This window comes from Variovorax sp. P1_G12, from assembly GCF_056405555.1.
On sequence record NZ_JBFUBW010000015.1, the window covers coordinates 55,188 to 110,078 of the forward strand.

52 protein-coding genes (1 of these 52 cut by a window edge) are annotated in these 54,891 nt (G+C 68.4%); 17 read left to right on the plus strand and 35 right to left on the minus strand.

From position 1 onward, the window contains the following. Positions 1-187 precede the first annotated feature (187 nt). The 4 genes from AC1D2O_RS18465 to AC1D2O_RS18480 are packed head-to-tail and all read right to left on the minus strand — an operon-like array spanning position 188 to position 3,165. On the minus strand, positions 188-970 hold the full coding sequence (locus AC1D2O_RS18465; RefSeq protein WP_478093743.1) for an SDR family oxidoreductase: 783 nt from the start codon (positions 968-970) through the stop codon (positions 188-190). Between the two features lie 4 nt (positions 971-974). Further along, a complete protein-coding gene (gene lptC / locus AC1D2O_RS18470; RefSeq protein WP_478093741.1) occupies positions 975-1,619 on the minus strand; it encodes an LPS export ABC transporter periplasmic protein LptC in 645 nt (214 codons plus the stop codon). After that, positions 1,616-2,164, minus strand: a complete 549-nt coding sequence (locus tag AC1D2O_RS18475) for a KdsC family phosphatase (protein WP_478093739.1) — start codon at positions 2,162-2,164, stop codon at positions 1,616-1,618. Before AC1D2O_RS18475 ends, lptC begins: the two co-directional genes overlap by 4 nt. Further along, the gene (locus AC1D2O_RS18480; RefSeq protein WP_478093737.1) at positions 2,164-3,165 is read right to left on the minus strand and encodes a KpsF/GutQ family sugar-phosphate isomerase; all 1,002 of its coding nucleotides are present in this window, start codon (positions 3,163-3,165) and stop codon (positions 2,164-2,166) included. The genes AC1D2O_RS18475 and AC1D2O_RS18480 overlap by 1 nt, the downstream gene beginning before the upstream one ends. An 89-nt stretch (positions 3,166-3,254) precedes the next feature. Between AC1D2O_RS18480 and AC1D2O_RS18485 the strand changes: the two genes are divergently transcribed. Beyond that, positions 3,255-5,240 carry a cation:proton antiporter gene (locus tag AC1D2O_RS18485; RefSeq protein ID WP_478157679.1) on the plus strand — a complete coding sequence of 662 codons (1,986 nt, stop codon included), beginning with the start codon at positions 3,255-3,257 and terminating at the stop codon, positions 5,238-5,240. A gap of 23 nt (positions 5,241-5,263) precedes the next feature. Here AC1D2O_RS18485 and AC1D2O_RS18490 read toward each other — a convergent pair whose 3' ends face one another. The 7 genes from AC1D2O_RS18490 to rpmH form a co-directional block, all read right to left on the minus strand. Then, positions 5,264-6,157: a zinc ribbon domain-containing protein gene (locus AC1D2O_RS18490; RefSeq protein ID WP_478157680.1), complete on the minus strand. Its 894-nt coding sequence runs from the start codon at positions 6,155-6,157 to the stop codon at positions 5,264-5,266. 9 nt (positions 6,158-6,166) lie between these two features. Continuing rightward, positions 6,167-6,634, minus strand: coding sequence for a Crp/Fnr family transcriptional regulator (locus tag AC1D2O_RS18495; RefSeq protein WP_478092835.1), 468 nt, complete (start codon positions 6,632-6,634; stop codon positions 6,167-6,169). Positions 6,635-6,718: 84 nt separating this feature from the next. Further along, on the minus strand, positions 6,719-8,122 hold the full coding sequence (gene mnmE, locus AC1D2O_RS18500) for a tRNA uridine-5-carboxymethylaminomethyl(34) synthesis GTPase MnmE (RefSeq protein ID WP_478092834.1): 1,404 nt from the start codon (positions 8,120-8,122) through the stop codon (positions 6,719-6,721). A gap of 62 nt (positions 8,123-8,184) precedes the next feature. After that, positions 8,185-9,972 (minus strand): membrane protein insertase YidC, encoded by a 1,788-nt coding sequence (gene yidC / locus AC1D2O_RS18505; protein ID WP_478092833.1) that lies wholly within the window; start codon positions 9,970-9,972, stop codon positions 8,185-8,187. Beyond that, positions 9,969-10,259 carry a membrane protein insertion efficiency factor YidD gene (gene yidD, locus AC1D2O_RS18510; protein ID WP_478092831.1) on the minus strand — a complete coding sequence of 97 codons (291 nt, stop codon included), beginning with the start codon at positions 10,257-10,259 and terminating at the stop codon, positions 9,969-9,971. Before yidD ends, yidC begins: the two co-directional genes overlap by 4 nt. Then, the gene (locus AC1D2O_RS18515; RefSeq protein ID WP_478157681.1) at positions 10,256-10,642 is read right to left on the minus strand and encodes a ribonuclease P protein component; all 387 of its coding nucleotides are present in this window, start codon (positions 10,640-10,642) and stop codon (positions 10,256-10,258) included. The genes yidD and AC1D2O_RS18515 overlap by 4 nt, the downstream gene beginning before the upstream one ends. A 72-nt stretch (positions 10,643-10,714) precedes the next feature. Then, complete coding sequence (gene rpmH / locus AC1D2O_RS18520; protein ID WP_007834827.1) at positions 10,715-10,849, minus strand: 50S ribosomal protein L34; 135 nt, start codon at positions 10,847-10,849, stop codon at positions 10,715-10,717. 363 nt (positions 10,850-11,212) lie between these two features. On the opposite strand from rpmH, the gene dnaA reads away from it, so the two are divergent. From dnaA to gyrB, 3 genes are all read left to right on the plus strand, one after another. After that, on the plus strand, positions 11,213-12,592 hold the full coding sequence (gene dnaA / locus AC1D2O_RS18525) for a chromosomal replication initiator protein DnaA (RefSeq protein WP_478087383.1): 1,380 nt from the start codon (positions 11,213-11,215) through the stop codon (positions 12,590-12,592). A 269-nt stretch (positions 12,593-12,861) separates the two neighbouring features. Continuing rightward, a complete protein-coding gene (dnaN, locus tag AC1D2O_RS18530) occupies positions 12,862-13,968 on the plus strand; it encodes a DNA polymerase III subunit beta (protein WP_478157682.1) in 1,107 nt (368 codons plus the stop codon). 136 nt (positions 13,969-14,104) lie between these two features. Next, on the plus strand, positions 14,105-16,723 hold the full coding sequence (gyrB, locus tag AC1D2O_RS18535; RefSeq protein WP_478157683.1) for a DNA topoisomerase (ATP-hydrolyzing) subunit B: 2,619 nt from the start codon (positions 14,105-14,107) through the stop codon (positions 16,721-16,723). 4 nt (positions 16,724-16,727) lie between these two features. Here gyrB and AC1D2O_RS18540 read toward each other — a convergent pair whose 3' ends face one another. Continuing rightward, positions 16,728-17,963 (minus strand): MFS transporter, encoded by a 1,236-nt coding sequence (locus tag AC1D2O_RS18540; protein WP_478087378.1) that lies wholly within the window; start codon positions 17,961-17,963, stop codon positions 16,728-16,730. 267 nt (positions 17,964-18,230) lie between these two features. On the opposite strand from AC1D2O_RS18540, the gene AC1D2O_RS18545 reads away from it, so the two are divergent. Continuing rightward, positions 18,231-18,716, plus strand: coding sequence for a hypothetical protein (locus AC1D2O_RS18545; RefSeq protein WP_478087376.1), 486 nt, complete (start codon positions 18,231-18,233; stop codon positions 18,714-18,716). Between the two features lie 98 nt (positions 18,717-18,814). After that, on the plus strand, positions 18,815-19,993 hold the full coding sequence (locus tag AC1D2O_RS18550; protein WP_478157684.1) for a metallophosphoesterase: 1,179 nt from the start codon (positions 18,815-18,817) through the stop codon (positions 19,991-19,993). A 116-nt stretch (positions 19,994-20,109) separates the two neighbouring features. Here the strand turns inward: AC1D2O_RS18550 and AC1D2O_RS18555 are convergent, their stop codons facing one another. The 3 genes from AC1D2O_RS18555 to AC1D2O_RS18565 all read right to left on the minus strand — a co-directional run bounded on the left by AC1D2O_RS18555 (position 20,110) and on the right by AC1D2O_RS18565 (position 21,579). After that, positions 20,110-20,541 (minus strand): PaaI family thioesterase, encoded by a 432-nt coding sequence (locus AC1D2O_RS18555; protein WP_478087374.1) that lies wholly within the window; start codon positions 20,539-20,541, stop codon positions 20,110-20,112. Next, on the minus strand, positions 20,538-20,954 hold the full coding sequence (locus AC1D2O_RS18560) for a MerR family transcriptional regulator (protein WP_478087372.1): 417 nt from the start codon (positions 20,952-20,954) through the stop codon (positions 20,538-20,540). The genes AC1D2O_RS18555 and AC1D2O_RS18560 overlap by 4 nt, the downstream gene beginning before the upstream one ends. Before the next feature lie 127 nt (positions 20,955-21,081). Continuing rightward, positions 21,082-21,579, minus strand: a complete 498-nt coding sequence (locus AC1D2O_RS18565; RefSeq protein ID WP_478087370.1) for a polyhydroxyalkanoate granule-associated phasin — start codon at positions 21,577-21,579, stop codon at positions 21,082-21,084. A gap of 184 nt (positions 21,580-21,763) precedes the next feature. On the opposite strand from AC1D2O_RS18565, the gene AC1D2O_RS18570 reads away from it, so the two are divergent. Then, complete coding sequence (locus AC1D2O_RS18570) at positions 21,764-22,336, plus strand: acyloxyacyl hydrolase (protein WP_478087368.1); 573 nt, start codon at positions 21,764-21,766, stop codon at positions 22,334-22,336. Here AC1D2O_RS18570 and AC1D2O_RS18575 read toward each other — a convergent pair. The 14 genes from AC1D2O_RS18575 to AC1D2O_RS18640 all read right to left on the minus strand — a co-directional run bounded on the left by AC1D2O_RS18575 (position 22,324) and on the right by AC1D2O_RS18640 (position 37,695). Continuing rightward, positions 22,324-23,331 (minus strand): lysylphosphatidylglycerol synthase domain-containing protein, encoded by a 1,008-nt coding sequence (locus tag AC1D2O_RS18575; RefSeq protein WP_478087386.1) that lies wholly within the window; start codon positions 23,329-23,331, stop codon positions 22,324-22,326. The two genes, AC1D2O_RS18570 and AC1D2O_RS18575, sit on opposite strands and share 13 nt — an antisense overlap. Then, complete coding sequence (gene clsB, locus AC1D2O_RS18580; RefSeq protein WP_478087366.1) at positions 23,331-24,590, minus strand: cardiolipin synthase ClsB; 1,260 nt, start codon at positions 24,588-24,590, stop codon at positions 23,331-23,333. The genes AC1D2O_RS18575 and clsB overlap by 1 nt, the downstream gene beginning before the upstream one ends. Then, positions 24,587-25,315 (minus strand): endonuclease/exonuclease/phosphatase family protein, encoded by a 729-nt coding sequence (locus tag AC1D2O_RS18585; RefSeq protein ID WP_478087384.1) that lies wholly within the window; start codon positions 25,313-25,315, stop codon positions 24,587-24,589. The genes clsB and AC1D2O_RS18585 overlap by 4 nt, the downstream gene beginning before the upstream one ends. Before the next feature lie 231 nt (positions 25,316-25,546). Next, a complete protein-coding gene (locus tag AC1D2O_RS18590) occupies positions 25,547-26,110 on the minus strand; it encodes a Spy/CpxP family protein refolding chaperone (RefSeq protein WP_478087364.1) in 564 nt (187 codons plus the stop codon). 176 nt (positions 26,111-26,286) lie between these two features. Then, positions 26,287-27,192 (minus strand): pirin family protein, encoded by a 906-nt coding sequence (locus AC1D2O_RS18595; RefSeq protein ID WP_478087362.1) that lies wholly within the window; start codon positions 27,190-27,192, stop codon positions 26,287-26,289. A 68-nt stretch (positions 27,193-27,260) separates the two neighbouring features. Continuing rightward, positions 27,261-27,992 carry an aspartate/glutamate racemase family protein gene (locus tag AC1D2O_RS18600; protein ID WP_478087360.1) on the minus strand — a complete coding sequence of 244 codons (732 nt, stop codon included), beginning with the start codon at positions 27,990-27,992 and terminating at the stop codon, positions 27,261-27,263. Positions 27,993-28,005: 13 nt separating this feature from the next. After that, a complete protein-coding gene (locus tag AC1D2O_RS18605) occupies positions 28,006-28,887 on the minus strand; it encodes an ABC transporter permease (RefSeq protein ID WP_478087358.1) in 882 nt (293 codons plus the stop codon). A 121-nt stretch (positions 28,888-29,008) separates the two neighbouring features. Continuing rightward, positions 29,009-29,926, minus strand: coding sequence for an ABC transporter permease (locus AC1D2O_RS18610; RefSeq protein WP_478157685.1), 918 nt, complete (start codon positions 29,924-29,926; stop codon positions 29,009-29,011). Positions 29,927-30,074: 148 nt separating this feature from the next. Next, positions 30,075-31,346 (minus strand): ABC transporter substrate-binding protein, encoded by a 1,272-nt coding sequence (locus AC1D2O_RS18615; RefSeq protein ID WP_478087355.1) that lies wholly within the window; start codon positions 31,344-31,346, stop codon positions 30,075-30,077. Between the two features lie 73 nt (positions 31,347-31,419). Further along, positions 31,420-32,532, minus strand: a complete 1,113-nt coding sequence (locus AC1D2O_RS18620; protein ID WP_478087354.1) for an ABC transporter ATP-binding protein — start codon at positions 32,530-32,532, stop codon at positions 31,420-31,422. 87 nt (positions 32,533-32,619) lie between these two features. Next, the gene (locus AC1D2O_RS18625; protein ID WP_478087352.1) at positions 32,620-33,906 is read right to left on the minus strand and encodes a biosynthetic peptidoglycan transglycosylase; all 1,287 of its coding nucleotides are present in this window, start codon (positions 33,904-33,906) and stop codon (positions 32,620-32,622) included. A gap of 241 nt (positions 33,907-34,147) precedes the next feature. Next, on the minus strand, positions 34,148-34,720 hold the full coding sequence (locus tag AC1D2O_RS18630) for a hypothetical protein (protein WP_478087351.1): 573 nt from the start codon (positions 34,718-34,720) through the stop codon (positions 34,148-34,150). Then, positions 34,701-35,585 (minus strand): exosortase Q, encoded by an 885-nt coding sequence (gene xrtQ / locus AC1D2O_RS18635; protein ID WP_478157686.1) that lies wholly within the window; start codon positions 35,583-35,585, stop codon positions 34,701-34,703. Before xrtQ ends, AC1D2O_RS18630 begins: the two co-directional genes overlap by 20 nt. Positions 35,586-35,622: 37 nt before the next feature. Further along, a complete protein-coding gene (locus AC1D2O_RS18640) occupies positions 35,623-37,695 on the minus strand; it encodes a VIT and vWA domain-containing protein (RefSeq protein ID WP_478157687.1) in 2,073 nt (690 codons plus the stop codon). 207 nt (positions 37,696-37,902) lie between these two features. On the opposite strand from AC1D2O_RS18640, the gene AC1D2O_RS18645 reads away from it, so the two are divergent. Further along, complete coding sequence (locus tag AC1D2O_RS18645) at positions 37,903-40,272, plus strand: penicillin-binding protein 1A (protein ID WP_478089493.1); 2,370 nt, start codon at positions 37,903-37,905, stop codon at positions 40,270-40,272. Positions 40,273-40,555: 283 nt separating this feature from the next. Continuing rightward, entirely contained in the window at positions 40,556-41,161 is a 606-nt protein-coding gene (locus AC1D2O_RS18650) for a hypothetical protein (RefSeq protein WP_478089492.1), read from the plus strand. Here AC1D2O_RS18650 and creC read toward each other — a convergent pair. The 4 genes from creC to AC1D2O_RS18670 form a co-directional block, all read right to left on the minus strand. Beyond that, on the minus strand, positions 41,155-42,594 hold the full coding sequence (gene creC / locus AC1D2O_RS18655) for a two-component system sensor histidine kinase CreC (protein ID WP_478089491.1): 1,440 nt from the start codon (positions 42,592-42,594) through the stop codon (positions 41,155-41,157). The two genes, AC1D2O_RS18650 and creC, sit on opposite strands and share 7 nt — an antisense overlap. Positions 42,595-42,861: 267 nt before the next feature. Next, on the minus strand, positions 42,862-43,614 hold the full coding sequence (gene creB / locus AC1D2O_RS18660) for a two-component system response regulator CreB (protein ID WP_478089490.1): 753 nt from the start codon (positions 43,612-43,614) through the stop codon (positions 42,862-42,864). A gap of 59 nt (positions 43,615-43,673) precedes the next feature. Continuing rightward, positions 43,674-44,447 (minus strand): TIGR04325 family methyltransferase, encoded by a 774-nt coding sequence (locus AC1D2O_RS18665; protein WP_478157688.1) that lies wholly within the window; start codon positions 44,445-44,447, stop codon positions 43,674-43,676. A 116-nt stretch (positions 44,448-44,563) separates the two neighbouring features. After that, positions 44,564-44,758, minus strand: coding sequence for a heavy-metal-associated domain-containing protein (locus AC1D2O_RS18670; protein ID WP_442285188.1), 195 nt, complete (start codon positions 44,756-44,758; stop codon positions 44,564-44,566). A gap of 115 nt (positions 44,759-44,873) precedes the next feature. Between AC1D2O_RS18670 and AC1D2O_RS18675 the strand changes: the two genes are divergently transcribed. Together AC1D2O_RS18675 and AC1D2O_RS18680 are read left to right on the plus strand one after the other, a co-directional pair. Next, positions 44,874-45,563: a response regulator transcription factor gene (locus AC1D2O_RS18675; protein WP_478089488.1), complete on the plus strand. Its 690-nt coding sequence runs from the start codon at positions 44,874-44,876 to the stop codon at positions 45,561-45,563. Next, the gene (locus tag AC1D2O_RS18680; RefSeq protein ID WP_478089487.1) at positions 45,560-46,936 is read left to right on the plus strand and encodes a sensor histidine kinase; all 1,377 of its coding nucleotides are present in this window, start codon (positions 45,560-45,562) and stop codon (positions 46,934-46,936) included. Before AC1D2O_RS18675 ends, AC1D2O_RS18680 begins: the two co-directional genes overlap by 4 nt. On the opposite strand, the gene AC1D2O_RS18685 is transcribed toward AC1D2O_RS18680, so the two are convergent. Further along, positions 46,918-48,021, minus strand: coding sequence for an alkene reductase (locus AC1D2O_RS18685; RefSeq protein WP_478089486.1), 1,104 nt, complete (start codon positions 48,019-48,021; stop codon positions 46,918-46,920). The two genes, AC1D2O_RS18680 and AC1D2O_RS18685, sit on opposite strands and share 19 nt — an antisense overlap. A 125-nt stretch (positions 48,022-48,146) precedes the next feature. Here AC1D2O_RS18685 and AC1D2O_RS18690 point away from each other — a divergent pair, with 125 nt between their 5' ends. Continuing rightward, the gene (locus AC1D2O_RS18690; RefSeq protein ID WP_478157689.1) at positions 48,147-49,358 is read left to right on the plus strand and encodes a YbfB/YjiJ family MFS transporter; all 1,212 of its coding nucleotides are present in this window, start codon (positions 48,147-48,149) and stop codon (positions 49,356-49,358) included. A 153-nt stretch (positions 49,359-49,511) separates the two neighbouring features. Here AC1D2O_RS18690 and gstA read toward each other — a convergent pair whose 3' ends face one another. Continuing rightward, positions 49,512-50,117, minus strand: a complete 606-nt coding sequence (gstA, locus tag AC1D2O_RS18695; protein WP_478089484.1) for a glutathione transferase GstA — start codon at positions 50,115-50,117, stop codon at positions 49,512-49,514. A 268-nt stretch (positions 50,118-50,385) separates the two neighbouring features. Between gstA and mnmG the strand changes: the two genes are divergently transcribed. From mnmG to AC1D2O_RS18720, 5 genes are all read left to right on the plus strand, one after another. Next, complete coding sequence (gene mnmG / locus AC1D2O_RS18700) at positions 50,386-52,335, plus strand: tRNA uridine-5-carboxymethylaminomethyl(34) synthesis enzyme MnmG (RefSeq protein WP_478157709.1); 1,950 nt, start codon at positions 50,386-50,388, stop codon at positions 52,333-52,335. Beyond that, positions 52,332-52,970: a 16S rRNA (guanine(527)-N(7))-methyltransferase RsmG gene (rsmG, locus tag AC1D2O_RS18705; RefSeq protein ID WP_478089589.1), complete on the plus strand. Its 639-nt coding sequence runs from the start codon at positions 52,332-52,334 to the stop codon at positions 52,968-52,970. The genes mnmG and rsmG overlap by 4 nt, the downstream gene beginning before the upstream one ends. Before the next feature lie 61 nt (positions 52,971-53,031). Beyond that, positions 53,032-53,646: a LysE family transporter gene (locus AC1D2O_RS18710; protein WP_478157690.1), complete on the plus strand. Its 615-nt coding sequence runs from the start codon at positions 53,032-53,034 to the stop codon at positions 53,644-53,646. Between the two features lie 2 nt (positions 53,647-53,648). Further along, complete coding sequence (locus AC1D2O_RS18715; protein ID WP_478089587.1) at positions 53,649-54,506, plus strand: ParA family protein; 858 nt, start codon at positions 53,649-53,651, stop codon at positions 54,504-54,506. A gap of 14 nt (positions 54,507-54,520) precedes the next feature. After that, positions 54,521-54,891: the 5' portion of an RBBP9/YdeN family alpha/beta hydrolase gene (locus AC1D2O_RS18720; RefSeq protein ID WP_478089591.1), read on the plus strand. Its footprint extends 172 nt past the window's final position; 371 of the gene's 543 nt are visible here — the first part of the coding sequence; it begins with the start codon at positions 54,521-54,523; its stop codon lies beyond the right edge, outside the window.

Below are 54,891 nucleotides of genomic sequence, written 5' to 3' on the forward strand. Positions count from 1 at the left end.
GCGAACGCGACACCCAGCAAGAAGGCTCCCGAGGGAGCCTTTTTTCATGGATGCAACGGATCTGTGGGCCCGGCCGGCGCAGCCAGGCCCGCTGGTGAAACACCGCGGAACCGGCTTCGCCGGGCCGCCGGTGTTGCCCCCGGCAGGGGGTGGGCGGCTACACGCAGTGAGCCAACCTGGGGGCGAGCTATCCCTCCCGGCGCTTGCGGCCGCGGCCCTGGACCACGCGATCGAACAAGGGATTTGGCAGCATCCGCATGAGCTTGGCGACCACGCCCATCTGCCAGGGGATCACGCGGTAGCTGGTGCCGGCCTCGATCGCACGGAAGGCACGGTCGGCGAACGCCTCCGGCGGCAGCAGGAAGGGCATGCCGTAGCGGTTTCCCTGCGTCAGCGGCGTGTCGACATAGCCGGGACACAGCGTGACCACCTTGACGCCGCTGGCGCGCATCTCGCCGCGCAGGCTTTCGCAATAGGCCACCACGCCCGCCTTGCTGGCACAGTAGGCGCCGTGCCCGGGCAACCCGCGGATGGCCGCCACGCTGGCAATGCCCACGAGGCGACCGCTGCCTCGCGCCGCCATGGCGGCGACGAAGGGGTGGAAGGTTCCGGCCAGGCCAAGGTTGTTGGTCGCGAAAGTCCGGGCCATCACATCGAGATCGCCGCGTTCGGCGGTGTCCATGCCGATGCTGATGCCGGCGTTGGCGATCACCACGTCGGGCACACCCTGCTGCGCGATGCAGGCGGTGCCGGCCGCCACGATGCTGTCGACATTCGCCACGTCCGCGCCATAGATCCTGAAACGGGCAGCGTCCAATCCACGTGCTGTCGCCCAGGCCTCGAGTTCCGAGGTGCGCCGCGCCACCAGGGCCAGGCGGTATCCGTCCCGATAGAAGCGCGCCGCCAGCGCCTGGCCGATGCCGCTGGAGGCTCCGGTGACGAACAGCAGGGGATGGGCTGACGCGTCCATGGCGTCAGCGCTTCGGCCCTGGCTGTGCGGCCTGTGCCGGAATCAGGAGACCGCGCACGCGACCGTGCAGATTGGCGACGCCGGTGAGGCTGTCGTAATCCATCGAATCGGCCGTGAAATGGTCCGTTCCGCGCATCAAGGTGACGGGCTGGTTCGACTTGACCCGCTCGGTGTCCAGGAAGGCGTGCAGGAACTCACCGCGAAACTCGAGCCGGGGCAGCAGCGTTCCGTCTTGCGACTTGGCCGCGTCGCGGATGATGATCGCATTGCCGAAGAGCTGGATCTCGCTCCCGTCGCCGTTCGACACGCCGCGATCGGCCGAGCCGTGCGTGACCAGCCCCTCGAGCGAAATGGAGCGCCAGCGCACCTGATCCACCTCGAGGGTGTCGGTGTCCGGGTAGTGCCGCCCCTCTTTGCCGAACACCTCGCTGCGCAGGTCGCCGTTGGGGAGGAAGTTCTTCACCGAGAAGCCGCGCATGAAATAGTCGGGTTCGTGCGTCGGCGCCTCCTTGGGCACGGGCGCGAGGAATTCCGGCGCATTGCGCACCAGCCAGTAGGTACCCAGCGCGAGCACCGCGGCCAGGATGATCGGCAGGTAGATCGTCAGGCGGTCGAAGGCATCGCGCAGAACGCTCCAGGTCGACTTCATTCGGTGAAGCCCCGCGCCTGGTCCAGCAGCCGCCGGTAGTGACCGCCAGCAGTCAGGAGCAGGTCGCAGAATTCGCGCGCCGCGCCTTCGCCGCCGCGCGCCGCGGTCACGTGGCGCGCAATGGCGCGCACCTCGGCATGGGCGTTGGCCGGCGCGGCCGGGAAAGCGACGCGCGAGAGCACCGGCAGGTCGGGCCAGTCGTCGCCGATCGCGGCGGCCTGGGACCAGTCGAAGCCGAGTTGCGCCAGCATGGCCTCGGCGGCCGGCAGCTTGTCCTCGGTGCCGTAGCGCACGTGATCGATGCCCAGCGCCTGCAGGCGCACGCGCAGCGGCTTCGAGTCCCGGCCCGTGATCACGGCCGGTGTGATGCCGGCCGTGCGCAGCAACTTGAGGCCGTAGCCGTCCAGGATGCTGAAGCGCTTGAGCGTTTCGCCATGCTCTGTGAAGTAGACGCCGCCATCGGTCAGCACGCCGTCGATGTCGAAGAAGGCGATGCGGATGTCCTGGGCGGCGAGCAGGGTCTCGGGCTTGAAGTCGATGCCCATCAGATGACTTTCGCGCGCATCAGATCGTTGATGCTGAGCGCGCCGATGAGGACACCTGCGGCGTCGACCACCAGCACGCTCGTGATGCGATGCTGCTCCATCAGATCGGCCGCTTCGGCGGCCAGCGCATCGGCGCGCAGCGTACGAGGACCGGCGTGCATCACGTCGGCCGCCGTGAGGGCGCGCAGGTCGGCGCCGGTCTCGACCTTGCGGCGCAGGTCGCCGTCCGTGAAGATGCCGATCGCGCGGCCGTCGGGTCCGACCACCGCGGTCGCACCAAGCCCCTTGGAACTCATTTCACGCATGATTTCGCTCAGGCTGGCTTCAGGACCGACGCGCGGCACCTCCTCGTCCGAACGCATGACATCGCTGACGTGGGTCAGGAGCTTGCGGCCCAGGGCACCGCCGGGGTGCGAGCGGGCGAAGTCCTCGGTGCCGAAGCCGCGCGCATCGAGCAGCGCCACCGCCAGCGCATCGCCCAGCGCCATCTGCGCGGTGGTGCTCGCGGTCGGCGCCAGGTTGAGCGGGCAGGCTTCCTTCTCGACGCCGCTGTCCAGCACGATGTCGGCATGGCGCGCCAGCGTCGAGTCGCGCCGGCCGGTCATCGCGATCAGGGGTACGCCCTGGCGCTTGACCACCGGCAGGATGGTGGTGAGTTCCTCCACTTCGCCGCTGTTGGAGATGGCCAGCACCAGGTCGACCGCCTTGATCATGCCGAGGTCGCCATGGCTGGCCTCGGCCGGGTGCACGAACATCGCCGGCGTGCCGGTCGAAGCGAGCGTGGCCGCGATCTTGCGGCCGACATGGCCGCTCTTGCCCATGCCCATGACGACCACGCGGCCGCGCACCTCGAGGATCTTCTGCACCGCCGCAGGAAAGGACGGCCCGAGTCGGTCCTTGAGGCCGAGCACCGCCGCCGCTTCGATGTCGAAGGTCGTCCGGGCGCGCGCCAGCAGCGCTTCGGGGTCGGTCACGGGGATCACGGGAGGGCGGGAGCTCATCGGCGGATTTTATCGGCCGGGCATGCCATGGCGGCCGCGAGGACGAATTCGCCCCGGATGCAGGCAAGCGTGTTGCTAGCATGCAGGCCATGTCCTCGCTCGATCTCACGCTGATGTATTTGCTCGCTGCGGTGATCGGCGTGGTGATCTGCCGCTCGCTCAGGCTGCCGCCGATGCTCGGCTATCTGTCGGCCGGCGTCCTGATCGGTCCGCACGCGCTGGCGCTGGCCCAGAACTCGGAAGGCATCCGGCACCTGGGCGAGTTCGGCGTCGTCTTCCTGATGTTCGTGATCGGCCTGGAGTTCAGCCTGCCCAAGCTGCGCGCGATGCGTCTGCATGTCTTCGGCCTCGGGTTGCTGCAGGTGATGCTGACCATCGCGGTCGCCACCGGCGGTGCGTTGCTGATTTCCTCCTGGCTGCCGGCCGCATGGCGGCTGGACTGGCAGGCCGCGCTGGTGTTCTCGGGCGCGCTCACGATGAGCAGCACGGCGATCGTGGTCAAGCTGATGGCCGAGCGCCTCGAAATCGACAGCGAGCACGGCAAGCGCGTGATGGGCGTGCTGCTGTTCCAGGATCTCGCGGTGGTGCCGCTGCTGGTGCTGATCCCCGCGTTGGGCGCACCGCCGGAAGCGCTGCTGAAGGCGCTTGGCCTGGCACTGCTGAAGGCCGGCTTCCTGATCGCCGTGCTGATGTATGGCGGCCCGCGCGTGATGCGCTGGTGGCTCACGCTGGTGGCGCGCCGGCGCAGCGAGGAGCTCTTCATGCTCAACCTGCTGCTGATCACACTGGGCCTGGCCTGGCTGACCGAGCTCGCCGGCCTGAGCCTGGCGCTGGGCGCCTTCGTGGCCGGCATGCTGGTGTCGGAAACCGAATTCAAGCACCAGGTCGAAACCGACATCCGGCCCTTTCACGACGTGCTGCTGGGCCTTTTCTTCATCACCATCGGGATGTCGCTCGACTGGCACGTGGTGGTCGAGCGCTGGGCGCTGGTCGCAGCGTTGCTGCTGCTGCCGCTGGCCTTCAAGCTGGCGCTGGTGACGGCGCTGGCGCGCGGGCTCGGCGCCACCGCCGGCGTGTCGCTGCGCACCGGCCTCTACCTGGCGCAGGCCGGTGAGTTCGGCTTCGTGCTGCTGGCGCTGGCCCAGGGCCAGGACCTGCTGCCGGCCTGGCTGGCGAACCCGGTGCTGGCCTCGATGGTGCTGTCGATGCTGTCGACGCCCTTCATCATCATGTACAGCAACAGCATCGTGCGCAAACTGGTTGCCAGCGACTGGCTGCAGCAGTCGCTGCAGATGACCACGATCGCTCGCAAGACCATCAACACGGCGCGCCATGTGATCATCTGCGGCTACGGGCGCTGCGGCCAGAACCTGGCGCGAGTGCTGGAGCGCGAAGGCATTCCGTATCTGGCGCTGGACCTGGACCCGGACCGCGTGCGCCAGGCGGCGGCGGCCGGCGATTCGGTGGTGTTCGGCGATGCCTCGCGCATGCAGGCGCTGATGGCGGCCGGCCTGGCGCGGGCCAGCGCGCTGGTCGTGACCTACCAGGACGTGCCGGGTGCGCTCAAGGTGCTGGCCAATGCCCGCGCCCATGCACCGCAGGTGCCGGTGATCGTGCGCACGCAGGATGATCGCGATCTCGAGAAGCTGCAGGCGGCGGGCGCCACCGAGGTGGTGCCGGAGGCGATCGAGGGCTCGCTGATGCTCGCGAGCCATGCGCTGGCGCTGGTCGGGGTGCCGATGCGGCGCGTGATCCGCGTGGTTCAGGATCAGCGCGACGCCCGCTACAACCTGCTGCGCGGCTACTTCCACGGCGCCGACGACGACACCGCGGACGAGGTCGACCACGAGCGGCTCAACAGCTTCACGTTGACGACCGGCGCCCGCGCCATCGGCCAGCCGCTCGCGCGGCTGGCGCTGGCGGGGTTGGGGGTGCGGGTCGCGAGCCTGCGGCGGCGCGACGGCAAGGCCGCCGATGCCGACGACGATACGGTGCTGGCCGACGGCGACACCCTGGTGCTGTCAGGCAAGCCTGGCGCGCTGGCGGTAGCGATCGACAAGCTGCAAAAGGGCTGAAGTCGACCGGCTCGGCCGGGCTCTCAGTTCAGCAGCGTCGGATTGCGTCTTTCTTCCTCGATCCGCTGCTGCCGCCGCACCGCTTCGCACTGGGCGTCCGACTTGAGTTCCGGCTTGGCGCACTGTGCGGCCAGGCATTGGGCGCGCGCAAAGAAATTCAGGCCCGCGCATTGCGACTGCGGGCTGGGTGGCGTCGCCAGCGGCGGCGGCGCCGGTTCTTCGGGCGCCGCCGCCGGCAGCGCGGCGACGGGCGCGGGTGCCGGTGCCGGCTTGCGAGTCTTCGGCGCCAGAGGCGGCACCGGCTTCTTCGGGGCGGCCGGCGGCGTCATGGCTGGTTCGGGCTGGGCGCTGGTCGTGGGCACGGATGCGGGCATGGGCGCCGCGGGGGCGGGGGCGGGTGCCGGGGTTGACGTCGGGGTCGGGGTCGGGACCGATGGTTCGTCCTGCGGCGGCGTCGCGAGGGGCACCGGGGGCTCCGCAAGTACAGGCGCCGACGGCGTCGGAGGGGGAGCCGCCAGGGCCGGCACAGGCGGTATCGCAGGGCCTGGCGGCTCGGAGAAGAACCAGGCGGCGATCGCGACCGGCCCGGCAACGATCAGCAGGCCGATCACCGCTGAGCGCCACGGGTTCGGGCGCTCGGCGTCGGTGCTTCGGATCGAGCTTTTTGGCTTGGCCGGCTCGACGCGACGCAGGGATGCCGCTGCAGGTGCCGGAACCGATCGGCGCGGGTCTGGCGCTGGTGGCGGCGGCAGGTTCGAGTGCATCGGCATGCGCTGTGGGGCGTGCCGCTCCTCGCCGCTGCCGGTCACGGCCGCAGGCCGCACCGGCGTCGGCGAATCCAGCCTCTTGCCGCAACCCTTGCAGAACTTGGCGCCGTCACGGTTGTCCGTGTGGCAATTCCCGCATGCCTGGGTCATCGGCGGGCTTCAGGTCACGGCCACCCGCTTGGGCTTGTTCACCATCCGCCTGGCGATGACCGCGCCGAGCCCCAGCGTGATTTCGAGGGCGAGATCGGGTTGGCGGTTCGACAGTTCGGCGAAGCGGATCGCCGTGAGCCGCCAGACGCGCGCCGCGCCCGTGGCGACCACATTGGCCGATCGGGGCGCGCGCGAAAAGAAGGACCCTTCGCCCACCACGGAGCCCGGATTCAGGATCGCGAGCTGCATCTGGCCCTTGTCGCCGATCAGGTGCACGCTGAGCGCGCCGCTTTCGATGAAGAAGACCGTGCGGTCGATCGTGCCCTGATCGATCAGCACCTGGCCGGCCGCGAGGTCGAAGGCTTGCAGATAGCCCCCCAAGGTTTCCCATTGGTGAGCATTCAGCGCCGGAGCGAAGGCGTCGTAGCTGGTGTTCTGCGCGATGGCGCGGCAAAGATCCTGAATGCTGGATGACATCGATGTATACCCTGCTGTGCGTCGGAAGTATCCGCGAAACCTCAAATGCGTGGTGACAGATGTCACACAAACTCACACTTCCAGTTACTTGCCGATGCAAAAACGGGAAAAGATCACGCCCAGCAGATCGTCGGCGCCGAATTCGCCGGTGATCTCGTTCAGCGCGTTCTGCGCCAGCCGGAGTTCTTCGGCCAGCAGATCCAGGAACTGCGCCTGCGCCGCCAGATGGCCGGACGCCAGGGCGATGTGCTCCTCGACGCGCGAAAGCGCCTGCACGTGGCGGGCCCGCGCGAGGTAGACGCCCTCGGGCACCGCTTGCCAACCCGCCACTTCGAGCAGGCGGCGCCGCAGGGTTTCGATGCCGGCGCCGGTTCGTGCGGACAGGCTGACACCGGTGGCCGACAGTGCGCTCGGCGCCGACGCGACGGCGTCCAGCTTGCTCCAGACATCGATCACCGGCACGCTGCCGGGCAGCCGGCTCGCGATCTGCGCATCGGCCAGCGCGTACGCGGGAGACGTGCTTCGCGTCAGGTCGTGCAGGAACAGCACGGCATCGGCGCCTTCGATCTGGCCCCAGGCGCGCGCGATGCCGATCTGCTCGACCTCGTCGGTGCTGTCGCGCAGGCCGGCGGTATCGATCACATGCAGCGGCACGCCCTGGATCTGGATGGTCTGCGACACCACGTCGCGGGTGGTGCCTGCGACCGCGCTGACGATCGCCAGTTCGGCCCCGGCGAGCGCATTGAGCAGTGAGCTCTTGCCGGCATTGGGCTGGCCCGCGATCACGACCTTGATGCCCTCGCGCAGCAGGGCGCCCTGGCGGGCACGCTGCTGGACCGCCGCCAGCTGAACCTGCAGCGCAGCCAACTGGCCCTGGGCGTCGGCCTCCTGGAGAAAATCGATCTCTTCGTCGGGAAAATCGAGCGTGGCCTCGACCAGCATGCGCAGCCGCACCAGCGCCTCGAGCAGCGTGTGGATTTCCTCCGAGAAGGCGCCCGACAGCGACCGGCTGGCGCTGCGTGCGGCAGCCTCGGTGCTGGCGTCGATCAGGTCGGCGATCGCCTCGGCCTGCGCCAGGTCGATCTTGCCGTTGAGGAAGGCGCGCTGACTGAACTCGCCCGGCTCGGCCACGCGCAGTCCGGCCAGGCGCGGCCGGCCGGACGCCGGATCGGTTTCAGCCGCGGCCGCGAGGCAACGGGCGACCAGCAGCTGCAGCACCACCATGCCGCCGTGGGCCTGGAGTTCGAACACGTCTTCCCCGGTGAAGGAGTGTGGCGCCGGAAAGTGCAGGGCCAGGCCGCGGTCGATCGCGGAACCGTCGACGTCGCGAAAGGGCAGGTAGGTCGCTTCGCGCGGTTTCAGGTCCCGGCCGCAGAGCGCGGCGACCAGGGGCGCCAGTTCCCGCCCGGAAACGCGAACGATCCCGACCGAGCCGCGGCCTGGGGCGGTGGCGATGGCGACGATGGGATCGGCGGTGCGCGAGAGCATGGGAACGATTCTTCCAGCAAAAAGGGCCGCTTTCGCGGCCCTCGGGTCGGGGATGCCGAAGCCTACTTGCCCGGCTTCGCCAGCTTCGGCGCCTTGGACGCCTTCGACGGATTGCCCAGCACGCCGAGGCGCTTGTTGATGAACCACTGCTGCGCGATCGAAAGCACGTTGTTGGTGATCCAGTAGAGCACCAGGCCGGCCGGGAAGAAGATGAACATCACGCTGAAGGCCAGCGGCATGATCCACATCAGCTTGGCCTGCATCGGGTCCGGCGGCGTCGGGTTGAGCCAGGTCTGGAACAGCGAGGTGGCGGTCATCACCACCGGCAGGATGAACCAGGGGTCCGGTGCCGACAGGTCATGGATCCAGAGAATCCACGGCGCATGGCGCATCTCGACCGACGACAGCAGCACCCAGTAGAGCGCGATGAACACCGGGATCTGGATCACGATCGGGAAGCAGCCGCCCATCGGGTTGACCTTTTCCTCGCGGTAGATGCGCATCATCTCCTGCTGCATCTCCTGCGGCTTGTCCTTCAGCCGCTCGCGCATCTCCATGATCTTCGGATTGATGGCCTTCATCTTGGCCATGCTCGCGTAGGCCTTGGCGTTGAGCCAGTAGAAGGCCGCCTTCAGCAGCACCACCAGCGCGACGATCGACCAGCCCCAGTTGCCGAGGATGCCGTGCAGCTGGTTCAGCAGCCAGTAGAGCGGCTTGGAAATGATCGCGAAGATGCCGTAGTCCTTGACCAGGTCGAGGCCGGGCGCGATCGCCTCGAGCTTCTTTTCTTCTTCGGGGCCGGCGAACAGGTTGCTGTCGATGGTCTGCGCCGCGCCTGGCGCGAGCTGGGGCACCTGCAGCACCATGGCGACCGAAAACAGGTTGTTGCCGAGGTCGGCGACGCGGAATTCGCGCTTGATGGCGTCGCTGCCCGGCACGTTCAGCAGCCAGGCCGAGACGAAATAGTGCTGCACCATCGCCACCCAGCCGTCGTTGGCGGGGGCCGGTAACTCGACCTTGCCCTTGGTGATGGCGCTGAAGTCGATCTTCTGGAACTTCTTCTGCTCGGTGTAGATGGCCGGGCCGGTGAAGGTGTTGGTGCCGAACATGGTGCCGGCCGCCACCGTGCCATGGCGCGTGAACTGCAGGTAGAGCTGCGCATCGCGCGGCTTGTCGCTGACGTTGACGATCTGGTGCTTGACGCGGATCGAGTAGTCGCCACGCTGGAACACGTAGGTCTTGACGTACTTGAGGCCGCCCACGGGCTGCGACTCGAAGGCCACTTCGAGCGTGTTCTGGCCTGCGGCCAGCTCGCGCGGACCGGGGCGCGCCGTCATCAGGCTCAGGTGATTCGGGAAGCGGTCGCCGGTGTCCACCGTGTTCAAGAGGCCGGTCTGGGCCACGTAGCGGGTGGCGGGCGAACCGTTCTCCATCAGCATCACGGGCCGGACCTCGTTCTGCGGCACCGGCAGGCCGACCAGGCGGCGGAACCACTCGACCAGGCCGCCGTGGTTGGTCTGGTCGAGGAACTGCAGCAGCTGCAGTTCGGACAGCGTGCCGCCCTCACCGTCAATGGTCGCCTTGAAGACATCGGTGGAGACCGTGACCTTCTCGCCGATGGCGGGCGCTGAGCCCTGGACCGGCACCGCGCCGGCCGCCGGTGCGGCCGCGGCCGGGACGCCGTTGGCATTCGCGGCGGCCGGCGTCGCCGACGGATCGGCAGGGGCGGCGGTCTTGGTCGAGGGCAGGAACGTCGGCTTGTGTCCGTTGTAGACCTGCCATTGGTCCCACAGCAGCACCAGCGAGAAACCAAAAATCACCCACAGGATGGTGCGGCGGATATCGTTCATGAAGAAGACTTCTTGTCGTCGGAAGAGAGAAAGGCGAACAGCGACCCACGCCTGGGCGTCGGTCGCTGTGCCTTCGGGGGAACCGGATCGTGGCCACCTTGGCACCAGGGCTGGCAGCGGGCGATGCGGTGCAGCGTGAGGTAGCTGCCCTTGACCGCACCGTGCTGCTCGAGGGCGCCGATGGCATAGATGGAGCAGGTCGGCTCGAAGCGGCAGGACTGGCCGAGCCACGGGCTCAGCAGCAGCCGATAGCCCTTGACGAGACCGATCAGGAGGCGCCGCATCATGCGCGCGCCGTCGCGGCCCGCTCCAGCAGTTGCTGGAGTTCGGCCCGGACGGCGGCCTTGAGCTTGTCGGATGCCGCGCTGACGAATTTCTGGCGATCGAAGGCTGCGCGCAGGCGCACCACGTGCGCCGCGCGCGGCAGCGATTCAGCGACGGCAGCGCTCACGGTGTAGATCTGGCGTTTGATCGCGTTGCGGGTGACCGCGCGGCGGGCCCAGCGCTTGGGAACCATCGCGCCGAGCCATACGTCCTCGATGGCGAACAGCGGCTCGACCCCGTCCGGCGCGGCGAGCGCGCAGCGGTGCAGTGCGAAGTGGGCTGTGCGCGCCACGGTGGCACCTGCGAGGACGGCCTGGAACTGCGCGCGGGTCTTGAGCCGCTGCATGGAAGCCAACCGCGGGACGCCGTCGGACGGTGAGGGCGGCAGCGGGTCGACTGGCAACGGTGCCGGCGCGCCTTAGACGGCCAGGCGCTTGCGGCCCTTGGCGCGGCGTGCGTTGATCACGGCGCGGCCACCGCGGGTCTTCATGCGGACCAGGAAACCGTGGGTACGGGCGCGGCGGACTTTGGAAGCTTGATAAGTGCGTTTCATGATGATTTTCCTGATTCACCGGCAAGGCCGGCGTGTGAGCCTCCGGGTCCCGAAGGCCGTCGGCGCGATTCCTAAGTTTCTTAATTAGTCCTTGGCCGGAGAGGCCCCTGAGGCCCCCCCTGAGGCCCCCAGATACACGGACATACCCCGAAACACACAAAGAGGTTTTGAGGGAAACCCGCGATTATCGCAAAGTTTCGTCCGCGCCACAATCACCGGCGCCGATCCGGGCCTCTTCGACGACCGCCGAAACGGTGTGGATAAGGTTTTGACAAGTTAGAATCGACGGCGCATCGCGGGTGCGACTATCCACAATATCAAGACGAGAGATGGCTGAGGGACAAACCACTTTTCAGAGCACCCATGCCGAGTGACGGCATCGGCGACAGCCTCTGGCAGGCCTGTGTCGACCAGCTCGCACAGGAGCTGTCCGAACAGCAATTCAACACCTGGATCAAGCCACTGACCGCACGGGTCGCGGACGATCTTTCGCGGGTCACGATCTTCGTGGCCAACCGCTTCAAACTCGACTGGATCCGGGCCCAGTACGCCGGCAAGATCGCCGCCATGGCGGAGAAGCTCTACGGTCAGCCTGTGATTATCGAGTTAGCGCTCGCTCCTCGGGAAATCGTTGTCAGGCCTGTATCGATGGCCGTGATTTCCGAAACCGACGTGCCGCGCGACCTGCCCGCGCCGGGCGAGGATCCGGCGGCTGCGGCTTTCAAGAACCGGCTGAACTCCGGCCTTACTTTCGACACCCTGGTGGAAGGCACGGCGAACCGCATGGCGCGCGCCGCCGCCATGCACGTGGCCGGCATGCCGGGCCACCTCTACAACCCGCTTTTCATCTATGGCGGCGTCGGCCTGGGCAAGACCCACCTGATGCACGCGGTGGGTAACCGCTTGCTCGCCGACCGGCCGGACTCCAAAGTTCTCTACATCCATGCGGAGCAATTCGTTTCGGATGTGGTCAAAGCCTATCAGCGCAAGACTTTCGACGAGTTCAAGGAGCGCTACCACTCGCTCGATCTGCTGCTGATCGACGACGTCCAGTTCTTCGCCAACAAGGATCGGACGCAGGAAGAGTTCTTCAACGCCTTCGAAGCCTTGCTGGCCAAGAAGTCGCACATCGTGATGACCAGCGACACCTATCCCAAGGGTCTGGCGGATATTCACGAGCGGCTGGTTTCGCGCTTCGATTCGGGTCTGACAGTCGCGATCGAGCCGCCCGAGCTCGAGATGCGCGTCGCGATCCTGATCAACAAGGCGCGTGCCGAGAGCGCCGAGATGCCTGAAGAGGTGGCCTTCTTCGTTGCCAAGAACGTGCGCTCCAACGTGCGTGAGCTCGAAGGCGCGCTGCGCAAGATCCTGGCCTACTCGCGCTTCAACCAGAAAGAGATCTCGATCGCGCTGGCGCGGGAGGCGCTGCGCGACCTGCTGTCGATCCAGAACCGGCAGATCTCGGTCGAGAACATCCAGAAGACGGTGGCCGACTACTACAAGATCAAGGTCGCCGACATGTACTCGAAGAAGCGGCCGGCCTCGATCGCCCGGCCGCGCCAGATCGCGATGTACCTGGCCAAGGAACTCACGCAGAAAAGCCTGCCCGAGATCGGCGAGCTGTTCGGTGGCCGCGACCACACGACGGTGCTGCACGCGGTGCGCAAGATCTCGGGCGAGCGCCAGCAGCTCACCGAGCTCAACCAGCAGTTGCACGTGCTGGAACAAACCCTCAAAGGCTGACCGGTGAGCGCCCTGTACAGAAGCGCTGCGGCCTGTCAAAGGACAACTCTGTGGACAGTTCCGGTGCAAAAAGGCACTTGTCCACAGGCTGGAGATACGGCCCGAAGTTGTGCGCTTTGGCGCGACAGCAAAAAAGCACGGCTGCGCACAGCCGGCCGGCTGCCGCAAGTGCCTGTCACGAAAGCGGAAAATGCTCCTGTCCACAGCGCAGCGCGTCCCTTATCTACTACTACTAATTTGAATTAAAGAAATAAAGAAGAGGTAAGACAATGATCGTTTTGAAGGCTACACAAGACAAAGTCCTCGCGGCGCTGCAATCGGTGGCGGGGATCGTGGAGCGGCGCCACACGCTGCCCATCCTGGCCAACGTGCTGATCCGCAAGACCGGCGGCCAGATCCAGCTGACCACCAGCGACCTCGAGATCCAGATCCGGACCCAGGCCGAGCTTGGCGGCGACGAGGGCAACTTCACGACCACCATCGGCGCGCGCAAGCTGATCGACATCCTGCGCACCATGCCGGCCGACCAGACCGTGAGCCTCGAATCCAGCGCCAGCAAGCTGGTGCTCAAGGGCGGCAAGAGCCGTTTCACGCTGCAGTCGCTGCCGGCCGAGGACTTTCCGCTGGTCCAGGAAGCGGCCAATTTCGGCCCGGTCTTCAGCGTGCCGCAAAAGACGCTCAAGGACCTGCTCGGCCAGGTGTCGTTCGCGATGGCGGTGCATGACATCCGCTACTACCTCAACGGCATCCTGTTCGTCGCCGAGGGCAAGCAGCTGAGCCTGGTGGCGACCGACGGCCACCGGCTGGCCTTCGCCTCGGCCATGCTCGACGTCGAAGTGCCGCGCCAGGAAGTGATCCTGCCGCGCAAGACCGTGCTTGAGATGCAGCGCCTCTTGTCCGACGCCGAAGGCGCGATCGAGATGCAGTTCGCGAACAACCAGGCCAAGTTCAGCTTCGGCGGCATGGAATTCGTCACCAAGCTGGTCGAGGGCAAGTTCCCCGACTACAACCGCGTGATTCCGAAGACCCACAAGAACACGGTCACGCTGGGCCGCGCGCCGCTGCTGGCCAGCCTGCAGCGCACCGCGATCCTGACCAGCGAGAAGTTCAAGGGCGTGCGGCTCAACATCGAGCCCGGCACCCTGCGCATTGCCTCGAACAACGCCGAGCAGGAAGAGGCGCAGGACGAGCTCGACATCGACTACGGCGGCGACACGATCGAGATCGGCTTCAACGTCACCTACCTGATCGATGCGCTGGCCAACATGAGCCAGGACATGGTGAAGCTGGACCTGGCCGACTCCAACAGCTCGGTGCTGATGACGATTCCCGAGAATGCGTCGTTCAAGTACGTCGTCATGCCAATGAGGATTTAGCACACCCCCAGGTTGGCTCACTTCGTGTAGCCGCCCACCCCCTTGCAGGGGGCGATACCAGCGGCCCGGCGAAGCCGGTTCCGCGGTATCTCCCGAACAGACGGTGCCCAGCCAGGCGCCAGACAGAAAGACAGTGATGAGCGAAGAAAACAAGCCGGAAGTGCCGCACACCGAGCCGGTTTACACCCCTGAAATCGACAGCGCGATTCCGATCGAGGTGATCCCGGCCGACACGACCTACGGTGAAGGCTCCATCACGATCCTCGAAGGGCTGGAGGCCGTGCGCAAGCGCCCGGGCATGTACATCGGGGATACCTCCGACGGCACCGGGCTGCACCACCTGGTGTTCGAGGTGGTCGACAACTCGATCGACGAGGCACTGGCGGGGTATTGCGATGACATCGTCGTGACCATCCACACCGACAACTCGGTCTCGGTCACCGACAACGGCCGTGGCATCCCGACCGGCGTCAAGATGGACGACAAGCACGAGCCCAAGCGCTCGGCAGCCGAGATCGCGTTGACCGAACTGCACGCAGGCGGCAAGTTCAACCAGAACAGCTACAAGGTCTCGGGCGGCTTGCACGGCGTGGGCGTGAGCTGCGTCAACGCGCTGAGCAAGATGCTGCGCCTGACGGTGCGGCGCGAGGGCAAGGTCCACACGCTGGAGTTCAGCAAGGGCTTCGTGCAGAACCGCATCGTCGACGTCGTCAACGGCGTCGAGGTCTCGCCGATGAAAGTCACGGGCGAGACCGAGAAGCGCGGCACCGAGGTGCACTTCCTGCCCGACTCGGAGATCTTCAAGGAAAACGCGGATTTCCACTACGAGATCCTCAGCAAGCGGCTGCGCGAGCTGAGCTTCCTGAACAACGGCGTGCGGATCCGCCTGCTCGACGAGCGTACCGGCAAGTCGGACGATTTCTCGGGCGCCGGCGGCGTCAAGGGCTTCGTCGAGTTCATCAACAAGGGCAAGACCGTCCTGCACCCGAACGTGTTCTACGCCGCCGGCGAGAAGCCCGCCGAGACCTACGGCGGCATCCCCGGCACCCACATCGGCGTCGAAGTCGCGATGCAGTGGAACAGCGGCTACAACGAGCAGGTGCTGTGCTTCACCAACAACATTCCGCAGCGTGACGGCGGCACCCATCTGACCGGCCTGCGCGCCGCGATGACCCGGGTCATCAACAAGTACATCGAAGAAACCGAGCTGGCCAAGAAGGCCAAGGTCGAGGTCACCGGCGACGACATGCGCGAGGGCCTGTGCTGCGTGCTGAGCGTGAAGGTGCCCGAACCCAAGTTCTCGAGCCAGACCAAGGACAAGCTGGTGTCGAGCGAGGTGCGCGCGCCGGTGGAAGACATCGTCGGCCGGCTGCTGTCCGACTACCTGCAGGAGCGTCCGAACGACGCCAAGATCATCTGCGGCAAGATCGTCGAGGCGGCGCGGGCGCGCGAAGCGGCGCGCAAGGCGCGCGAGATGACGCGCCGCAAGGGCGTGCTCGACGGCATGGGCCTGCCGGGCAAGCTGGCCGACTGCCAGGAAAAGGACCCGGCGCTGTGCGAGGTCTACCTGGTGGAGGGCGATTCCGCCGGCGGTTCCGCCAAGCAGGGCCGCGACCGGAAGTTCCAGGCCATCCTGCCGCTGCGCGGCAAGATCCTGAACGTCGAGAAGGCGCGCTACGAGAAGCTGCTCACCAGCAACGAAATCCTGACCATGATCACGGCGCTCGGCACCGGCATCGGCCGGGCCGGCGCGACGACCTCGGGCGGCGGCGCCGACGACTTCAATGTCGCCAAGCTGCGCTACCACCGCATCATCATCATGACCGACGCCGACGTCGACGGCGCCCACATCCGCACGCTGCTGCTGACCTTCTTCTATCGGCAGATGCCCGAGTTGGTCGAGCGCGGCCACATCTACATCGCCCAGCCGCCGCTGTACAAGGTCAAGGTCGGCAAGGAAGAGCAGTACCTCAAGGACGGGCCGGCGCTCGACGCCTTCCTGCTCAAGGTGGCGCTGAAGGACGCCAGCGTCGCCACCGGCGGCGCGAGCCCGACGACCCTCAGCGGCGACACGCTGGCTGAACTGGCGCGCAAGCACCAGCTCGCCGAGGCCGTGATCGCGCGGCTCGGCGTGTTCCTCGATGCGGCAGCGCTGCGCGCCATCGCCGACGGCGTCTCGCTCGACCTCGACACCACCGCCAGCGCCGAGGCCTCGGCCGTGGCGCTGCAGAACAAGCTGCGCGAACTCAACACCACCGGCGCGCCGGCCGACGTGTCGAGCGAATTCGACACCCGTACCGACAAGCCGCTCCTGCGCATCAGCCGCCGCCATCACGGCAACATCAAGAGCAGCGTGCTGACGCAGGACTTCGTCCATGGCGCCGACTACGCGGCGCTGGCCGAGGCCGCCAAGACCTTCCGCGACCTGCTGGGCGAGGGCGCCGTGGTCAAGCGCGGCGAAGGCGAGCGCGCCAAGGAGGAAAAGGTCAACGATTTCCGCGAAGCGATGCGCTGGCTGATCGGCCAGGCCGAGAACGCGACCGCGCGCCAGCGCTACAAGGGGTTGGGCGAGATGAACCCCGAGCAGCTGTGGGAAACGACGATGGACCCGGCGGTGCGCCGGCTGCTGCGGGTGCAGATCGACGACGCGATCGAGGCCGACCGCGTGTTCACGATGCTGATGGGCGACGAGGTCGAACCGCGGCGCGCGTTCATCGAGCAGAACGCGCTCAGGGCCGCGAACATCGACGTTTGAGCGTTCAGCTGCGGCGTTCGGCCGAGGCGGTCAGCGCCACCCGGCCGGGCGTCCGCCCGAGTCCGCCCACGACCCCCGCAGCCACCAGCACCAGCGCGCCGCTCAGCAGCATCGCGGTCGAGATGCCCCAGCCGTCGACCGCGAGGCCACCGAGCAGGGCGCCGGAGGCGATCGCCACCTGGAAGCCGCTGACCAGCAGCGCCTGGCCGGCTTCGGGTGCATCGGGCACGGCTTCCATCATCCAGCCGGTCAGTGCGACCGGGATCATGCCGAAGGCGACGCCCCAGGTGATGACCACCGCAGCGCCGGCCACGAAGCCGCTGCCCACCACCGTCGACAGCAGCAGCGCGGTGGCCAGCAGCACGGCCGCCAGCAGCGCGGCGGAGCGCACGTTGCGCGCGACCAGGCTGCCGCCGATGAAGGTGCCGACGAAGCCGACCGCGCCGTAGGCCAGCAGCAAGGCCGTGACCGGGCCCGAGCCCAGTCCGAAGACCTGCTGCAACAACGGCTTGAGGTAGGTGTAGGCCGCGAAGTGCCCGGCGACCAGGAACAGCACGGCCAGCAATCCGACCTGCGCCATGCGCCGGGTCAGCGGCGTGAGCAGGTCGCGCGGCCGGATGGCGCGGGCCGGCGGCATCGCGGGCAGCAGCCAGATCTGCACCGCGAGCACGATCGCCGCCAACCCGCCCGTGACACCGAAGGCCGCGCGCCAGCCGGCCAGCGTGCCGACCAGCGCCCCGGCCGGCACGCCGAGCACGGTGGCCACCGAAACGCCGGCGAGCACCAGCGACATGGCGCGCGCCTGGGAGCCCGGCGCCACCAGTTGCGTGGCGGCGCTCGGCGCGAAGGTCCAGAAGCCGCCGACGCACAGGCCCAGCATCAGCCGGGCCACCAGCATGGTCGTGAAGTCGGGCGCGAAGGCGGCCAGCAGGTTGGAAGCGACCAGCAGCGCCGTGAGCGCCACCATGACGGTGCGGCGGTCGAGGCGGCCGGAAGCGACGATCAGCGCCGGTCCGGCGAAGGCGGCGAGCACCCCCGGCATCGTGACCATCAGGCCGGCCGTGCCGTCGCTGACCTGCAGGCCGGCGCCGATGTCGGTGAGCAGGCCGATCGGCAGGAATTCGGTCGTGACCATCGCGAAAGTGCCGACGGCGATGGAGCCAACCGCGAGCCAGGCGGCGCGCGACGAATCGGCGACGGGGGCCGACGTATCCGCGCAGGGGGAGCAGGGTGCGTTCATGAGGGCGACAGAAAGCGGCTTGGGCGCGGCTTCCGGAGCTTTGTTGCGAGGTCATCGAGTCTGGCCGTGGATCGCAGGCCCCGAAGCGTCGCGCGGAACATCTCAATTTCCGGTTCGCCAACAATGAAAACCGTCGGTTGTCATGCGTTTTTCGTTCTTTGTGCGTCTCGGCGGCGCCACTGCGTGTAAACGCTATTCCTAGCCCGACTCTTGCTAAGGAGAATTGCCGGCGAGCAATCGCCATTCATGAGCAAGGACAGCAGAGCAATGACCCCGATCCGGTTTTGGCGGCCCGCAGCGGCCCTGGCGATCCTCGGTGCATTCACTTCGGCGCAGGCGTTGACGAATCCGCCGATCCGAATTGCCCAGGGCATCGAATACATGTGCGGCGGCAAGAGCAGCGCCGAGGCGAGCTTCATGGAGACGGTGGCGCCGCGCTGGGCCGCGACCCTGGAGTTCGCGGTCAGCCGCGGCAAGCCGGGCCAGTTTCCGAGCGACGTGAAGGTCGTGGTTCGCGAGCGCTATTCCGGCCGGCTGGTGATGGAGGCGGCCACCGGCGCACCGATCATGCTGGCACGGCTCGACCCCGGCGCCTACGAGGTCGAGGCCACGCTGGCCGGGATCACGCTGCAGCAGCCGCTGACCGTGTTCAACGGCTTGAGCACGAAGGCCGTGTTCGTCTGGCCCTCGAACGTCGATTTCGCCGCCGCGATGGGTCTCCCCCGCGCCGAACAACAAGCCTCCGTCAGGTAAACCGGACCTGCGGCTGGCGCCCCCGGCAAGGGGCCTTGAACGCGGAGCGATCGCTCCCACATGAAGAGGCCGGGCTCTGCCCGTCTTTCTGGGCCCCGATGCCGTTTCGCCCCCTCATTCTTCTCACCACGCTGTTGCACGTCTACATCGGGCTGCGGCTGTGGCCGGCGCTGGCGGGCCTGCCGTTCGCGCAGCCTGCGCTGCTGGCGGCGCTGTTCGTGTCGGCCTCGACCATGCCGCTGCCTTTTGTCGGCATGCGTTCCGACAGACCGCAGTTCGGCGACGTCTGGAAGTGGATCGGACTCATCAGCATGGGCTGGTTCTCGTCGATGATCCTGCTCACGCTGTTGCGCGATGCGGGTCTGCTGCTCGGTTGGCTCGGCGCGGCCGCTTCGGGTGCGACCGTCGACTGGGCGCGTTGGGGTGTCTGGAGCGCCGCGGCCGTGCCGCTGGTGGCGAGTGCGACCTCTCTGGTCGGCTTGCTGAACGCGCGGCGCACGGCGGGTGTGGTGCGGGTCGACGTGCCGATCCGCGACCTGCCTTCGGCGCTGAACGGTTTCACGATCGCGCAGCTCAGCGACATTCACGTCGGGCCGACGATCAAGCGCGGCTACATCCAGCGCATCGTGAATGCGGTCAACGCGCTGGGTGCCGACATGGTCGCGATCACCGGCGACCTGGTCGACGGCACGGTGGCCGAACTGCGCGACCATATCGCACCGCTGCAGCAACTCAAGGCACGGCACGGCACCTTCGTGGTGACCGGCAACCACGAGTACTACGCCGGCGCGCATGCCTGGATCGAGGAGTTGCGCCGGCTCGGCCTGCGCGTGCTGCTCAACGAGCACGTGGTGCTGCAGACGCGCAACGTGAAGGGCGCCCAGACCGACGAGGAAGTGCACGAAAGCGCGCTGCTGGTGGCGGGCGTGACCGACTACACGGCGGGGCATTTCGATGCGGCGCATGCGAGCGACCCCTATGGCGCCCTGTTCGACGCGCCGCCGCTGGTGCACACGCGGGTGCTGCTGGCCCACCAGCCGCGCAGCGCGCCGGACGCCGCGGGCGCCGGCTACCACCTGCAGCTCTCCGGTCACACGCACGGCGGCCAGTTCTTCCCATGGAACCTGTTCGTGCCGTTGCAGCAGCCTTTCACGGCCGGCCTGCACAAGCTGCAGGAGATGTGGGTCTACACCAGCCGCGGCACCGGTTACTGGGGCCCGCCCAAACGCTTCGGCGCCCCGTCGGAGATCACCTTGTTGCGGCTGGTGCAGGCTTGAGCCCCCACGCTCCGTCACTTCGTGTACTCGCTGCCCCCCAAGGGGGAAGCAGCAGGCCGCCCGTCCGTGCGAAGCGCGGACTTCGCCGCGCTGGCGGCCCGGCGCCGGCCTGACCTTCAGGCTGCTGCCGGCTTGATGTTGCGCGCGCTGCCGAGCAGCGTGGCGCAGAGCGTTTCGTTGCCGTCGGCATCGACCGCGAACACGTCGGCCGCGCAGACGGTGAGCAGCTTGCCGGCGCTGACCACGCGGCCCCTGGCGCGCAAGGCCGCGCCGACGGCGGGCGCCACCAGCTTCAGCGTGGCGTCGACGGTCGCGTTGATCCAGCCCTCGGGCAGCATGCTGCCGGCAGCACCGACCGCGGCGAAATCGGCCACGGCGAAGACCGGCGTGGCCTGGAGCTGGCCGGGGCGGAAGGTGAAGGCTTCGGCGATCGGGATCTCGAGCTCGACCTCGCCGCGGGCGAGTCGGATGAAACGCAGGCCCAGCGTGCGCGCCATCGGCATCGCGAGCACGGCGCGTTCGAGCTGCTGGAGGTGGGAGGGGGTCATTTCCTGTCCTTTCGAGCGGCCGTCTTCGGCCAGGGGGTGGGGGGCCGGGTCCGGGCGCGTTGCCGGCGGTCCTGCTCGCGCAACCAGGATGCGTGTTCGAGAACCTGGCTGCGCTGCGCCTGCAGTTCGGTGATCTGGCGCTCCAGCGCGTTGGCGCGGTCCTGCAGCGCCTCGGTCATGGTGGCGATGCTCAGGCGGCCGGCGCGATAGGCCGGCAGCAGCTCTCCGATGGCCTGCAGCGAGAAGCCGATGCGCCGCGACATGGCGATGAACACGACTTCGCGGCGCATCGATTCCGGATAGTCGCGGTAGCCCGACGCCGTGCGTGCCGGCAGCAGCAGGCCCATCCGCTCGTAGTGGCGAAGCGCATGCACCGTGACGCCGGCGCGTTGGGCGAGTTCGGAAATCCGCATGTGCGAAGGCTAGCAAGCCTCGCGTTGCACGAAGCTTGGGGCGGCCGGATTTATTCTCGGCCCGGCGTCGCTTCAGGGTTCGGCGCCGGCCGCGAGGACCCGAAGTGTCGGCGTGTCGGGGGCTCTCTCAGGCCTGCTCGGCGAAGAGCCGGCGCGCATTGGAGGTCGCCTTGGCGTGGATCGGCTTGAGACCGCGTTGCGCGATGCGCGCGCTCGCGCTGGACAGTTGGCTCACCGCCTCGGCCGAACGGGCAGCGGCGCTGCCGAAGGCTTCGGCATGGCCCACGGCTTGGGCCGTGGTGGTGCTGGTGGCCAAGGAAAACAGGGCCGCGCCGCTGCTCAACCAGTGCTTCACGGCGCGATTCACCAGCGCGAACTGGGTGGTGTGCAGCTGGTTGGCCATGGCGGCCCCCGATTCGCTCGCCGCCGCGAGCTTTTCGTGGCTCATGAGCTGGAATTCGGCGAGATCGACCTCGCTCGGCAGGAGCCCGGCCTTCGCCATGCGCTCGGTGCGCATCTGGATCACCGAGCCGGACGACAGCAGCATCTCGTGGGTCTTCAAGGCCACGTCGACCCACAGCATGAGCGGGTTGAAGAAGCGCGGCGAAGAGAAGCTGGGAGTCATGGAGGTCTTTGGACGGTATTCGTGGGGCTGATCCGACTATAGACCTCCAGGCCGCTTTTTGCTGCACTGCAGCATCGAATAGGGGTTCCCGTCCTACCCCTCGGCTGGGTGAAATCTCGAGACATGTCGCACACAAGCTTTGCGATGCTTGTTACATTCGCTTTTAAAACGCAAGCCTAGACCTATGACCAACATGCTGCGCTGCCTCAAGCTGCTGCCGTGTGCAGGATGCCTGTCGCTTTCCCTCGCTGCCACAGCGGCGCCGCAGGACAGCGCGCCGGGCATCTACATCGATCTCGGGCAGGGTGTCCATAGCAATGACAACACCGATTCGCTGACGCTCGGGGCGGTGGTGCCGTGGACGCATTGGCCGCAGATCCAGGGCGGCGCCGTGTCGTTCTATTGGGATTTCTTCGTGAGCCAGTGGCGCGCCCCGCGCCCGCACGGCGGGGACAAGCGCAACTACACCCAGCTCGGCGTGATCGCCAACTGGCGCTATCGCTTCGACCAGGGCGATTCGCCCTGGTTCGTCGAGGCCGGCATCGGCGGGACTGTGATGGACCAGCTCTACCGCACCGTCGACCGGGAGTTCAGCACCACCTTCCAGTTCACGGAACAGTTCGGCGTCGGGCGCAGCTTCGGCGGCCAGGGCGAGCACGAGCTGTCGCTGCGGCTGCAGCATTTCTCGAATGCCGCCATCAAGTCGCCGAACCCGGGCGAGACCTTCGTGCGGGTGCGCTACCTCTATCGCTTCTGATCACCGTCAGTCGCTGCACCGGCGCGGCGCAGCTTTCTGACACGCCACTCGGTGGCCACGACGGCCAGCGCGGCGAGAGTCAGTGGCACGAGGTAGTAGATCGCCCGGTACGCGAGCAGGGCGCCCAGCAGCGTGCCCTGCGGCAGCCGGTGCCCGAGCAGCGCCAGGAAGACCGCCTCCAGCACACCCAGTCCGCCCGGCACGTGGGTGATGACACCCGCCACCGCGGCGACCAGGAACACCGCGAGCACTTCCGGGTAGGGCAACTGGTGCAGCAGCAGCAGCCAGACGACGCCGCCCATCAGCGACCAGTTGGCGGCCGAGAGCAGGAGTTGAAGCAGCGCCATGCGCAGCGACGGCGTGTCGAGCTCGTGGCCGCGGATGCGCCAGGTGTGCTCGCGCGCGATGGCGCAAAGGCCCAGGTAGGCGATGCCCGCGACCAGCAGCAGGGCGCCCAGGATGCGCAGCCCCTCGCCGTCCAGTCGCCATTCGGGCGGCAGCGTCATCGGCCAGAAGCAGAACACCGCGCCGGCGAGCACCAGGTAGCCGATCCAGTTGGTCAGCATGCTGAAGCCGAGCAAGCGCGTGATCGTGGCGTTGTCCAGGCCGAGGCGCGAGTAGAGCCGGTACCTGAAAGCGACGCCGCCGATCAGCGCGCCGAGGTTGAGGTTGAAGGCGTAGCTGATGAAGGTGACGCGCATCACCACGCGAGTGCCGAGCCGGTGGCCGGTCATGCGTCGGCCGAGGAGGTCGAAGGTGCTGTAGAGCAGGTGGCTGCAGCCTGCGAGTGCGCCGGCTGCGAGCAGCGCGGGTAGCGGGATGTCGTGCAGCGCGTCGAGCACCTCGCCCCAGTCGATCGTGCGGGCCTGGCGCACGATGAGTACGAGCACGACCGCGAAGAAGAGCCAGGCGGCGATCCGCCGCAGGCGCGCCCAGGGTCCGGCTGCCTTCGGCCACGGTGGCGCGGCGTCGCCCGCAGCGGGCCGGCGGGCCATCATGCCCTGTCCGTCCGGGTGGCGCTGGCGTCTTTCGGCTCGGGCGTCTCGAGCGGCTCCAGCCGCGGCGCATGGCGCGGCAGCCAGCCGACCCAGGAGGGATACCAGCGCAGCAGGTGGAAGACGAAGAAGCTGCGCACCAGCCGCCAGCCGCTCCATTCGCCCAGGTCCGAGGCCTGGACCCGCTTGCACTTGTTCCGCATCAGCGTATCGAGCCGCTCCCACAGCGCCTGGTTGAAGGATCGGTCGCGAACGATCACGTTCGCTTCGAGGTTCAGCGACAGGCTCAGCGGGTCCAGGTTGCTCGAGCCGACGGTGCTCCAATCGTCGTCCGCCAGCGCCACCTTGCCGTGCAGCGGGCGCTCGCAGTACTCGTAGATGCGCACGCCGGCGTGCAGCAGGTGGTGGTAGAGCAGGCGGGCTGCCGCCTTCGCGATCGGCATGTCGGGCTCGCCCTGCAGGATCAGCCGGACATCGACCCCGCGCCGCGCGGCGCGGCGCATTTCCTTGATCATCCGGTAGCCGGGGAAGAAGTAGGCATTGGCGATCACGATGCGATGCCGCGCACTGCGGATGGTGGCGAGGTAGTGGCGCTCGATGCCGTTCGTGTGGCGGCGGTTGTCGCGGGTCACGAACTGCGCTGCGGCCTCTCCCGCCGGCGCGGTGTTGTCGTGCACGGCGGCCTTGAGCCGGCGCCGGTACCAGCCCGGGCCCTTGCCGCCGATCGCGATCGCTTGCAGCACGAAGCGATGGATCTCCGAGACGATCGGACCGGCGAGCTCGACCGCGTAGTCCTGCTTGGCCTTGGGGCCGAAGTCGAGCAGGTGATCGGCCGAATAGTTGATCCCTCCGACGAAGGCGAGCGCGCCGTCGATGACCGCGATCTTGCGGTGCATGCGCCGCAGGACGTTGAACCGCTGGCCGAAGAAGCGCCGGCCCGGATCGAACACCCGCACCTGGACACCCGCGGAGGTCAGCCCGCGGATGAAGCCGGGCGACAGCGAGGGCGAGCCGAAGCCGTCGATCATCAGGTCGACTTTCACGCCGCGCGCAGCCGCCGCGCGCAGGGCGGCGTGCAGTTGCTCGCCGACCTTGTCCTCGAACAGGATGAAAGTCTCGACGACGACCTCGCGCCGGGCCTCGCGGATGGCTTCGAACACGCGCGGGAAGAACTGCTCGCCGTTCTCCAGCAGTGCGACGCGGTTGCCTTCGGTCCAGCGTCGGCCGGCGGCCCGGGTGTCTTCGGCGTAGCCGCTCACAGCGCGATCTCCGCCACCAGCGGCGTATGGTCCGACAGGTGAGACCAGGGCTTGCGCGGCAGCACGACCGGCGAATGCGCGCTCGCGTTGCGCACGTAGATTCGGTCCAGCGGCAGCATCGGAAAGCGCGCGGGAAAGGTCCTCGCGGCGCTGCCGTTGGCCTGCACGAACACTTCGCGCAGCAATGCGCCCTGCGCGAGGATTTCGTGCGCGCGGCCGCGCCAGTCGTTGAAGTCGCCGGCCACGATCAGCGGCGCATCCGGCGGCACCTCGTCGCGCACGATATGGCACAGCAGCTCAAGCTGCTGCGTGCGGTGCGCTTCGGCCAGCCCGAGGTGGGCGCAGATCGCGTGGACGTCGATCGGCCGTGCCGGCAGCCGCAGCACGCAATGCAGCAGGCCGCGCTTCTCCGGACCGGCGATCGAAATGTCATGGTTGCGGTAGTGGACGATCGGAAACTTCGACAGCACGGCGTTGCCGTGGTGCCCCCTGGGGTACACCGCGTTGCGGCCATAGGCGAACTGCGGCCACATGGTGTCGGCCAGGAACTCGTAGTGCGGCGCCTCGGGCCAGTTGTCGATTTTGCGCGAATGGCGCGAGTGGGTGCCCAGCACTTCCTGCAGGAACACCACATCGGCGCCCACCGTGCGTACCGCCTCGCGCAGTTCCGGCAGGATGAACTTGCGATTCAGCGCCGTGAAGCCCTTGTGGGTGTTCACGGTCATGACCTTGAGCGAGGTCGAAGAGGCCGCCGCGACGGCCGAATGGGAGGTGGGCTTCACAGCCTTCGTTGTAAGCCCGAGGCTGTGCCGCGGCTGTAGGAACGCACCACCTTCTTCGCCGGCTTGTGCGGGACGGGCAGCGTCCTGACCGCTTCGCCGTCGACGTCTGCGGCGACCCTAGGTAAAAGCCCCCGGCGCGCGAGCGCCGGGGGCTTGGTTCCGCATGGGGCCGTATCAGCTCTTGGCGGGCGGCGGGGCGGAATGATGGCGATGCCCGCCAGGGCCGCCGTGACCCTCGTGCGCACCGAAGCGAGGCATCGATTCCGCATCGAAGGTCTTCTGCTGCTCCGGCGTCAGCGTCGCGTAGAAGCTGCGCGTCGCATCGGCCCGCTTGGCGAACATCGCGCTGCGCTCGGCCTGGCGCGCCTGCATGCGGTCGAGGCGCTGCGGTGTCGTCAGCTTGGCGAACTCGGCGCGTTCGGCATCGGCTTGACCCATGGGACGGGCCGGCCGCTGCTGGGCCGCCGTGAAGCTGCTCCAGCCGCCTTCCTGGGCCGGCGTGAGCTTCAGCTTTTCCTTCAGCGCCGCGAGGCGCTTGGCGTGCTGCGCCTGCATGCGCTCCAGGCGCTGGGCGTGGTCGGCGCGGTCGTGGGTCGGCTTGGCCGGGGCTTGTGCGCCGGTCTGCGCCTCGGCGGCCGGCGGCGGCGTCACCGGGGCCTGGGCGAAGGCACCCGAGCAGGCGAAGGTGGCGGAGGCCAGCAAGCCGGCCAGGAGGAATTTCTTGCGGGACGGGATCATGACAGTGCTTCCTTTCGAAGAAGCCCGCCGCCGATGGGCAGCAGGTGAAGCCAAGTGTGGCGACCGCATGTATCGCGACCGTGAGCCCGGGGTTAGCGCGGGTAAAGATAGATGAAGGCGCTGCGCCGCGTTGCCAGCGGCGGCGGCGGTCCAGGGCGCGTGCGTTTCGGCGCGCCTCAGCCCAGCTTGCCGCTCTGGAAGTCGTGCATCGCCTGGGTGACCTGCTCGCGCGTGTTCATCACGAAGGGGCCGTACTGGGCGATCGGTTCGTGCAGCGGCTTGCCGGCGATCAGCAGGGCGCGTGCCGGACTGTGGTTGGACGCCGGCGCACGCAGTACGGCGCCGTCGCAGCCCGGCTCGTTGGCGAGGATCGCCATGCGCTTGGTCGGGATCTCGCTGTTGCCGATGTAGAGCGACTCGCGAAAGACATAGACCAGCGCGTTGTGGTCGTCCGGCAGCGGCTGGGCGAATTCGGCACCGGGAGGCAGTTCGATGTCGAGGTAGAGCGGCTCGGTATGTTCGCGCTGCATCGCACCCTTGACGCCGTGGCTGTGGCCCGCGATGACACGCACGTGCGCACCGGACGGGGTGATGAATTCGGGGATCTCGGGGCTCTGGATGTCGCGATACCAGGGCTCCCGCATCTTGTCCCTGGCCGGCAGGTTGAGCCAGAGCTGGAAGCCTTCCATGAGGCCTTCTTCCTGCTCGGGCAGTTCGCTGTGCACCAGTCCGCGGCCGGCGGTCATCCATTGCACGCCGCCGTTCGAGAGCAGGCCTTCATGGCCCGCGCTGTCGCGGTGGCGCATGCGCCCCGAGATCATGTAGGTCACGGTTTCGAAGCCGCGGTGCGGGTGGCTCGGGAAGCCGCCGATGTAGTCCCCGGCGTTGTCGCTGCCGAAGGCATCGAGCATCAGGTAGGGATCGAGCCGCTGCTGCAAGGGTTGGTGCAGCACCCGCGTGAGCTTGACGCCATCGCCGTCGCTGGTCGAGACGCCGGCGACGATCTGGTCGATGCCTCGCGGCCGGGCGAGCGACGCCGGTTCGACCGCGTGGGTGGGGTGGGCGTGGGAGGGGTGGCTCATGGCGGCATGGTGGCACGGTTGAGGCGACCGCGCCGCTGGTGGGGCTGTAGCAGACAGACACCGGCCGGTCAGCCCAGCGCCTCGAGTTCCCAGGACACGCTCTGCCAGGCCACGCCGAATCCCGCGGCGGCGGCGGGCGCCGTGCCGGTCCGGATGGCCTCGAGCGCCCACGCGCCGCCTGCGCTCACGCTGTCGATCAGTGGCACCGGAACCGAACCGGCGATGTCGGCGGCGATGCCGGCCAGGGCGGCGCCGCCGAGGATCACGGCCCGCGCCTGGAAGCGCAGCGCGGCCTCGCGGCAGGCCTCGGCCAGCAGGGCGCGGGCGCCGGCGGGGTCCTCGGCGAGTTGGGCGCCGGTCGGCGCCACCGTGTGGATGCCGGCCAGCGAGGCCGAGCAGCCGAGCGAGGATGCCAGCCGCCCGAGCATCGGCCGCCAGCGTTCGCCGCCGGTCACGATGGCGAAACGGCCGTGCCGTGTCGCCGCCGCGAAGGCGGCTTCGGCCAGGCCGCCGACCGGCACGCCGGCGCCGTCGCGCAATGCGAACAGCCCCGGGTCGCCGAAGCAGCCGATCAGGATGGCATCGGGCCGCTCGCCGTGCGCGTGTGCCGCGGCCCAGGCGTCGAGCACCGCGTGCTGCGCCACCGCGTAGGTGGCCTCGCTGGCGATGTAGGGGGCGCCGAAGCGGGCGGTGACCGTACGGACGCTCGCCGCGCTGCCGAGTTGCGCCTGCAGATGCTGCTGCAGGAGGACGCTCACCGCGGCGGAGGTGTTCGGGTTGATCACCAGCAGACGGGTCATGGGCGGGCCTGCATCAGCGTGCGCGCTTCGCGCGTGGGCGCAGCAAGGCGGCGGTTCCCAGCGCGAGCGCCATCACGGCGAAGGACACGACGGTGGTCACCGTGCCGAGCGCGTAGATCGATGGCGTGGTCACGGTGGAGGTCAGCGCCTGCAGCTCGAGCGGCAGCGTGTTGACATCGCCGATGGCTTGCGAAGTGCGCGCGATCTCGTCCCAGCTCAGCGTGAAACCGAACATGCCGATGCCGACCACCGATGGCCCGATCAGCGGCAGAACGACGTGCAGAAAGCTCTGCCACGGCGTCGCGCCGAGGTCGCACGCGGCTTCCTCGTAGGCGGGATTGAAGCGGTTGAAGACCGCGAACATGATCAGGAGACCGAAGGGCAGCGTCCAGGTCAGGTGGGCGCCGAGCGCCGAGGTGAGGAGCCCGAGCGCGGTGCCGTAGTTCTCGAGCGTGCCGGTGGCACCCAAGGCGCCGAGTGCGCCCTTGAGGCCACTGTCGAGCAGCCGGAACTGCAGGCCGATGCCCAGCGACACGATGATCGACGGCATGATCAGGCTCGCCACGGTGACGAAGAACAACGCGTTGCCGCCCTTGAGCCGCTTGCGGAAGGCCAGGCCGGCCAGGACCGACAGCAGCACGGTGCACAGCATCACCACCGCACCGAGCATCAGCGAGCGCCCGAAGGCGGCGCCGATGTCGACGGTGCCCAAGCCTTCGGCGAGCTTGCGGAACCAGTGCAGCGAGACGCCGCGCAGCGGAAAGGTGAGGCCGCCCTCGGGGCCCTGGAAGCTCAGCACGAAGATCGTGATCATCGGGCCGTAGAGGAAGACCACGAACAGCGCGAAGATGATCGCCAGGGGCCAGTATCCGGGGCTGCGCTGCTCACCGATCATTTTCGCTCCCCCGGCGCGCCCCTGGTCCAGAGTTGCCGTGGAACCGGCTTTGCCGGGCCGCAGGCGACGCCCCCTGCAAGGGGGTGGGCGGCTACACGAAGTGAGCCAACCTGGGGGTGTTTCATAGTTCTTTGCGGATGTCGACGAGGCGCATGAGTCCCCAGATGATCATCAGCACCACCGCCAGCAGGATCATCGCGTTGGCCGCCGCCAGCGGGAACTGCAGGTAGGAGGTCTGGACCTGGATGATCTTGCCGACCGAGGCGATCTGCTGGCCGCCCATCACGCCGATGGTGACGAAGTCGCCCATCACGATCGTGATGACGAAGATCGAGCCGATCAGGATGCCGGTGCGCGACAGCGGCACGATCACGTTCCACAGCGTCTGCCAGCCCGAAGCGCCCGAGTCGCTGGCGGCTTCGAGCAGCGAGCGGTCGATGCGCATCATCGAGTTGAAGATCGGCACGATCATGAACATCGTGTAGAGGTGCACGAAGGCCAGCACCACCGAAAAGTCCGAGAACAGCAGCCACTCGACCGGCGTGTCGACCAGGCCCATGCCCATGAGTCCCTGGTTCACCAGCCCGTTGCGCCCCAGCAGCGGCACCCACGAGATCATGCGGATGACGTTGGAGGTCCAGAACGGCACGGTGCACAGCACGAACAGCAGCGTCTGCATGCCCGGCGAGCGCACGTGGAAGGCCAGGAAGTAGGCCACCGAGAAGCCGATCAGCAGCGTGATGCCCCAGACCAGCAGGCAGAACTTGAGCGTGCTGATGTAGGTCGACAAGGTGACGCAGAAGTCGCCGTTGTCGGTGAGGTGCGAGCAGCCTTCGAAGATGCTCAGGTAGTTGCGCGGCGAGACCGCCGGGATCAGCTCGTACTCGTTGAAGTCCCACAGGCTGACCATCGCGATCAGCGCCAGCGGGATCAGGAAGAACAGCAGGAACACGAGCCCGAACGGCGCCGCCTGCCACCAGGCCTTGATGGGTTTGGTGGGCGGCGATGTGGCGCGGCCAATGGCGGCAGGTGCACTCATGAATGAAGTGGAAGGTGGAGTGTTTCCTCAGGCGAGCAACGCGAAGCCCGTTGGTGGGACACCGCGGAACCGGCTTTGCCGGGCCGCTGGTGTCGCCCCCGGCAGGGGGTGGGCGGCTACGCGCAGTGAGCCAACCTGGGGGGCGAGCTCATGCCGCCACGAACTCGTTCCATTTCTTTACCATGTACTCGTTCTCGTCCATCACCGCGTTCCAGCACGCGATGCCGCCCATGCGCTCCTCGTAGCTGCCGCCGTCGCGCAGCGCGCCGGCCTTGGCGATGACGTCGCCCTGCGGGCTCTTGATGTCCTGCGTGGCGGGCTTGCCTTCCATCCAGTAGGCCCACTCGTAGGGCTCCATCTTGGCCTTGGCGGTTTCCAGCACGGCGCTGTAGTAGCCCTGGCGGTTCAGGTAGGCACCGGCCCAGCCGTCGAGGAACCAGTTGATGAATTCGTACGCGCCGTCGAGTTTCTTGCCCGACAGCGTGGCCGGCAGGCCGAAGCCCGAAGCCCAGGCGCGATAGCCTTCCTTGAGCGGCTGGAAGGTGCAGGCGATGCCCTTGCTGCGCACCGCGGTCACGGCCGGCGACCACATCGACTGGATCACCACCTCGCCCGAGGACATCAGGTTGACCGACTCGTTGAAGTCCTTCCACAGCGCGCGGAACTGGCCCGCCTTCTTCGCTTCGATCAGGGTCTTGATCGTCAGGTCGATCTCGGCCTTGGTCATGTTGCCCTTGTCGGCGTACTTGTGGATGCCCTTGGCCTCCACCACCATCGCCGCGTCCATGATGCCGATCGAGGGGATGTTGAGGATCGCCGCCTTGCCCTTGAACTCGGGGTTCAGCAGTTCGGCCCAGGAGCCGATCGGGCGCTTGATCAGGTCGGGCCGGATGCCCAGCGTGTCGGCGTTGTAGGTGGTCGGGATCAGCGACATGAACTGCGTCGGCGTCTTCGAGAAGGCCTTGCTCTTCTCGCCCTCGAGGAAGATCACCTTGATCGGCGCCGTGCCCTGGTCGCCGACCTTTTTCCCCGCGACCTCGCCCTTGGTGAACAGCGAGGTGATCTTGTCGGCGTTCTTCACGCGCCGCGTGTCGATGCCCTTGAGGTTGCCGGTGGGCACGATCTTCTTCAGCGAGAAGTATTCGGTGTCGATCAGGTCGAAGCTGTTCGGCGCGGTCACGGCGCGCTTGGTGACGTCGTCGGTGGTGACGGCCACGTACTGGATCTCAATGCCGGTGTCGGCCTTGAATTTCTCGGCGATCGCCTTGTCCTGGTTGACCGCGGTGCCGAGGTAGCGCAGCACGATCTTCTCCTGCGCATGGATGGCCGGGAACACGCCCGCCGCGAGGATGCCCGCGGTGCCCTGCAGGAGCGTGCGGCGCTGCACGCCGGTGGAGGGGGTTTCGATCTTTTTGGACATGGGAGGTCTCCTGGAAGGCGGTGGTGAAGAAAGTGAAGGAACCGAAATGCGGGGGCGTGCGTGGCGGGCGCTGTCACGCCGCCATTGCCGCCAGGGCCGCCATCGGCGCGCGCCCGGCAGGCGGCGTGCCGCCACCACGTGCTTCGGGGCGCGTGGCGCCGGGGCCCAGCGTCCGCGCGTCGGCCTCGGCCCACGAGAGGCGCACGCTCTCGCCGACCCCGTGGTTGCGGGCGGCGAAGTCCTTCTCGGTCAGCAGCACCGAAACGCTGCTGAACTCCGGGCGCACGCCCGTGAGGCGCAGGCCCAGCAGCACGTAGGTGCCCTGGTACTCGACATCGGTCACGTGCGCGGGCAGGCCGGTGTCGCCGCCGACGGCGCCCGCGGGCGCGATCCGCATGTGGTCGTTGCGCACCGCGACCAGCCCGTCGTCGAGCGCGAACACGTTGTGGCCGCCCATGAAGCGGGCCACGAATTCGCTGGCCGGATGGTTGTAGACCTCGTGCGGCGAGCCGACCTGCTCGATCAGGCCGTTGTTCATCACCACCATGGTGTCGGCCAGTGCCATGGCCTCCTCCTGCGAGTGCGTGACGTGGATGAAGGTGAGGCCGAGCTCCTTCTGCCAGCGGCGCAGCTCCGCGCGCATCTGGATCCGCAGGAAGGGGTCGAGCGCCGACAGCGGCTCGTCGAGCAGCAGCACGCGGGGTTCGGTGATCAGGGCCCGCGCCAGCGCCACGCGCTGCTGCTGGCCGCCCGACAGCTCGCCCGGCTTGCGCTCGGCCAGGTGCCCCATCGCGACCCGTTGGAGCAGGTTGGCCGCGCGCTTGTGGCGTTCGGTCTTCGAGACGCCCTTCATCTTGAGGCTGAAGGCGACGTTGTCGAGCGCCGACAGGTGCGGGAACAGCGCGAAGCTCTGGAACATCATCGCGGTGCCGCGCGCCGCGGCCGGCAGGTTCGTGATGTTGCGGTTGTCCAGCAGGATGTCGCCGCCGGAGGCCGACTCGTGGCCCGCGACCATGCGCAGCGTGGTGCTCTTGCCGCAGCCCGAGGGGCCCAGCAGGCAGCAGTAGCTGCCGCTGGCGATGCGCAGGTCGATCTGGTCGACCGCGGGCGGGGCGCCGGCGGCGTAGCGCTTGCTCAGCGCGACGATTTCAACGGCTGCGGGCGGGGGGGCGGAGACAGCATCCATTGCGGATGCCATCGCAAGACATGTGCCAGCGAACCGGCGTGCCGCCGGCCTGTCGCCGCGCCGAGTTGGTGCGTGCCGCGGGCCGTGTCAGGGTGGTGGTGCGAAGCGGGCCGCGACCACGCTGCGCAGCAGGGCGTCGCGCTGCGGCTTGCTGATGCCGCGCACGCCTTCGGCCACCCACTTGGCGCGGTCGACGTTGATGTTTCCATCCGCCTGCCACTTGCGTACCGCGGCGGCCGGGTTGTTCAGCATGGCGGCCAGCCAGACCGCCTGCGCCGGCTCGAGATTGCGCGCGGAGCGCTTGAAATAGGTGCGCGCCGCCTTTTCGGCGCCGCAGATCTGGGCGCCCCAGGGCGCGTTGTCGAGGTAGAGCTGCAGGATGCGCGCCTTGCCCAGCGTCTGTTCCATCTCGACCGCGTAGAGCAGCTCGCGCAGCTTGCGGTCGGCGCTTTGCTCGCCGCCCGTCACCAGCATCTTGGCGAGCTGCTGGGTCACGGTGCTGCCGCCGCGCTCGGCCTTGGCGGCCTTCTGGTTGATTTCGAGCGAGGCCGTCAGTTCGACGATGTCGTAGCCCGGATGGGTGAAGAAGCGCTGGTCTTCGGCCGCGATCACGGCGCGCGCCAGCCAGCTCTCGTTGCCGAGCCGGCTCGGTGCGCCGCAGCTGCTGCTGCGCGCGTTGGCGATCGCCTCGGTGCCCAGGCCTTCGACCGTGAAGTCGGCGATGCGCGGCTGCAGCGTGAAGGTGCCGGCGGGCAGCACCACCTGGGCGTTCAGTGCCAGGGTGCCGCCGATGCGGGCGCGTTGCAGCTCCGCCAGGCCGGGCACCAGCGCCGCGTACCAGCGCACGATGGGCGTTTCGGGCACATGGATGTCGATCGTCAGGGCCTTCTGCGACAGCCGGCCGTTCCAGCGGGCATGCAGGATGCCGTCGTCGCTGGCGCCTGCCGTCGTCGCCAGCGGTCCGGGCGGCGCGGCCTCGAGCACGCCGCCGAGCGTGCCGGCGTCGCGGCGCACCGTGCCCCGCAGGCTGTCGAGCCGGATCGGCTGGCTGCCCAGCGCCGGCACCGTGGCACTGCAGGGCGCGCAGCGGAGTTCCAGGGTTTCGGTCGCCGCGTTCCAACCGAACCGGACCGGGCCGTGGGCGGTGTCCAGCGTTCGGCCGGCCAGCCAGGGCGCGAACCAGGTCGAGGTGGCCAGGCGGATCGCGGTCGGTACGCCGACATCGATCGCCACCGGGCCGGCCTGGATGCGTGCCGGCCACTCGTCGGGCCCGGGCGCCAGCGCCAGCCTGAGGATCAGGAACACCGCGACCGCCGCAGTCAGCACCAGGGCCAGGGTCGCGAAAAGCAGGTAAACCAGCGCTTTTTTCAGCAAATCACTCTCACTCTGTCAATGTTCCATCACGCCATCGCGTGACCCGCGACACCTGAAACCGGCGCAATCCGACACCAGGGATACCGCGGAACCGGCTTTGCCGGGCCGCTGGTATCGCCCCCTCGAGGGGCTGAGGTCCGCGGCTCCAAGTCTGCCTGCGCAGGCTTGGACGGACCCGAAGAGCCGCTGCCTCTGGCAGCGACTCGGGGCGCCGCAGGCGCTTCGGGGGTGTTTCCATGCATCATTCGATCGGTCTCGCCAGGGTCACAGCTTGCCACGGGCCGCTCGAGCGGCCGCTGGCCGCCGCCCAGTACCAGGCTGAAGTGTCGGTGAAAGCATCGCCCGCGGCGTCGACGATGCGCTCGCAGACCCGGATTTTTTGCCTGGCACCGCGTTCGGCGACGAAACAACGCCACAGTCGTTCGTGCAGGTCGCGCTCCAGACGGGCCTGGGCGATGCCGTAGCCCAGGGCGCGGTAGCAGTCGGCAGCCGGATGCAGCATGCGGGTCGGGGCATTCACCTGGCGCAGCACCAGCACCTGCTCGCCGTCGGTCAGGCGCGCGATGGCGCCTGGAAAGCGTTCGGCGAAGCGGCGTTCGACGGCGCTCATCGCCAGCGGCCGCAGCGGCGCACCGTCCCACTCGCTGGGCCATTCATGGAAGACGCTGGCGGCAGCGCCCGGCGTCGATCGATGCAGCGCCGAGCTGCCCGACCAGGCCAGGCAGAGCAGCATCGCGAGCGCGAACACCGCCTTGTGCAGGATGCGGTGCACGAAGCGGTTGGCGAAGCAGCGCTCAAGCAGCGGGACGGCCATGGCGGTCTCCTCGGGAAGTGGTCATCACCCATGCAATGCCGCCGCAGACGCCGGCCAGCAGCACCAGGCCGAAGGCATCGTGCAGCCAGGCCGCGGGCGCATGGCCGGTGGCTTCGAGCGCCACCAGCACGCTGTTGCGCACGATGTTGCCGGCCAGCACCAGCAGGCCGACGGCCGGCAGCCGTGCCAGGAAGCGCCGGTCGTCGCGCCGGGCCCAGAGCGCGACCACGCAGGCCGTGAAATAGCCGAGCCAGACCATCTGCACGCCCGAGCAGGGTGCGTCGACGATGACCAGCTGGCCTTCGATCCACAGGCTGCTGCCTTCGCGCGCCACCTCGAAGCCCGGTGCCAGCAGCCAACGGCTGGCCTCGGCGGTGATCACGCGCAGCGGATAGCCGGCATAGAACTGCAGGGAAGACAGCAGCGGCAGCGCCAGCACCGCCAGCCCGGCGACCGGCCACGAGGCGACCTGTCGGGGCAGGAAGGCCAGCAAGGCACAGGCCAGCGCCAGCATGGCGATGAGCGCGGCGGCCAGGGGCGGCAGCGAGGGCAGCGGGCCGACGCCGGTGCGGCCCAGCGTGGCGGCCAGCGTGGCCCCCGCGGCCAGCGCCAGCCAGCCGAGGCGCGGCGCGGCGCGCAGCTCGCGTCGCAGCGCGGCGACCAGCACGCCCAGGGCCGCGAGCGCCAGCAGGCCGAGCGGATCGTCGGAGCGGTCCAGCATCCGCTGTCCCATCCAGAGCCAGGTCGGCGCCAGCGCGGCGGCCTGCAGCGCGAGCCAGCCCGGGGCCGGTGCGCGGTCGAGCCGGATCCCGGCCTCGACGAGGCGCGGGTGGCGGCTTGCGAGTGAGGCAAGAGTCGTCGTCATGGTTCTTCTGATCGGTTGAGGACAGTCCCGCAAGGTCTCACGAGGTCAGCCGCCGGCGGTCGTTGCGGCGGGCGCGGCGCCGCAGCATCGCCAGCATCGAGAGCACCACCGCGATCGCACCCAGCGTCTCGGGCTCCGGCGTGCTCGGCACCTCGGCGCCCAGGCTCTGGCCGAGCGCGAGTTCGCTCACGCCCTGCGGCAGCGGCAGTGGCTGGTCGACGCTGGCGCCGTTCTGGGGCGCCGCGTTGCGCACCACCTGGTCGATCGCGATGAAGCTGGTGTATTGCGTGAGCAGGCCGTAGCGAAGCCCCAGGTCGGTGATGCGCTGGCGCAGCTCGTCGCCGCCCTCCAGCGCTTCCTGGTCGGAGAGGCTCGCGATGCGATGCCGTGCCCACAGGCTGCGCAGCGCGGCCGCGTCCCGGCGCGCCTGCGGGTCCACCTTCAGCACCTGCTGGTACGGACCCTCGGCGCTGCGGCCTTCGATCACGAGCCGGCCCTTGGCCTCGCCGCGCCACTTGCCGAACAGGATCACCGGGCGCTCGCCGAGCACGTCGGGGAGCGTCATCGGCTCCACCTCGTAGACATCGAGACCCTCGAAGCGCGCCTTCACCTGGGTCAGCACCGGCGACTCGACCATGCGGCGGAAGCGCGCGGCCTGCTCGGGCGCCTGGACCGGATCGGTGATCACGAAGGGCTCGCCCATGCCGGCGCGCGCCAGGCCTTCCATCAGGTGGCGGTTGACCGAGGAGCCGATGCCGAAGGCGAACAGGTTGGCCTTGGAGAGGTTCCTGCGAACCAGCTCGAAGGCCTCGCGCTCCACCGTGACGTAGCCGTCGGTGACCACCACCAGGGTGCGCGAGACGCCCTCGGCCTTCGGTTCGGCATAGGCGCGCTTCAAGGCCGGGATCAGCTCGGTGCTGCCGCCGCCGCCGTAGTTCTGGATCGTGGCCAGCGCCTGCGTGATGTTGGCGCGGGTGGCCGGCACCGAGTGCGGCGACAGCATCCTGTTGCTGCCCGAGAACAGCAGCACGTTGAAGGTGTCGCTGGGCCGCAGTCCGCCGATCAGGCGCTCGAGCATGACCTTGGCGGTGTCGAGCGGGAAGCCGTGCATCGAGCCCGAGATGTCGACCACGAAGATGTAGTCGCGCGGCGAAACGGCGTTCGCGGCCACCGACTTCGGCGGCTCGACCATCGCGAGGAAGAAGTTCTCGGCGCCGTCGCCGTGGCCCTGGTAGAGCATCAGCCCGGACTGGATCCGCTCGCCCGCGAGCCGCCAGGCGAGCACGAAGTCGCGGTTGTCGGCCGGCCCGGCGCTGCCGGCCAGCGTGACGTCGGCATGGGCATCGCCATCGCGCCGGGCGACCTCGATCGCATGGCTTGCCGAGCGCACTTCCTGCAGCGCCATCGGCACGTCGAGCGCGACCTTGAGCTTGAAGGCGGTGCCCGATGCGACCGCCGCGCGCAGCGTCGGCTGCGCCACCCAGCGGGCCTGCGCGTTCTCCGACTGCGGGCTGTTGTAGCGCGGCCCGACCACGGTCGGATAGACGAACTGGTAGTTGCCGCCCTGAGGCACCAGCAGCTCGGTGTAGCGCAGCGCCACCTTGACCTCGTCGCCCGGCAGGATGTTGGCGACGTTCATCTGGAACACGTTGGGCAGGTGCTGCTCCAGCAGCGCGGCGGTCTTGCCTTCCTTCTTCGCGGCGTCGTAGTCGATGCGGGCCTGCGCCTTCTCGCGGATCTGCGCCGTGATGAGGCGGTCGCCGATCCGCACGTGGAGGGCACCGACCGCGGCGCGGGTCGAGCCCGGGAACACATAGCGCGCCTCGATCGCCCGCTGGCCCTCGTTGCGGTAGGTCTGCGTGACGGTGACGTCGGCGATCACGCCCGAGATCTTCACGTCGACCTCGGTGCCCTTGAGCGGCAGGCGGTCGAGCTCGGGATCGTCGCTCTTGACGAAGAAGTACGGGCTCTCGGTCTTCGCCCGCGGGCCCGGCGCTTCCTGCGCATGCAGCGGGCGTGCGCTCAGTGCGAGAAAGCTCGCGGCGGCCAGCGTCACGGTGACGAGCCAGAGCCAGCGGCCGGGACGGATGGGGGTGGCAGGGGCGTCCATGGTGTTGTTCCTTCTCCTTCTTCTTGTGCGAACTTGCACGGTGCCCACTGTCGGGAGCGAGTGAGAAGGGGGTTCGAAGGTTTCTTGAAGTCGGCGCGCCCGGGGCAGGTTTGTGTGAAGTCCGTGTGAAGTCCCGCGCGTCGGCACTTCACACGGACATCGCGCCCATGGGGAACCATCGGGGCCTGTTCCTGCTCCCTCCCTGCCATGACCCCTTCCTCCGCAACTCCCTCCCGAGCGCCGACCTGGCGCCGCCCGGCAGCCTGGATCGCCGCGCTGTCGGCCGGCACCGTCGTCGTCCTGGCGATCGCCGGAGGCATCGCGGTGGCCACCATCTACCCGCGGCTCCCCGACGTCGCGCAGCTGTCGGACTACCAGCCCAAGCAGCCGCTGCGGGTCTATTCGGCCGAGGGCACGCTGATCGGCGAGTTCGGCGAGGAGCGCCGCAACCTGACGCCCTTCGCGCAGATTCCCCAGGTCATGAAGGACGCGGTGCTGGCGGTGGAGGACGCGCGCTTCTACGAGCACGGGGGCGTCGACTACAAGGGCTTCGCGCGCGCCGCGCTGGCCAGCCTGCAGGGCGGGCGCAAGCAGGGCGCCTCGACGATCACGATGCAGGTGGCGCGCAACGTCTACCTGAGCTCGGAGCGCACCGTGCGGCGCAAGACCTGGGAGATCCTGCTGGCGCTGCGCATGGAGCGCGAGCTCACCAAGGACCAGATCCTCGAGATCTACCTGAACCAGATCTACCTGGGCAACCGGGCCTACGGTTTCGCGACCGCCGCCGAGACCTATTTCGGCAAGCCGCTGCAGGACATCACGATCGCCGAGGCCGCGATGCTGGCCGGCCTGCCGAAGGCGCCGGGCACCAACAACCCGGTGGCCAACCCGCGCCGCGCCCGCGCCCGCCAGCTCTACGTGATCGATCGAATGCAGGAGACCGGCTTCATCACCGCCGCGCAGGCCGACGCCGCGCGCCGTGAGCCGCTGCAGTTGCGCGACGCCGCCGATCCGTCGCGGCTGCATGCCGAGTACGTGGCCGAGACCGTGCGCCAGATGATGCATGCGCAGTACGGCGACAGCATCTACACCAGCGGGCTCAAGGTCACGACCTCGCTGATCGCGGCCGAGCAGCAGGCGGCCTATCGGTCGCTGCGCCGCGGCATCATGGACTACGAGCGGCGCCAGGCCTATCGCGGGCCCGAGGCGGTCATCGATCTGCCGGCCGATCCGAAGGCGCTCGACGACGCGGTCGATGACGCGCTGGCCGAGCATCCGGACAACGGCGACCTGATCGCCGCCGTGGTGCTGCAGGCCAGCGCCAAGGAGGTCACGGCGGTGCGCGCCAATGGCGAGACGCTGCAGATCAGCGGCGAGGGCCTGAAACCGGCGCAGTCGGGCCTGTCCGAGAAGGCGGCGCGCAACATCCGCATCCGCCCCGGTGCCGTGATCCGGGTCGCGCGCACGCCGAAGAACAGCTGGGAGATCACGCAGCTGCCCGAGGTCGAAGGCGCGTTCGTCGCCATCGACCCGCGCAGCGGCGCCATCCAGGCGCTGGTCGGCGGCTTCGACTTCGGCAAGAACAAGTTCAACCACGCGACGCAGGCCTGGCGCCAGCCCGGCTCGAGCTTCAAGCCCTTCATCTATTCGGCCGCGCTCGAGAAGGGCTTCACGCCGGCCACCGTGGTCAACGACGCCCCGCTGACCTTCGAGGCGGGCGCCAACGGCACGGCGTGGGAGCCGAAGAACTACGACGGCGGCCACGACGGGCCGATCACGCTGCGGCGCGCGCTCCAACAGTCGAAGAACCTGGTCACGCTGCGGGTCATGCAGTCGATCGGCGCCGACTATGCGCAGGACTGGGTCACGCGCTTCGGCTTCGAGCGCGAGAAGCAGCCGGCCAACCTGCCGATGGCGCTGGGCGCCGGCTCGGTGACGCCGATGCAGATGGCGGCCGGCTACGCGGTGTTCGCCAACGGCGGCTATCGCGTCAATCCCTACCTCGTGACGCGGGTCGCCGACGCCCGGGGCAAGGTCCTGATGGAGACCGAGCCGCCGGTGCTGGACGAGGCCCGGCGCGCGATCCCTGAACGCAATGCCTTCCTGATGGATTCGCTGCTGCAGAGCGTGGTGAAGGGCGGCACCGCCTCGAGGGCCTACCAGGCGCTCCGGCGCGATGACCTGTACGGCAAGACCGGCACCACCAACGACTCCTTCGACACCTGGTTCGCGGGCTTCCAGCCGACGCGCGTGGGCATCGCCTGGGTCGGCTACGACACGCCGCGCCAGCTCGGCGTGCGCGGCGAGACCGGCGGCAGCCTGAGCCTGCCGATCTGGACCGGCTACATGCAGTCGGCGCTCAAGGGCGTGCCGGTGGCGGCGCTGAAGCCATCCGACGGCGTGGTGCAGGTCGACGGCGAGTGGTACTACGACGACTACGCGCCGGGCCGCGGCGTGGCCAGCCTGGGCCTCGACGCCGCGCTGGCGCCGCTGCCGGCCGAGGACCTGGCCGGCGTGCCCGTGAGCCCGCCGGCGCCACCCGAAGAGCGCAGTCGCATCCTCGATTTCTTCCGGTAGTTGGCTCTCCCCCAGGTTGGCTCACTTCGTGTAGCCGCCCACCCCCTCGCCGGGGGCAACACCAGCGGCCCGGCGAAGCCGGTTCCGCGGTGGCACTGTTGCTCGCCCCCAGGTTGCCCCGCACTTCGTGTCGGGGCGCCCACCCCCTACCGGGGGCAACACCAGCGGCCCGGCGAAGCCGGTTCCGCGGTGTTTCACGAAGGGGCCGGGCTGCGCCGGCCGCGCAGAGGCGGGGTCGCTCCTACACTTGCGGCTGCCACAACGCCCTCTCTTGCCGCCCCCCATGGAAACTCTCACCCTGGTGACGCTCATCGTCATCGGCGCCTACCTCGTCAAATCCCAGCACCAGCGACAGCGCATCGCGCTGCTGGGCAGCCACCTGGGCCACTACCAGATCGAGAAGCTGATGGAGAACCTCACCGAGGGCTACCTGCGCTGCCTGGGCGAGGACGATCCCGAACGCCGCGAGCAGATCTGGCGCCTGCTCGACACCACCGAGGAAAAGCTGTCGGCCCAGTTCGACAGTTTCGCGGCCGAGTTCGCCCGGGTCGGCGAGAAGGAGGCGCGCGTGAGCAAGCTGCCGCTCGCGCTGCCTTTCGCGCAGCAGTTGTTCCCGGCCGCGACCTTCGATCTGCGCCAGGCCTTCGCGATCCATGCGCGCGGCATCGCCGCGGTCATGCGCAACGAGCGGCACCGGCCATCGAAGGCCAAGGCCTTCATGATGTCGGCCGAGCTGTTCCTGATGCAGCACAGCTGCCACTGGTACTGCAAGTCGAAGGCCGTGGCTTCTGCGCGCCTGCTGGCGCGCCACAAGACCTCCTATGAGCAGGTGCTCGATGCGGTCAGCCCCGAGACCCGCAAGGCCTACGCAGAGCTCACCGGTCAGTGATGTGACAGCAGCGGCAGCGTGAGCGTGGCCAGCGCGCCGCCGCGCGGTGCGTTGGCGAGCTCGACCCGGCCGCGGTGCAGCGCCGCGATCTCCTTCACGAAGGCCAGGCCCAGGCCGGTGCTCTTCTTCTGGCTGTGCGGCCGGGCGAGCGAATAGAACTTCTCGAACACCTTGTCCTTGGCGTAGTCCGGGATGCCCTGGCCGCGGTCGCGCACGCTCACGACGGCGCGGCGCGAGCTGGCCTCCAGTGCCAGCAGGACTTCGGCGCCCGCGGGCGAGAAGTCGATCGCGTTGTCGAGCAGGTTGCTGATCGCTCGGCGCAGCAGGAAGGGGTCGCCCTCGACGCTGGCCTCGGCGTGGATCGCCACCTGCACCCGGACCTCGCGCCTGGCCGCCGCGGCCTGGGCGCCGGCGGCCACGTCCTGCAGCAGCGGGGCCAGCGCCACCGGTTCGCTGCGGTCGAGCGCGCGCCGCGTCTCGAGCGCGGTGAGCTCCATCATGCGGTCGACGATCTCCTGGATGCGCTGGGTCTCGTGCGCGATGTTGCCGAGGAAGCGTTCGCGCTCGGCCTGCGGCATCGACGGCTCCTGGATCAGCTCGGCGGCGCCGCGGATCGCCGACAGCGGGCTCTTGATCTCGTGCGTGAAGGTCTGGACGTAGTCGGCGACGTAGTTGCGGCCGGTGAAGGCGTCGCGCAGCTCGCCGAGGCCGCTGCGCAGCGTGTCGACCGCCCGGCGCAGCATGCGCCCGAGGCTCGGGCTGCGCTGCGCGCGCAACCAGCCCACGTAGTCCGAGATCAGCCCGAAGGGCCGCACCAGCCAGATCGAGACGATCACCGCGCCCACCAGCAGCGCCAGCGCCGAGCCGACGCCGACGCCCAGCGTGCGGGCCCGGGCGTCCTCGACGAACTGGCCGAAGCTCTGCACCGGCTTGCCGACGCTGACCACGCCGACGATCTCGTTGCCCCAGCGCACCGGCGCGCCCACGTACATCACCGAGCTCAGCGGATCGCCCGCGATGTCGCGCGTGGTGCGGGCGCCGTAGGTGCCGGCCAGCGAGCGCTTGACGTCGCTCCACTGCGAGAAGTCGGCGCCCAGGTTGCGGCCCAGCGAATCGAACAGCACGCGGCCGTTGCGGTCGGTGACATACATGCGCAGTTCGACGTGGCGCTTGTGCAGGTTGTAGATCTGGGCCGAGAACTGGCGCGCATAGACCGAGCGGAACAGCGGCTCGAGCCGCGTGGTGTTGATCGCGCCGGCGATCACGTCCTGCTCGACCAGGCTGGCCATCAGCTGCGAGGCTTCGACCAGCGACTCCTCGGCCGACTCGCGGTAGCGCGGGTCGATGTCGATCACCACGCGGTAGAGCAGGAAGGCGATGCCCGCCGTGTAGATCAGCAGAATCCCGAGAAAGATGCGCGTCCGGCTCGTCATTTCATGGCCCCCACGCTTCCCCACTTCGTGTGGGTCGCTGCCCCCCGAGGGGGCCGCAGGCCGCCTTGGGGCGGCCCGGCGCCGGCCTGAATGGCCCCCACGCTTGCCCACTTCGTGTGGGTCGCTGCCCCCCGAGGGGGCTGCAGGCCGCCTTGGGGCGGCCCGGCGCCGGCCTGAATGGCCCCCACGCTTGCCCACTTCGTGTGGGTCGCTGCCCCCCGAGGGGGCCGCAGGCCGCCTTGGGGCGGCCCGGCGCCGGCCTGGTACTCATGGGGTGGGCGGCAGGTCTTCGTTCAACGCGTAGCCCGTCCCGCGCAGCGTGCGGATCGGATCGACCGCGGGCGCGATCGCCTTGAGCTTGGCGCGCAGGGTCTTCACGTGCGCATCCACCGTGCGGTCGAAGCTGTCGCTGGCTTCGTCCCAGACCAGTCGCAGGAGGTCGTCGCGCGTGTAGACGCGGCCGGGGCGCTGCACCAGCAGCCGCAGCAGGCCGTACTCGTAGCGCGAGAGTTCCAGCAGGCGGCCGTAGTAGCGGATCTGCATGCGTTCGCTGTCGAGCGCAAACGGCGTGGCCGGCGCCTCCGGGGCCGGAGTCGGGGCTGCGGGCGCCGCTGCGGGGGCTGTCGCGCTCTGCGCGCCGCGTCCGCTGCGGCGCAGGATGGTCCGCACCCGCGCCACCAGCTCGCGCGGCGAAAAGGGCTTGGCGATGTAGTCGTCGGCGCCCAGCTCGAGGCCGACCACGCGGTCGATCTCGTCGCTGCGCGCGGTCAGGAACATCATCGGCACCTGCGCGCCGCCGGGCAGCGCCTGCAGCCGCTTGAAGAGCTCGAAGCCGTTCATGTCGGGCAGGCCGACGTCGAGGATCGCGAGCGCGGGCGGCTCGGCCGCGAACTGCGCGATGGCCTGCTCCGCGGTGGCGCACCAGACCGGCACGAAGCCGTCGGTGCGCAGCACGTATTGCAGGGTGTCGGCGATGCCGGACTCGTCTTCGGCGATCAGGATCCGGGGGTGAAAAGGCATGGGCGGATGGTAGCGGGGCGCTCGCCTCGGGCGGGCCCCGCGCTCCGGGAGCGCGCGGCTCAACGCAGATCGAAGCAGCAGCCGGAGTAGAAGGCCTGGTCGCCACCCTCGACGAACGGCACCTCGATCGGCTTGCCCTCGTTGCGCCACGCATCGCGGCGCTGGTAGCCGCACTCCATCAGTTCGTTCAGCAGGGTGTCCTGGTGCTGGATGCGGCAGGGACAGACCGCGAAGCCGATGCTGTTGAGCGTGAACAGTGTCCGGTCGGGGTGAGTCGCTGCCGTGTTGATCACGATGCGCTTCGGCTTCACGGGCATCTGGGCGAGCATTTCCGAGATCCGCAACGGCAGGTATTGCAGGCTGCCCGACGCGTACAGGACGTCGTATCCGCTGGCGTCGCGATAGTCGGTCGTGAAGTCGAGCTGGGACGTTACTTCGCGCTGGAGGGCGAGTTCCTGGCCCGTCTGCACGACGCCGGGCAGGTCGCAGACAGTCCAGCGCAGGTTCGCAGGGTAGGGAAGCACGCGGCGGAAGGCGTAGTACTTGATGCCGATGTGGCCACCCAGGTCGAAGATGCTGCGCATGCCCCCGTCGAGCGCGCGCCCGAGCCAGAACAGGCCCGGGTAGTCGTAGAAATAGATCTGGTGGCTATAGAGCGCCTTGGCCGCCTCCGCGTCGTCGTAGCCGACCGCCTTGCCGGGTGGCGCATTGGCGTGTGCAGCGGTAAAGCTCTCGAACGAACCCATGAACAGGTCCTCGCTCTGGGGATTCTCCAGAAACTTGCGCCGATAGGCAGCTTCGCGGACGGAGGAAGGCAGCAGGCTCGAGAACATGGAGCGTCTTTCTGTCCAGGGTTTTTGCTGCACGCATTTTGCACTTTGAAACACAAAGTATTCAACTGTTCTCTCGTTTTGGCGCGCTGCGCGTCCTTCGGCGCGAAGCAAGCGGGCTATTGGGCCTGGTAGCCGGCGTTCTCGATCGCCACGATGATGTCCCGTCGAGGATGCTCGCTGACCACATCGACGTGGCCGGTCTCGAGATCCACCGTGACTTGCGCACTGGGATCGATCGTCTGGACGGCGCTCTGCACCACACCGGCGCAGTGCCCGCAACTCATGCCCGTGACCTGGAACTTCTGGCTCATCGTGTTGGCTCCTTCATGTGAACGAATGACGAGTTTGAACCTTTCCCGCATGCCAATGTCCAGCATGGGGGTGCTGTGTGTTGTACAAACAGCCGATATCTTTCACTCCCTTGCCATGCGAATCCTACTGGTCGAAGACGATGAAGTCCTGCGCGGCGTGGTGCTGCGCAGCCTGGGCGATGCCGGCCACCGCGTCGACGTGGCGGCCAACGTCGAGGACGCCGACCACCTGTGGCGCGTACAGACCTTCGATGCCGTGCTGCTGGACCTGAACCTGCCGGCCACTGCGAACCCGACCAGCGGCCTGGCCAGCGGGCTGGTGGCGCTGCGGCAGGCGCGCGCCCGCGGCGACCGCACGCCGGTGCTGGTGCTGACGGCACGCGACCGCACCGACGAGCGCATCGCGGGCCTGGACGCGGGCGCGGACGACTACCTCGGCAAACCCTTCGATCTGGCCGAGGTTGAGGCCCGGCTGCGGGCGCTGGTGCGCCGGGCCCAGGGCACCGAAGACATCGCGCTGCTCGGGCACCTGCGGCTCGATCGGCGGGCTCGCCGCTTCGCGGTCGGCGGCGTACCGCTCGACCTGCCGGCGCGCGAGTTCGAGGTGCTGTGGGAGCTGATGAGTCCGCCAGGCCGCACGATCAGCAAGCGCGAGCTGTCGGACAAGCTGTCGACCTTCGACGAGTCCCTGGGCGACAACGCGCTCGAAGCCTTCATCTCCCGCCTGCGCAAGAAGCTGGTCGCCAGCGGCGCCGTCATCCGGACCCTGCGCGGCATCGGTTACCTGATGGAAGCGGAGACGTGAGTGCGGGCGCGGCGGCGGCGCCGTCGCTGACCGCGCGGGTGTTGCGCCGCGTGCTGCCGCCGCTGGGCCTGACGTGGCTGCTGGGCACGGCGGTGGCGCTGCTGGTTGCCAGTTATTTCACCGAGCAGGCCTTCGATCGCGCGCTCCTCGACGACGCTTATTCGGTGTCGGCCAGCGTGCGCGCCGGCGAAAGCGGTCTCGACCTCCTGCTGTCGCCGCGCGATATCACCAACGTCCTGTTCGACCAGTCGGAAACGGTCTTCTTCGCGGTGCTGCGGCCCGACGGTTCGCTGCTCGCCGGTGACCGGGGGCTGGTGGCACCGGCACCCGAGGAGGGCGTGCGCCACCGCTTCTCGCGCATCGAATACCGGGGCCAGACCTTGCGCGCGGTCGTGCTGGACCACGAAGCGCCGGCTGCCTATCGCGTGATCATTGCCCAGACCACGCGCGCGCGCGCGACGCTGATCGAGAAGCTCCTGATCTATTCGCTGGCGCCTCAGCTGGTGTTGCTCGCGTTGCTCGCGGGCTGGCTCTGGCGCGGCATCGAGCGCGAGCTCCACCCGCTGGGCGAACTCAGGCGCACGCTGGAGCAGCGTAGCGCGCATGACCTGGCGGCCGTGCCGGTGGCGCGCACTTCGCGCGAACTCGAGCAGCTTGGCGACACGCTCAACGCGCTGCTCGAGCGGCTGGCCCAAAGCGCCTCCGCGCAGCGCGAGTTCGCCGGCAACGTCGCGCACGAGCTGCGCACGCCGCTCGCGGGCATCCGCGCGCTGGCCGACTACGGCCTGGCCCAGCAGAGCCCGGCCGTTTGGCGCGAGCAGCTGCAGCAGATCGCGCAGAGCCAGGCCCGCGCCAGCCGCCTGGTCGACCAGTTGCTGGCGCTGGCGCTGGCCGACGAGGGGCGCACCGGCCTGCAACGCGAGACCCTGCGCCTGGACCAGCTGGCGCAGCAGGCGGTGCTGCGGCATCTGGCGCGCGCCGACGCCCGGGGCGTGGACCTGGGCGCACTGGGCCTGGACGAGGCGGTCACGGTGCAGGCCAATGCCGCGCTGGTCGAGGGCATCCTCGACAACCTGATCGACAACGCGCTGCGCTACGGCGGACGCACCATCACCGTGGAACTCTCCGGTCTCACGCTCGGGGTGGCCGACGATGGCCCGGGCATTGCGCCCGAGGCCGAGCGCGACCTGCTGCAGCGCTGGGCCCAGGGGCCGGCCGGGCGCAAGCTCGGGCAGGGGGCGGGACTGGGCCTGGCGATCGTGGCGCGCTACGCGAAGCTGCTCGGTGCGGAACTCAGCTTCGCGCGCGCCTCGGAGGCCGGCGGGCTGCGCGTCAGCGTGGCCTTCGAGGCGCCTCAGGCCAGCGCGGGATAGTCGATGTAGCCGGCTTCGCCGCCGCCGTAGAACGTGCTCTTGTCCCAGGCATTCAGCGGCGCGCCTTCGCGCAGGCGGCGCACCAGGTCGGGGTTGGAGATGAAGGGCTTGCCGAAGGCGACGAGGTCGTCGCCTTCCTTCAGCGCCTCTTCGGCCAGCGGCTTGTCGTAGCCGTTGTTGACCATCCAGGCGCCCTTGCCGCCGGCCTTGCGGTAGGCCGCCTTGAGGGCCTCGTAGTCGAAGGGCCGATCGTCGAGCTCGCGCGGGCCGCCGGTGGCGCCTTCGATGACGTGGATGTAGGCCAGGCCGAGCGGCGCCAGGTGCCTGACGACGAAGTCGAACAGCGGCTGCGGGTCGGCGTCATGGACGTCGTTGGCGGGCGTGACGGGCGACAGGCGGATACCGGTGCGGCCGCCGCCCACCGCATCGACCACCGCGCGCGTCACCTCCAGCAGCAGGCGGGCGCGGTTGGGGATGCTGCCGCCGTAGTCGTCGGTGCGCTCGTTGCTCCCGGTCTTGAGGAACTGGTCGAGCAGGTAGCCGTTGGCGCCGTGGATCTCGACGCCGTCGAAGCCGGCGGTCTCGACCGCGTTGCGCGCCGCGGCCGCATAGGCGTGCACGATGCCCGGCAGTTCGGCGGCGTCGAGCGCGCGCGGCTCCGAGGTGTCGACGAAGGTCGGCACGCCGTCCTTGATCAGCACGGTCTTGGTCCTGGCCGTGATCGCGGAAGGGGCCACCGGCTTGCCGTTGTCGGGCTGCAGCTCGGTGTGCGAGACGCGCCCGACATGCCAGAGCTGGACCACGATCTTGCCGCCCTCGGCATGCACGGCGTCGGTCACGCGCTTCCAGGCGTCGAGTTGCTCGGTGCCGTAGAGGCCGGGAACGTCGGCGTAGCCCTGGCCCTGCTGGCTGATCGCCGTGGCTTCGGTGATCAGCAGGCCGGCCGAGGCGCGCTGTGCGTAGTAGGTGGCGGTGATGTCGCCCGGCACCGCGTTGGGTGAGCGGTTGCGCGTCAGCGGCGCCATGACGATGCGGTTGCCGAGTGCGAGATCGCCGGCCTGGACGGGATCGAAAAGAGTGCTCATGCCTGGGTGCCTTGTGGTGACGTGAATGAAGAAGACGGCGCCAGGGTAAACCCGGAACCGCAACCCTGCTGTCGCGGGGTTGTCGCTTTGGTGCTAAGCGATGCCGCAGAATGGGCGCCCGCCCCATGCCTTCGACCGCCGCCACGCTCTCGCCCGCCCAAGCCCTTCGTCTCGCGCTGGCCCTGTCGCTGGGGGCGGCGGTCTCGCTCGGCATCACCCGTTTTTCCTACGGCCTGCTGCTGCCGCCGATGCGCGCGGACCTGGGCTGGAGCTATGCGCTGGCCGGCGGCATGAACACCGCCAACGCCGCGGGCTACCTGCTCGGTGCCATGCTGACGCCCGCCCTGATGCGTCGTTTCGGCCCTGTCCGGCTGCTGGTCGGCGGCGCGGTCGCGGCCAGCGTCTTCATGGCCGCCAGCGGCTTCTTCACTTCGGCCCCGGCCCTCTTGCTGCAGCGGCTGCTGGCCGGTCTCGCGAGCGCCTGGGTGTTCGTCGCCGGCGGCCTGCTGGCGGCGCGGCTGGGTGTCTCGCAACCCTCGCGCGCGGGGTTCCTGCTGGGCCTCTATTACGGCGGCACCGGATTGGGCATCACGCTGTCGGCACTGATGGTGCCGGCCGTGCTGCAGGCTGCGGCGGGCGCGCCGCATGGCTGGGCCTGGGCCTGGTGGGCGCTGGCGCTGGCGAGCGTCGCCGCGACGGCCGTGCTGGCGCTCGCGGTGCGTGCGATGCCGGGGGAGGGCGTGGTCGCGAGTCCGGCGTCGAGGCTGCCGCTCATGGCCGATGGCCACTCGCCGGTGCGGCGATTCGGCTGGGCCCTCGCGGGCTATGCACTCTTCGGTGCCGGCTACATCGGCTACATGACCTTCGTGATCGCGCTGCTGCGCGAGCAGGGTGCGAGCCCGGGCGAGATCACCTGGTTCTACGCCTTGCTCGGGGTCGCCTGCGTCGCTTCGTCACGGCTCTGGGCGGGGCTGCTGGACCGCTTCCGCGGCGGTGGCCCACAGGCGCTGCTGAACGCGCTGCTGGGCGTGGCCACCCTGCTGCCGGTGCTGAGCCCGGCCTGGCCGGTGACCCTGGCCTCGGGCCTGATGTTCGGCGCGGTGTTCCTGTCGGTGGTGGCCTCGACCACGGCGCTGGTGCGCCACAACCTGCCACCGGCCCAATGGGCGACGGGCATCAGCGCCTTCACGATCGTGTTCGCGCTGGGCCAGATCGTCGGCCCGACCGTGACCGGCTGGATCTCCGACGGCCAGGGCGGGCTGGCCGGAGGCCTGCTGGCCTCGGCCCTCACGCTGTGGCTCGGCGCCCTGCTGGCTTGGCGCCAGCGCCCTGGCTAGTGTTCACCCAGGCTGGCGTGATTTGCAGTTCACAGGCCAGCGAAGCGAAGCCCGTTCGTGAAACACCGCGGATCTGGCTCTGCCAGGCCGCTGGTGTTGCCCCCGGTAGGGGGTGGGCGGGCTACACGAAGTGAGCCCAACCTGGGGGCGAGCCTACTTCAAGCCTTCGGCCTTCAGCGCCTCCTGCACGGCGGGCCGGGCGGCGACGCGCGCATGCCAGGCGTTCAGGTTCGCGAATTTCGAGATGTCCAGGCCGGTGGGCTTGGCCCAGTTGGTCACCGTGAACAGGTAGCCGTCGGCGACGCTGAAGTGCTCGCCCATCAGGAAGTCCTTGTCGGCCAGCTCGCTGTCGAGCCATTCGTAGCGCGACAGTAGCCGGGTCTTCGAGAGGGTCTTGGCTTCCTCGGGCATGTTCGGGTTGAACAGCGGCGAGAAGCCCTTGTGCATTTCGGTGCCGACGAAGGTCAGCCATTCCTGCAGGCGATAGCGCTGCATCGTGCCGTTGGCCGGTGCCAGGTTCTTGGTCGGCGCCAGGTCGGCGATGTACTGCACGATGGCCGGGCCTTCGCGCAGGCGCGTGCCGTCGTCGAGTTCGAGCATCGGCACGTAGCCCAGCGGGTTGATGCCGTAATAGTCGGTACCGTCCTGCAGCTTGTGGCTCTTGGTGCTCGCGAGCACCGGCTCGAAGGCCAGGCCGGCCTCGCGCAGCGCGATGTGGGGTGACAACGAGCAGGCGCCCGGCGAGTAATACAGCTTCATTCGAAAAACTCCAGTGATTAGGCGAAACGCGTTCTTGACGACGCGAGGCCGATGCTAGCGGTTTGGCGATGGACGCGTTTTTGCTTCGCCGGCCTCGCGCCCTGCCAACCACGTTGCTATTAAAATGATAGCAATACTTCCAGCGCAGATGGCCCGTGGCGCGGATGCCAGGCTTGGCGTGCTTGTCCCCAAAGGGTGCACGGAGGCGCGCCGGCGATTAAAATTGACGCCCCCTTTCCGAGAGCGCATGCCTCCTGCGCCCCTTTCCATGCTGTACCCCGAAGAATTCGATGTGATCGTCGTCGGCGGCGGCCATGCCGGCACCGAAGCCGCGCTGGCTTCCGCGCGCATGGGCGCCCGCACGCTGCTGCTCACCCACAACATCGAGACCTTGGGGCAGATGAGCTGCAACCCCTCGATCGGCGGCATCGGCAAGGGCCACCTCGTGAAGGAAGTCGACGCCCTCGGCGGCGCCATGGCCATCGCGACGGACGAGGGCGGGATCCAGTTCCGTGTCCTGAATTCGAGCAAGGGGCCGGCCGTGCGAGCGACCCGGGCGCAGGCCGACCGGGTCCTGTACAAGGCCGCAATCCGTCGCCGCCTCGAGAATCAGCCCAATCTGTCGCTGTTTCAGCAGGCGGTCGACGATCTGATGATCGAAGGCGATCGTGTGGTGGGTGCGATCACGCAGGTGGGCATCGCCTTCCGGGCGCGGGCGGTGGTGCTCACGGCCGGCACTTTCCTGGACGGCCGCATTCATGTGGGATTGGACAACTACCAGGCTGGGCGCGCCGGCGACCCGCCCGCGATCAGCCTGTCGGCGCGGCTCAAGGAACTCAAGCTGCCGCAAGGCCGCCTGAAAACCGGGACGCCGCCGCGGCTCGACGGCCGGACCATCGATTTCTCGAAGTGCACCGAGCAGCCTGGCGACGGCATGCCGGGCGGCGCCGGGCCGATGCCGGTCTTCAGCTTCATGGGCCACAAGGACATGCATCCGCAGCAGATGCCCTGCTGGATCACGAACACCAATGCCCGAACGCACGACATCATCCGCTCGGGCTTCGACCGCAGTCCGATGTTCATGGGCAAGATCGACGGCATCGGGCCGCGCTACTGCCCGAGCGTCGAGGACAAGATCAACCGCTTCGCCGACAAGGAAAGCCACCAGATCTTCCTCGAGCCCGAAGGGCTGACCACCCACGAGTACTACCCGAACGGGATCTCGACCAGCCTGCCTTTCGACATCCAGTACCAGCTGGTGCGCTCGATGGTCGGCCTGGAGAACGCTCACATCCTGCGGCCGGGCTACGCGATCGAATACGACTACTTCGACCCGCGTGAGCTCAAGAGCAACTTCGAGACGCGTGCGATCCGGGGCCTCTTCTTTGCCGGACAGATCAACGGCACCACCGGCTACGAGGAGGCTGCCGCCCAGGGACTGTTTGCCGGCCTCAATGCTGCACTGCAATGCAGGGGGGAGGGCCCCTGGCTGCCGCGCCGCGACGAGGCCTATCTGGGCGTGCTGGTCGATGACCTGATCACCAAGGGCGTGACGGAGCCTTACCGGATGTTCACCAGCCGCGCCGAGTTCAGGCTGCAGCTGCGCGAGGACAACGCCGATATGCGGCTGACCGAGATCGGCCGGAAACTCGGGTTGGTCGACGATGCGCGCTGGGATGCTTTTTCGCGCAAGCGTGATGTTGTTTCACGTGAAACACAGCGGTTGCGATCGATCTGGGTCAATCCGCGCAACCTGCCGGCGGTCGAATCGGAGCGCGTCCTGGGCAAGGCCATCGAACACGAATACAACCTGGGTGACCTGCTGCGGCGGCCGAACGTCAGCTATGAGTCGCTGATGTCGCTGGATGGCGGAAAGTACGCGGCTGCAGAAACGCTGGGCCCGACCGAGGTGGAACAGATCGAGATCGCTGCCAAGTACTCGGGCTACATCGATCGCCAGCATGACGAGGTGGAGCGGGCTGCGCACTTCGAGAATCTCAAGTTGCCCGAGACCTTCGACTATGGCCAGGTCAAGGCGCTGAGCTACGAAGTTCGCCAGAAGCTGTCAAAGCATCGCCCGGAGACGCTGGGCATGGCTTCGCGCATCTCCGGCGTCACGCCGGCCGCGATCTCGCTGCTGATGATCCATCTTCGCAAGGGCGGGCACCAGGCCTTTGCCCGGGATGCGGCCACGACAGCAACACCGGTCGCCGAATGAACCAGGAGCAACTGCTACGCGAAGGCTCGGCCGCGCTCGGACTGAACTTGAGCGATCTTCAATGCCAGCGCCTGCTGGCCTACGGTGCGCTGATCCTCAAGTGGAACAAGGTGTACAACCTCACCGCGTTGAGGGACCCGGCGACGGTTCTGACTCACCATCTGCTCGACAGCCTGTCGGTGATCCCGCCGCTGGAGAGGAAGTGTCCAGGCGACGCGAGATTGCTGGACGTTGGGGCGGGCGCCGGTCTGCCTGGGGCGGTGATCGCGATCGTTCGGGGCGACATGCAGGTCACCTGCCTCGATGCCGTGGCCAAGAAGGCGGCTTTCGTCCAGCAAGTGGCGTCGGAGCTGGGGCTGAAGAATCTGCGCGGACTGCATGCGCGGGTCGAAATGCTGGCGGGAAGCTACGAGCTGATCAGTTCCCGGGCCTTCGCATCGCTGGCCGACTTCGTTGCAGGCTCTCGCCATCTGCTGGCGCCGGACGGCGTCTGGATGGCCATGAAGGGCAGGGCGCCGGACGACGAAATCGCCCAGCTTCCGGCGGATTGCGAAGTGTTTCACGTGGAACAACTGTCGGTTCCGGGCCTGGATGCCGAACGGTGCATCGTCTGGATGCGAAAACGCGCCGCCTGACAGGCGCTCATTGCGCCGACCTCGCTTAGACTCGACGCACTCCCATTTCAGGCCATTTCCCATGTTCGGCATCGCTGACTACGGCGCGTTCGTCGCCGCCATCATTCTCTTTCTGGCGATACCCGGGCCTGGCAATCTCGCATTGATCACCTCGACCGGCAAAGGTGGGATCCGTGGCGGGCTGGCTGCGACCCTGGGCGTGATCGCGGGTGACCAGGTGCTGATGTGGGCCGCCGTGGCGGGCGTTGCCGCCTTGCTCAGTGCCTACCCGGCCGCATTCAGCGCGGTGCAGTGGGTCGGCGCCGCCTATTTGGCGTGGCTCGGCTTCAAGATGATCCGCGCCAGGCCGGGTGCAGCCCCCATCCTCAATATCCGGCCGCGGCAGTACCTCCAGCAGGCCTTGACGATCACGCTGCTGAATCCGAAGGCCATCGTCTTCTACATGGCCTTCTTCCCGTTGTTCATCGACCCGACGCGGCATCAAGGCTTCCCGACCTTTGCTGCGATGGCGGCCACGATCGCCTTCCTGACCTTCATGTATGGCCTGATCGTGACGCTTCTGACGTATTTCCTGGCCGAGCGCCTGCGCGCCAACCCCCGCGTCTCCGGCATGCTCGGAAAGCTCGCGGGGGTCTTCCTGATCGCCTTCGGCTTCAAGCTGGCCATTTCCAGGTAAGCATGGCCAAGATCTTTTGCATCGCGAACCAGAAGGGCGGCGTCGGCAAGACCACCACCACGGTGAACCTGGCCGCGGGCCTGGCGAAGGTCGGGCAGCGCGTCCTGATGATCGACCTCGATCCCCAGGGCAACGCCACCATGGGGTCGGGCGTCGACAAGCGCCAGCTCGAAACCACCGTGTATGACGTCCTGCTGGAGTCGGCATCGGTGGCCGAAGCCCGCGTGAAGTCCGAGAAGTGCGGCTACGACATCCTGGGTGCCAACCGCGAACTGGCGGGCGCCGAGGTCGAGATGGTTGCCATCGACCGGCGCGAAAAGCGCCTGCGCACGGCGCTCGCCGCGGTCGGCGCCGAGTACGACTTCATCCTCATCGACTGCCCGCCCAGCCTGAGCCTGCTCACGCTCAACGGGCTGTGCGCCGCGCACGGCGTGATCGTGCCGATGCAGTGCGAGTACTTTGCCCTCGAAGGACTGACCGACCTGGTCAACACCATCAAGCAGGTGCACGCCAATCTCAACAAGAACCTGCAGATCATCGGCCTGCTGCGCGTGATGTTCGATCCGCGCATCACCCTCCAGCAGCAAGTGAGCGAGCAACTCAAGGCCCATTTCGGAGAGAAGGTGTTCGACACCGTGATTCCGCGCAACGTGCGGCTGGCCGAGGCGCCGAGCTACGGACTGCCGGGCGTGGTGTTCGACCCGCAGGCCAAGGGCAGCCAGGCCTTCGTGGCCTTCGCGCAGGAACTGGTCGAGAAGATGCCGCCGGCCAGCGCGCTGGCGTCCGAAGCCGCCGCGCCGCCGGTGCCCGCGCCGATGGATGCCCCGCTGGTGGCGGTCCACGCGCCCGAAGGTCCTTGACCATCGCCCCGCAGATGACCGCTCCGAAGATCCTGCTGCTGCCGGGCTGGCAGAACAGCGACCCCGCCCACTGGCAAAGCCGCTGGGAGACGAAGTACCGCGACCATCGCGTCGACCAGCACGACTGGATGCGGCCGCTGCGCGGCGACTGGTCCACCCGGCTCGAGGAAGAGGTGCTGGCTGCCCCTGGCCCGGTCGTGCTCGTGGCGCACAGCCTCGGCTGCATCCTGGTGGCGGCCTGGGCCGCCCACTCCCGCCGGACGGCCAAGGTCCGCGCGGCGCTGCTGGTCGCCCCGGGCGACGTCGAGCGCGAAGACCTCCGCCAGATGATTCCCGGCTGGGCACCGATCGTGCGCCAGCCCCTGCCGTTTCCCGCGCTGATGAT

Bases quoted from the DNA above. Each gene is read 5' to 3' on its own strand.
- AC1D2O_RS18465 (WP_478093743.1), bottom strand. From the start codon at position 970: ATGGACGCGTCAGCCCATCCCCTGCTGTTCGTCACCGGAGCCTCCAGC.
- lptC (WP_478093741.1), bottom strand. From the start codon at position 1,619: ATGAAGTCGACCTGGAGCGTTCTGCGCGATGCCTTCGACCGCCTGACG.
- AC1D2O_RS18475 (WP_478093739.1), bottom strand. From the start codon at position 2,164: ATGGGCATCGACTTCAAGCCCGAGACCCTGCTCGCCGCCCAGGACATC.
- AC1D2O_RS18480 (WP_478093737.1), bottom strand. From the start codon at position 3,165: ATGAGCTCCCGCCCTCCCGTGATCCCCGTGACCGACCCCGAAGCGCTG.
- AC1D2O_RS18485 (WP_478157679.1), top strand. From the start codon at position 3,255: ATGTCCTCGCTCGATCTCACGCTGATGTATTTGCTCGCTGCGGTGATC.
- AC1D2O_RS18490 (WP_478157680.1), bottom strand. From the start codon at position 6,157: ATGACCCAGGCATGCGGGAATTGCCACACGGACAACCGTGACGGCGCC.
- AC1D2O_RS18495 (WP_478092835.1), bottom strand. From the start codon at position 6,634: ATGTCATCCAGCATTCAGGATCTTTGCCGCGCCATCGCGCAGAACACC.
- mnmE (WP_478092834.1), bottom strand. From the start codon at position 8,122: ATGCTCTCGCGCACCGCCGATCCCATCGTCGCCATCGCCACCGCCCCA.
- yidC (WP_478092833.1), bottom strand. From the start codon at position 9,972: ATGAACGATATCCGCCGCACCATCCTGTGGGTGATTTTTGGTTTCTCG.
- yidD (WP_478092831.1), bottom strand. From the start codon at position 10,259: ATGATGCGGCGCCTCCTGATCGGTCTCGTCAAGGGCTATCGGCTGCTG.
- AC1D2O_RS18515 (WP_478157681.1), bottom strand. From the start codon at position 10,642: ATGCAGCGGCTCAAGACCCGCGCGCAGTTCCAGGCCGTCCTCGCAGGT.
- rpmH (WP_007834827.1), bottom strand. From the start codon at position 10,849: ATGAAACGCACTTATCAAGCTTCCAAAGTCCGCCGCGCCCGTACCCAC.
- dnaA (WP_478087383.1), top strand. From the start codon at position 11,213: ATGCCGAGTGACGGCATCGGCGACAGCCTCTGGCAGGCCTGTGTCGAC.
- dnaN (WP_478157682.1), top strand. From the start codon at position 12,862: ATGATCGTTTTGAAGGCTACACAAGACAAAGTCCTCGCGGCGCTGCAA.
- gyrB (WP_478157683.1), top strand. From the start codon at position 14,105: ATGAGCGAAGAAAACAAGCCGGAAGTGCCGCACACCGAGCCGGTTTAC.
- AC1D2O_RS18540 (WP_478087378.1), bottom strand. From the start codon at position 17,963: ATGAACGCACCCTGCTCCCCCTGCGCGGATACGTCGGCCCCCGTCGCC.
- AC1D2O_RS18545 (WP_478087376.1), top strand. From the start codon at position 18,231: ATGACCCCGATCCGGTTTTGGCGGCCCGCAGCGGCCCTGGCGATCCTC.
- AC1D2O_RS18550 (WP_478157684.1), top strand. From the start codon at position 18,815: ATGCCGTTTCGCCCCCTCATTCTTCTCACCACGCTGTTGCACGTCTAC.
- AC1D2O_RS18555 (WP_478087374.1), bottom strand. From the start codon at position 20,541: ATGACCCCCTCCCACCTCCAGCAGCTCGAACGCGCCGTGCTCGCGATG.
- AC1D2O_RS18560 (WP_478087372.1), bottom strand. From the start codon at position 20,954: ATGCGGATTTCCGAACTCGCCCAACGCGCCGGCGTCACGGTGCATGCG.
- AC1D2O_RS18565 (WP_478087370.1), bottom strand. From the start codon at position 21,579: ATGACTCCCAGCTTCTCTTCGCCGCGCTTCTTCAACCCGCTCATGCTG.
- AC1D2O_RS18570 (WP_478087368.1), top strand. From the start codon at position 21,764: ATGACCAACATGCTGCGCTGCCTCAAGCTGCTGCCGTGTGCAGGATGC.
- AC1D2O_RS18575 (WP_478087386.1), bottom strand. From the start codon at position 23,331: ATGGCCCGCCGGCCCGCTGCGGGCGACGCCGCGCCACCGTGGCCGAAG.
- AC1D2O_RS18585 (WP_478087384.1), bottom strand. From the start codon at position 25,315: ATGACCGTGAACACCCACAAGGGCTTCACGGCGCTGAATCGCAAGTTC.
- AC1D2O_RS18590 (WP_478087364.1), bottom strand. From the start codon at position 26,110: ATGATCCCGTCCCGCAAGAAATTCCTCCTGGCCGGCTTGCTGGCCTCC.
- AC1D2O_RS18595 (WP_478087362.1), bottom strand. From the start codon at position 27,192: ATGAGCCACCCCTCCCACGCCCACCCCACCCACGCGGTCGAACCGGCG.
- AC1D2O_RS18600 (WP_478087360.1), bottom strand. From the start codon at position 27,992: ATGACCCGTCTGCTGGTGATCAACCCGAACACCTCCGCCGCGGTGAGC.
- AC1D2O_RS18605 (WP_478087358.1), bottom strand. From the start codon at position 28,887: ATGATCGGTGAGCAGCGCAGCCCCGGATACTGGCCCCTGGCGATCATC.
- AC1D2O_RS18610 (WP_478157685.1), bottom strand. From the start codon at position 29,926: ATGAGTGCACCTGCCGCCATTGGCCGCGCCACATCGCCGCCCACCAAA.
- AC1D2O_RS18615 (WP_478087355.1), bottom strand. From the start codon at position 31,346: ATGTCCAAAAAGATCGAAACCCCCTCCACCGGCGTGCAGCGCCGCACG.
- AC1D2O_RS18620 (WP_478087354.1), bottom strand. From the start codon at position 32,532: ATGGATGCTGTCTCCGCCCCCCCGCCCGCAGCCGTTGAAATCGTCGCG.
- AC1D2O_RS18630 (WP_478087351.1), bottom strand. From the start codon at position 34,720: ATGGCCGTCCCGCTGCTTGAGCGCTGCTTCGCCAACCGCTTCGTGCAC.
- xrtQ (WP_478157686.1), bottom strand. From the start codon at position 35,585: ATGACGACGACTCTTGCCTCACTCGCAAGCCGCCACCCGCGCCTCGTC.
- AC1D2O_RS18640 (WP_478157687.1), bottom strand. From the start codon at position 37,695: ATGGACGCCCCTGCCACCCCCATCCGTCCCGGCCGCTGGCTCTGGCTC.
- AC1D2O_RS18645 (WP_478089493.1), top strand. From the start codon at position 37,903: ATGACCCCTTCCTCCGCAACTCCCTCCCGAGCGCCGACCTGGCGCCGC.
- AC1D2O_RS18650 (WP_478089492.1), top strand. From the start codon at position 40,556: ATGGAAACTCTCACCCTGGTGACGCTCATCGTCATCGGCGCCTACCTC.
- creC (WP_478089491.1), bottom strand. From the start codon at position 42,594: ATGACGAGCCGGACGCGCATCTTTCTCGGGATTCTGCTGATCTACACG.
- creB (WP_478089490.1), bottom strand. From the start codon at position 43,614: ATGCCTTTTCACCCCCGGATCCTGATCGCCGAAGACGAGTCCGGCATC.
- AC1D2O_RS18665 (WP_478157688.1), bottom strand. From the start codon at position 44,447: ATGTTCTCGAGCCTGCTGCCTTCCTCCGTCCGCGAAGCTGCCTATCGG.
- AC1D2O_RS18670 (WP_442285188.1), bottom strand. From the start codon at position 44,758: ATGAGCCAGAAGTTCCAGGTCACGGGCATGAGTTGCGGGCACTGCGCC.
- AC1D2O_RS18675 (WP_478089488.1), top strand. From the start codon at position 44,874: ATGCGAATCCTACTGGTCGAAGACGATGAAGTCCTGCGCGGCGTGGTG.
- AC1D2O_RS18685 (WP_478089486.1), bottom strand. From the start codon at position 48,021: ATGAGCACTCTTTTCGATCCCGTCCAGGCCGGCGATCTCGCACTCGGC.
- AC1D2O_RS18690 (WP_478157689.1), top strand. From the start codon at position 48,147: ATGCCTTCGACCGCCGCCACGCTCTCGCCCGCCCAAGCCCTTCGTCTC.
- gstA (WP_478089484.1), bottom strand. From the start codon at position 50,117: ATGAAGCTGTATTACTCGCCGGGCGCCTGCTCGTTGTCACCCCACATC.
- mnmG (WP_478157709.1), top strand. From the start codon at position 50,386: ATGCTGTACCCCGAAGAATTCGATGTGATCGTCGTCGGCGGCGGCCAT.
- rsmG (WP_478089589.1), top strand. From the start codon at position 52,332: ATGAACCAGGAGCAACTGCTACGCGAAGGCTCGGCCGCGCTCGGACTG.
- AC1D2O_RS18710 (WP_478157690.1), top strand. From the start codon at position 53,032: ATGTTCGGCATCGCTGACTACGGCGCGTTCGTCGCCGCCATCATTCTC.
- AC1D2O_RS18715 (WP_478089587.1), top strand. From the start codon at position 53,649: ATGGCCAAGATCTTTTGCATCGCGAACCAGAAGGGCGGCGTCGGCAAG.